Origin of the sequence: Streptomyces sp. NPDC088706, from assembly GCF_044752765.1 — a bacterium.
Lineage (GTDB): Bacteria > Actinomycetota > Actinomycetes > Streptomycetales > Streptomycetaceae > Streptomyces.
Genome location: NZ_JBIVLW010000003.1, coordinates 1 through 57,671, shown reverse-complemented (window position 1 = coordinate 57,671; position 57,671 = coordinate 1). Strand labels below are relative to the sequence as shown.

The 57,671-nt window shown below is 70.1% G+C and carries 42 protein-coding genes, 1 tRNA gene and 3 pseudogenes (1 of these 46 running past the window's edge); 30 read left to right on the top strand and 16 right to left on the bottom strand.

The features are described 5' to 3' along the window. The 3 genes from nhaA to ACIQAK_RS09715 all read right to left on the bottom strand — a co-directional run. A protein-coding gene (gene nhaA, locus ACIQAK_RS09725) for a Na+/H+ antiporter NhaA (protein ID WP_401847876.1) crosses the window boundary here: on the bottom strand, nt 1-654 show its 5' end (the start). It extends 792 nt beyond the left edge of the window; 654 of the gene's 1,446 nt are visible here — the first part of the coding sequence; the start codon lies at nt 652-654; its stop codon lies off the left edge, out of view. Between the two features lie 183 nt (nt 655-837). Next, entirely contained in the window at nt 838-2,835 is a 1,998-nt protein-coding gene (gene acs, locus ACIQAK_RS09720) for an acetate--CoA ligase (RefSeq protein WP_366388929.1), read from the bottom strand. Nucleotides 2,836-3,115: 280 nt separating this feature from the next. After that, nucleotides 3,116-5,680, bottom strand: coding sequence for a SulP family inorganic anion transporter (locus ACIQAK_RS09715; protein ID WP_366388930.1), 2,565 nt, complete (start codon nt 5,678-5,680; stop codon nt 3,116-3,118). Nucleotides 5,681-5,965: 285 nt separating this feature from the next. On the opposite strand from ACIQAK_RS09715, the gene ACIQAK_RS09710 reads away from it, so the two are divergent. Continuing rightward, nucleotides 5,966-7,300 (top strand): hypothetical protein, encoded by a 1,335-nt coding sequence (locus tag ACIQAK_RS09710; protein ID WP_366388931.1) that lies wholly within the window; start codon nt 5,966-5,968, stop codon nt 7,298-7,300. 118 nt (nt 7,301-7,418) lie between these two features. Here the strand turns inward: ACIQAK_RS09710 and ACIQAK_RS09705 are convergent, their stop codons facing one another. Further along, entirely contained in the window at nt 7,419-8,408 is a 990-nt protein-coding gene (locus ACIQAK_RS09705) for an ATP-binding protein (protein WP_366388932.1), read from the bottom strand. Between the two features lie 102 nt (nt 8,409-8,510). Here ACIQAK_RS09705 and ACIQAK_RS09700 point away from each other — a divergent pair, with 102 nt between their 5' ends. After that, nucleotides 8,511-9,335, top strand: a complete 825-nt coding sequence (locus ACIQAK_RS09700) for an oxidoreductase (protein ID WP_366388933.1) — start codon at nt 8,511-8,513, stop codon at nt 9,333-9,335. Nucleotides 9,336-9,797: 462 nt separating this feature from the next. On the opposite strand, the gene ACIQAK_RS09695 is transcribed toward ACIQAK_RS09700, so the two are convergent. Continuing rightward, nucleotides 9,798-10,643: an HAD-IB family hydrolase gene (locus tag ACIQAK_RS09695; RefSeq protein WP_366388934.1), complete on the bottom strand. Its 846-nt coding sequence runs from the start codon at nt 10,641-10,643 to the stop codon at nt 9,798-9,800. Between the two features lie 500 nt (nt 10,644-11,143). Between ACIQAK_RS09695 and ssd the strand changes: the two genes are divergently transcribed. The 7 genes from ssd (at nt 11,144) to ACIQAK_RS09660 (ending at nt 16,460) form a co-directional block, all read left to right on the top strand. Continuing rightward, nucleotides 11,144-12,283, top strand: coding sequence for a septum site-determining protein Ssd (gene ssd / locus ACIQAK_RS09690; RefSeq protein ID WP_366388935.1), 1,140 nt, complete (start codon nt 11,144-11,146; stop codon nt 12,281-12,283). Further along, entirely contained in the window at nt 12,280-13,428 is a 1,149-nt protein-coding gene (locus ACIQAK_RS09685) for a TadA family conjugal transfer-associated ATPase (RefSeq protein WP_366388936.1), read from the top strand. The genes ssd and ACIQAK_RS09685 overlap by 4 nt, the downstream gene beginning before the upstream one ends. Next, a complete protein-coding gene (locus tag ACIQAK_RS09680; protein WP_366388937.1) occupies nt 13,425-14,339 on the top strand; it encodes a type II secretion system F family protein in 915 nt (304 codons plus the stop codon). The genes ACIQAK_RS09685 and ACIQAK_RS09680 overlap by 4 nt, the downstream gene beginning before the upstream one ends. Further along, nucleotides 14,336-15,208 carry a type II secretion system F family protein gene (locus tag ACIQAK_RS09675; protein WP_366388938.1) on the top strand — a complete coding sequence of 291 codons (873 nt, stop codon included), beginning with the start codon at nt 14,336-14,338 and terminating at the stop codon, nt 15,206-15,208. The genes ACIQAK_RS09680 and ACIQAK_RS09675 overlap by 4 nt, the downstream gene beginning before the upstream one ends. Nucleotides 15,209-15,383: 175 nt before the next feature. Next, a complete protein-coding gene (locus ACIQAK_RS09670; protein WP_366388981.1) occupies nt 15,384-15,590 on the top strand; it encodes a DUF4244 domain-containing protein in 207 nt (68 codons plus the stop codon). 43 nt (nt 15,591-15,633) lie between these two features. Continuing rightward, complete coding sequence (locus ACIQAK_RS09665; RefSeq protein WP_401847874.1) at nt 15,634-15,978, top strand: TadE family type IV pilus minor pilin; 345 nt, start codon at nt 15,634-15,636, stop codon at nt 15,976-15,978. Next, complete coding sequence (locus tag ACIQAK_RS09660; protein ID WP_401847872.1) at nt 15,975-16,460, top strand: Rv3654c family TadE-like protein; 486 nt, start codon at nt 15,975-15,977, stop codon at nt 16,458-16,460. The genes ACIQAK_RS09665 and ACIQAK_RS09660 overlap by 4 nt, the downstream gene beginning before the upstream one ends. On the opposite strand, the gene ACIQAK_RS09655 is transcribed toward ACIQAK_RS09660, so the two are convergent. Next, nucleotides 16,372-18,891 (bottom strand): DEAD/DEAH box helicase, encoded by a 2,520-nt coding sequence (locus ACIQAK_RS09655; protein WP_366388940.1) that lies wholly within the window; start codon nt 18,889-18,891, stop codon nt 16,372-16,374. The two genes, ACIQAK_RS09660 and ACIQAK_RS09655, sit on opposite strands and share 89 nt — an antisense overlap. A 79-nt stretch (nt 18,892-18,970) precedes the next feature. On the opposite strand from ACIQAK_RS09655, the gene ACIQAK_RS09650 reads away from it, so the two are divergent. The 14 genes from ACIQAK_RS09650 (at nt 18,971) to ACIQAK_RS09585 (ending at nt 40,074) form a co-directional block, all read left to right on the top strand. Next, nucleotides 18,971-19,324 carry an STAS domain-containing protein gene (locus tag ACIQAK_RS09650; protein WP_003967428.1) on the top strand — a complete coding sequence of 118 codons (354 nt, stop codon included), beginning with the start codon at nt 18,971-18,973 and terminating at the stop codon, nt 19,322-19,324. Nucleotides 19,325-19,523: 199 nt separating this feature from the next. Further along, the gene (locus ACIQAK_RS09645) at nt 19,524-19,964 is read left to right on the top strand and encodes an ATP-binding protein (protein ID WP_366388941.1); all 441 of its coding nucleotides are present in this window, start codon (nt 19,524-19,526) and stop codon (nt 19,962-19,964) included. 525 nt (nt 19,965-20,489) lie between these two features. Then, nucleotides 20,490-22,946, top strand: a complete 2,457-nt coding sequence (locus ACIQAK_RS09640) for a sodium-translocating pyrophosphatase (RefSeq protein ID WP_366388942.1) — start codon at nt 20,490-20,492, stop codon at nt 22,944-22,946. A 472-nt stretch (nt 22,947-23,418) separates the two neighbouring features. Further along, entirely contained in the window at nt 23,419-24,057 is a 639-nt protein-coding gene (locus ACIQAK_RS09635) for a small secreted protein (protein WP_366388943.1), read from the top strand. 162 nt (nt 24,058-24,219) lie between these two features. Then, nucleotides 24,220-25,752: a methyltransferase gene (locus ACIQAK_RS09630; RefSeq protein WP_366388944.1), complete on the top strand. Its 1,533-nt coding sequence runs from the start codon at nt 24,220-24,222 to the stop codon at nt 25,750-25,752. A gap of 367 nt (nt 25,753-26,119) precedes the next feature. Continuing rightward, on the top strand, nt 26,120-26,317 hold the full coding sequence (locus ACIQAK_RS09625) for a hypothetical protein (RefSeq protein WP_366388983.1): 198 nt from the start codon (nt 26,120-26,122) through the stop codon (nt 26,315-26,317). A 281-nt stretch (nt 26,318-26,598) separates the two neighbouring features. Next, a complete protein-coding gene (topA, locus tag ACIQAK_RS09620; RefSeq protein WP_366388945.1) occupies nt 26,599-29,541 on the top strand; it encodes a type I DNA topoisomerase in 2,943 nt (980 codons plus the stop codon). A 157-nt stretch (nt 29,542-29,698) separates the two neighbouring features. Next, nucleotides 29,699-33,106 carry a dTMP kinase gene (tmk, locus tag ACIQAK_RS09615; protein WP_366388946.1) on the top strand — a complete coding sequence of 1,136 codons (3,408 nt, stop codon included), beginning with the start codon at nt 29,699-29,701 and terminating at the stop codon, nt 33,104-33,106. A gap of 119 nt (nt 33,107-33,225) precedes the next feature. Then, on the top strand, nt 33,226-34,431 hold the full coding sequence (locus tag ACIQAK_RS09610; RefSeq protein WP_366388947.1) for a DNA polymerase III subunit delta': 1,206 nt from the start codon (nt 33,226-33,228) through the stop codon (nt 34,429-34,431). Between the two features lie 82 nt (nt 34,432-34,513). Further along, nucleotides 34,514-36,043 carry an alpha/beta hydrolase gene (locus tag ACIQAK_RS09605; protein WP_366388948.1) on the top strand — a complete coding sequence of 510 codons (1,530 nt, stop codon included), beginning with the start codon at nt 34,514-34,516 and terminating at the stop codon, nt 36,041-36,043. A gap of 108 nt (nt 36,044-36,151) precedes the next feature. Further along, nucleotides 36,152-36,225: transfer RNA gene (locus ACIQAK_RS09600), tRNA-Thr, on the top strand. A gap of 564 nt (nt 36,226-36,789) precedes the next feature. Continuing rightward, nucleotides 36,790-38,055, top strand: a complete 1,266-nt coding sequence (locus ACIQAK_RS09595; RefSeq protein ID WP_366388949.1) for a hypothetical protein — start codon at nt 36,790-36,792, stop codon at nt 38,053-38,055. After that, nucleotides 38,052-39,383, top strand: coding sequence for a hypothetical protein (locus ACIQAK_RS09590; protein ID WP_366388950.1), 1,332 nt, complete (start codon nt 38,052-38,054; stop codon nt 39,381-39,383). The genes ACIQAK_RS09595 and ACIQAK_RS09590 overlap by 4 nt, the downstream gene beginning before the upstream one ends. Nucleotides 39,384-39,516: 133 nt before the next feature. Further along, nucleotides 39,517-40,074 carry a hypothetical protein gene (locus ACIQAK_RS09585; protein ID WP_366388951.1) on the top strand — a complete coding sequence of 186 codons (558 nt, stop codon included), beginning with the start codon at nt 39,517-39,519 and terminating at the stop codon, nt 40,072-40,074. A gap of 182 nt (nt 40,075-40,256) precedes the next feature. Here ACIQAK_RS09585 and ACIQAK_RS09580 read toward each other — a convergent pair whose 3' ends face one another. Both ACIQAK_RS09580 and ACIQAK_RS09575 read right to left on the bottom strand, forming a co-directional pair. Next, nucleotides 40,257-41,918, bottom strand: a complete 1,662-nt coding sequence (locus tag ACIQAK_RS09580) for a tyrosine-type recombinase/integrase (RefSeq protein ID WP_366388952.1) — start codon at nt 41,916-41,918, stop codon at nt 40,257-40,259. After that, a complete protein-coding gene (locus ACIQAK_RS09575; RefSeq protein WP_366388953.1) occupies nt 41,915-42,616 on the bottom strand; it encodes a helix-turn-helix transcriptional regulator in 702 nt (233 codons plus the stop codon). The genes ACIQAK_RS09580 and ACIQAK_RS09575 overlap by 4 nt, the downstream gene beginning before the upstream one ends. A gap of 94 nt (nt 42,617-42,710) precedes the next feature. Here ACIQAK_RS09575 and ACIQAK_RS09570 point away from each other — a divergent pair, with 94 nt between their 5' ends. The 5 genes and pseudogenes from ACIQAK_RS09570 to ACIQAK_RS09550 all read left to right on the top strand — a co-directional run bounded on the left by ACIQAK_RS09570 (nt 42,711) and on the right by ACIQAK_RS09550 (nt 48,338). Further along, the gene (locus ACIQAK_RS09570) at nt 42,711-42,941 is read left to right on the top strand and encodes a hypothetical protein (protein ID WP_366388954.1); all 231 of its coding nucleotides are present in this window, start codon (nt 42,711-42,713) and stop codon (nt 42,939-42,941) included. A gap of 356 nt (nt 42,942-43,297) precedes the next feature. Further along, a pseudogene (locus ACIQAK_RS09565) lies at nt 43,298-44,472 on the top strand (DUF3631 domain-containing protein). Nucleotides 44,473-44,894: 422 nt separating this feature from the next. Beyond that, nucleotides 44,895-45,749: a DUF2637 domain-containing protein gene (locus ACIQAK_RS09560; RefSeq protein WP_366388955.1), complete on the top strand. Its 855-nt coding sequence runs from the start codon at nt 44,895-44,897 to the stop codon at nt 45,747-45,749. A gap of 322 nt (nt 45,750-46,071) precedes the next feature. Then, nucleotides 46,072-46,632, top strand: a complete 561-nt coding sequence (locus tag ACIQAK_RS09555) for a MobC family plasmid mobilization relaxosome protein (RefSeq protein ID WP_366388956.1) — start codon at nt 46,072-46,074, stop codon at nt 46,630-46,632. Next, nucleotides 46,629-48,338: pseudogene (locus tag ACIQAK_RS09550) on the top strand (relaxase/mobilization nuclease domain-containing protein). Before ACIQAK_RS09555 ends, ACIQAK_RS09550 begins: the two are co-directional and overlap by 4 nt. Before the next feature lie 43 nt (nt 48,339-48,381). On the opposite strand, the gene ACIQAK_RS09545 reads toward ACIQAK_RS09550, so the two are convergent. The 7 genes from ACIQAK_RS09545 to ACIQAK_RS09515 all read right to left on the bottom strand — a co-directional run bounded on the left by ACIQAK_RS09545 (nt 48,382) and on the right by ACIQAK_RS09515 (nt 55,559). Further along, the gene (locus ACIQAK_RS09545; protein WP_366388957.1) at nt 48,382-49,356 is read right to left on the bottom strand and encodes a hypothetical protein; all 975 of its coding nucleotides are present in this window, start codon (nt 49,354-49,356) and stop codon (nt 48,382-48,384) included. 29 nt (nt 49,357-49,385) lie between these two features. After that, nucleotides 49,386-50,405 carry a glycosyltransferase gene (locus ACIQAK_RS09540; RefSeq protein WP_366388958.1) on the bottom strand — a complete coding sequence of 340 codons (1,020 nt, stop codon included), beginning with the start codon at nt 50,403-50,405 and terminating at the stop codon, nt 49,386-49,388. Next, on the bottom strand, nt 50,406-51,698 hold the full coding sequence (gene serS / locus ACIQAK_RS09535) for a serine--tRNA ligase (RefSeq protein WP_366388959.1): 1,293 nt from the start codon (nt 51,696-51,698) through the stop codon (nt 50,406-50,408). Beyond that, entirely contained in the window at nt 51,691-52,407 is a 717-nt protein-coding gene (locus ACIQAK_RS09530; protein WP_366388960.1) for a histidine phosphatase family protein, read from the bottom strand. The genes serS and ACIQAK_RS09530 overlap by 8 nt, the downstream gene beginning before the upstream one ends. Then, the gene (locus tag ACIQAK_RS09525; RefSeq protein ID WP_366388961.1) at nt 52,404-53,336 is read right to left on the bottom strand and encodes an aminoglycoside phosphotransferase family protein; all 933 of its coding nucleotides are present in this window, start codon (nt 53,334-53,336) and stop codon (nt 52,404-52,406) included. Before ACIQAK_RS09525 ends, ACIQAK_RS09530 begins: the two co-directional genes overlap by 4 nt. Further along, complete coding sequence (locus tag ACIQAK_RS09520) at nt 53,336-54,586, bottom strand: methionine adenosyltransferase (RefSeq protein ID WP_366388962.1); 1,251 nt, start codon at nt 54,584-54,586, stop codon at nt 53,336-53,338. Before ACIQAK_RS09520 ends, ACIQAK_RS09525 begins: the two co-directional genes overlap by 1 nt. Before the next feature lie 79 nt (nt 54,587-54,665). Continuing rightward, on the bottom strand, nt 54,666-55,559 hold the full coding sequence (locus ACIQAK_RS09515) for an aminoglycoside phosphotransferase family protein (protein WP_366388963.1): 894 nt from the start codon (nt 55,557-55,559) through the stop codon (nt 54,666-54,668). Between the two features lie 188 nt (nt 55,560-55,747). On the opposite strand from ACIQAK_RS09515, the gene ACIQAK_RS09510 reads away from it, so the two are divergent. Further along, a complete protein-coding gene (locus ACIQAK_RS09510) occupies nt 55,748-56,968 on the top strand; it encodes a helix-turn-helix domain-containing protein (RefSeq protein WP_366388964.1) in 1,221 nt (406 codons plus the stop codon). Between the two features lie 10 nt (nt 56,969-56,978). Next, nucleotides 56,979-57,461, top strand: a complete 483-nt coding sequence (locus tag ACIQAK_RS09505; protein WP_366388965.1) for an NUDIX hydrolase — start codon at nt 56,979-56,981, stop codon at nt 57,459-57,461. Between the two features lie 99 nt (nt 57,462-57,560). Here ACIQAK_RS09505 and ACIQAK_RS09500 read toward each other — a convergent pair. Further along, nucleotides 57,561-57,671: pseudogene (locus tag ACIQAK_RS09500) on the bottom strand (IS5/IS1182 family transposase); the annotation flags it as partial.

The window sequence follows — 57,671 nt, the reverse complement described above, 5'->3', positions numbered from 1 at the left end:
CGCGCCGAGCGCCAGGAAGGCGAGGTCCTCGGTGAAGAACACCGCGATGATCAGGATGGCGAAGAGGTCGTCGACGACGGCGAGTGTGAGCAGGAAGGCCCGCAGGGCGGAAGGCAGCGAGGTGCCGATCACCGCGAGGACGGCGAGCGCGAAGGCGATGTCGGTGGCCGTGGGCACGGCCCAGCCGGCCAGGGAACCGCCGCCCACGACATTGGTGAGCGTGTAGACGAGCGCGGGCACCGCCATGCCGCACAGGGCCGCCACGATCGGGAGGGCGGCGGCCCGGGGGTCGCGGAGCTGGCCCGCGACCAGTTCCCGCTTGAGTTCGGCGCCGACGACGAAGAAGAAGACCGCCAGGAGCCCGTCCGCCGCCCAGTGCGCCACGGAGAGGTCCAGGCCGAGGGAGGCGGGGCCGAAGTGGAAGCCGCTGACGTCCGCGTACGAGCCGCCGAAGGTGTTCGCCCAGATCAGGGCGGTGACGGCGGCGGCCAGCAGGAGCACGCCGCCGACGGTTTCGGTGCGGAGCGCGTCCGCCACGTAGGTGCGCTCGGGGAGGGAGAGCCTGCCGAGCAGGGTGCGCCCGGGCGGTGTGGGGGTGGGCGGGGCAGGGGTGGGTGGGGCCACGAGGGGGAACCTCCGGGTGGGGATCGGCATGATGCCATGGCTGATGACCGTGCCGACCAGACTTCCCGGCGCCCCTGTGAAGTTTTTTCGAGCCACTACGGCGGTGTCGTGCCGCTCCGGCGTCACCGGCGGCACGTCCTTCACTGTACGGGAGCGCCGATGGGCATCCGGCGCGTCGCCGGATGCCCATCGGAGCCGTACAGAAAGCTTTTCTCAGTCCTCGGAGGAGGAGGACGGCAGCTGGGTGGTGATCAGGTCCATCACCGAGGAGTCGGTGAGCGTGGTGACATCGCCCAGCTCGCGGTTCTCCGCGACATCGCGCAGCAGGCGTCGCATGATCTTGCCGGACCGGGTCTTGGGCAGCTCGGCCACCGGCAGCACCCGCTTGGGTTTGGCGATCGGGCCGAGCGTCGCCCCGACGTGGTTGCGCAGCTCCGCGACGAGCTCGTCGGAGGTGGTCGCGCTGGAGCGCAGGATCACGAACGCGACGATGGCCTGGCCGGTCGTCTCGTCGTTCGCCCCGACCACGGCCGCCTCGGCGACCGCCGGGTGGGAGACGAGAGCCGACTCGACCTCGGTGGTGGAGATGTTGTGACCCGACACGAGCATGACGTCGTCGACCCGGCCGAGCAGCCAGACATCGCCGTCCTGGTCCTTCTTCGCACCGTCGCCCGCGAAGTACTTGCCTGCGAAACGCGACCAGTAGGTGTCGAGGAACCGCTGGTCGTCGCCCCAGATGGTGCGGAGCATGGAGGGCCACGGCTCGGTGAGGACGAGGTAGCCGCCCCCGCCGTCGGGCACCTCGTTCGCCTCGTCGTCCACGACGGTGGCGGCGATGCCCGGCAAGGCGCGCTGGGCGCTTCCCGGCTTGGTCTCGGTCACGCCCGGCAGCGGCGAGATCATCATCGCGCCGGTCTCGGTCTGCCACCAGGTGTCCACGATCGGGCACTTGTCGGCGCCGATGTTCTTGCGGTACCACATCCACGCCTCGGGGTTGATCGGCTCACCGACCGAACCGAGGACCCGGAGGCTGCTCAAATCGAACTTGGCGGGGATGTCGTCGCCCCACTTCATGAACGTACGGATCGCGGTCGGCGCGGTGTAGAGGATCGTGACGCCGTACTTCTGGACGATCTCCCAGAAGCGGCCCTGGTGCGGGGTGTCGGGAGTGCCCTCGTACATGACCTGGGTCGCGCCGTTGGCCAGCGGGCCGTAGACGATGTACGAGTGCCCGGTCACCCAGCCGACGTCGGCCGTGCACCAGTAGACGTCGCTCGCAGGCTTGAGGTCGAAGACCGCGTGGTGGGTGTAGGCCGCTTGGGTGAGGTAGCCGCCGGAGGTGTGCAGGATGCCCTTCGGCTTCCCGGTGGTGCCCGAGGTGTAGAGGATGAAGAGCGGCTGCTCGGCCTCGAAGGCCTCGGGGGTGTGCTCGGCGGACTGCCGGGCGGTGATCTCGTGCCACCAGACGTCGCGGCCCTCGGTCCAGGCGGTGTCCTGACCGGTGCGGCGGACCACGAGGACGTGCTCGACGCTCTGGATACGGGAGACGGCGTCGTCGACCGCGGGCTTGAGCGCGGAGGGCTTGCCCCGGCGGTAGCCGCCGTCGGCCGTGATGACGACTTTGGCGTCCGCGTCCTGGATACGGGTGGCGATGGCGTCGGCGGAGAAGCCGCCGAAGACCACCGAGTGCGTGGCGCCGATGCGGGCGCAGGCCAGCATCGCTACGGCGGCCTCGGGGATCATCGGCAGATAGACGGCGACCCGGTCGCCCTTGCCGACGCCCAGTTCGGTCAGCGCGTTGGCGGCGCGGGAGACCTCGTCCTTCAGCTCCGCGTAGGTGATGGCGCGGCTGTCGCCGGGCTCGCCCTCGAAGTGGATGGCGACCCGGTCGCCGTTGCCCGCCTCGACATGGCGGTCCACGCAGTTGTACGCGACGTTCAGCTTGCCGTCCGCGAACCATTTGGCGAAGGGCGGGTTGCTCCAGTCGAGGGTCTCGGTCGGCTCGGTGGCCCACGTCAGGCGGCGGGCCTGCTCGGCCCAGAAGCCCAGCCGGTCCGCCTCGGCCTGCTCGTACGCCTCTGCGGTGACGTTGGCGTTGGCGGCCAGCTCGGCAGGCGGAGCGAACTTCCGCTCTTCCCGAAGCAGGTTGGCCAGGCTCTCGTTGCTCACGACTTCTCCCAGTCCCAGGGTGTCCGTTGTGTCCCGGGGCATAGCTCATCAGGCGCGGGGCCGGGTGATAAGTGTCTGCCGGGAATTGGTTTAGACCTGTGTCTTCGTATATGGAAGCATGATCCCGCTCCGCTGGTCAGGACGGCTCCACGGCGCGTGGCGCAAAGTCGCCCTGCCGTTCGACGCTGTCCCGTAAGGCTCTTTTTCCCGCTGTCGGACTTCCAGCCGTCAGGCTGCCCACCGTCAGGCTGCCCACCGTCAGGTTTCCTGCCGTACGGCGCGGGCGGGTCATCAGGTCTCACGGATCCGGGGGCCGACCGGTTCAGACGCCGGTGCGCTCCAGCTCTCCCGTGCCGACCCGGTCGAAGACCTCGTCGCGGTCCGCCGCCGAGCCCGCCCCTTCGGTCAGCAGATACGCCTGGGCCTCCCCGACGTGGAAGTACATGCCGTACAACTGGAGTGTCCCGTCGGTGAGCCGCCGGGCCACCGCCTCGTGTGCCCGCAAGTGCTCCAACTGCTGGACCACATTGGTGAGGCAGAGCCGCTTGACCTCGTCGGCGGGCAGCCGACCGGAGATCTGCGCCCGGGAGTGGCGGCGCGAGGCCATCCGCTCCAGGCTCGGCAGGCCGTGGCGCAGCCAGCGCCACAGGGGGGTCCGCGGCCTCTCCGGACCGGACGCCGGCTCGCCCTTGAGCAGCGCCTGCATGGCACCGCAGCCGGAGTGCCCGCAGACGGTGATGGATTCGACCCGCAGCACCTCCACCGCGTACTCGATCGCCGCGGCCACCGAGTGGTCGCCGCCCTCGGCCTCAGCGGTGCCCGGCGGGGGCACGAGGTTGCCGACGTTGCGCACGGTGAAGAGGTCGCCCGGTCCGCTGGAGGTGATCATGCTGGTGACCAGCCGGGAGTCGGCGCAGGTGATGAAGAGCTGCGAGGGGGTCTGGCCCTCGGCGGCGAGCCGGGCGAGCTCGTCGCGGACCAGGGGTGCCGTACACCGCTGGAACGAACTCAGGCCGCTCAGCAGCCGGTCGGCGCCGGTCTTGCGGCCGGTCTCCGATGCGGGGGAGGTGCCCCCACTGCCGTCGGGGTGCGGGCCGGTGGTGGCCGCGCTGTCCGTGGGGCGGGTGAGACGGTCGTGGCAGTGGTGGTTGCGCCACGGGGTCCAGGGTCGGCAGCAGGAGTGGGCCGCGGCGGGCGGCTCGGCGATGCGGCTGCCGGATCGGCCGGTGAAGGCGATCCGGCCCCCTTGGGCGAGCTGGGCGCCGCGCCAGGTCCGGATCGCCTCGTAGGCGGCGTGGTCCATGAAGAACCCGTCCAGTTCGACGGTGACGTCGGCCCCCGGCGGCAGCTGCCCGAGCGCCCGGGTGAGCCGTGGCACCGCCAGGAAGGTCAACTGGCCGTGCACGGTCACCACATGACGCCCGTCCTGCTCGGCCACGATGACCTTCGTCCGGCCCAGCCGGTGCAGCGAGACGACCACCGCGACGGCCACCCCGAGCGCGACACCGGCCAGCGCCCCGAAGGCGAGAACACCGGCGACCGTGGCCGCGTAGACGGGGAACTCCCGGTGCTGATGGACGTTACGGATGTGCGCGAAACTCACCATCTGGACCCCGACCACCATCACCAGGGCGGCGAGTGCGGCCACCGGAATCCACTCGAACACGGTGACCAGCAGGCCCGCCGCGAGGAGCACCCAGACCCCGTGCAGCACGGCGGAGGCGCGACCGGTCGCCCCGGCCCGCACATTGGCCGCGCCTCGCACCACGCCCCCGGCCACCGGCAGCCCGCCCAGTAGCCCGGAGAGCGTGTTGGCGACCCCTTGGCCGCGCAACTCGCGGTCCAGGTCGGAGCGGTGAGTCGGGCCGGTGGTGGGGGAAGCGGGGGTCGCGGCGGTCATCGGGGGAGCCGTGGCGAGGGCGGTGCTCGCCGGGAGGTTCTCCTCGTCCGTGGCGGCGAAGCCGCTCAGGGGGGAGGGCAGCGGATCCGGCCCTCCGGTGCGGTCGGCGGCCAGCTTGTCCACGGCCACCGCCGCGAGCAGTGATTCCAGGCTGGCCACCAGCAGCACGGTGAGCACCGCGGTGGCCAGGGCGAGAACGGGTCCCTGGGGCAGCTCCGGCAAGGCGTGCGACCGCCAGGACGGCAGGTCGACCCGGGCGAGGCCGGGCACCGCCACCGCCGCCACCGCGGTCGAGATCACCACCGAGGCGAGCGCGGCCGGGATTCTCCGTACCGCCTTGCCGACCCGTCCCGGCAACCGGGGCCACGCCAGCAGGACGGCGATGGTCAGCGCGCCGATGAGCGGGGCCGCCGTGCTGATCCCGGCCAGCTGCTCCGGCAGGGCAAGGGCGTTGGCCACCACGGAACTCTGGGGCGACCCGCCCAGCATGATGTGCAGCTGGGCGAGGGCGATGGCCACACCGATGCCGGCGAGCGTCCCGCGCACGATCGCCGGGCTGACGGCGAGCGCGTTACGCGCGGCTCTCAGGCTGCCGAGGAGAATCTGGAGCAGCCCGGCGCCGACGGTGATGGCGCAGGTGGTGCGCCATCCGTAGACCTGGATCAACTCGGCCGTGACGACGGTCAGTCCGGCGGAAGGGCCACTGACCTGGAGCGGTGTGCCGCCGAACAGTCCGGCGGCGATACCGCCGACGGCCGCGGCCACCAGCCCGGCCTCCAGCGGGGCACCCACGGCGAGGGCGAGGCCGAGCGACATCGGGACGGCGATGAGGAAGACGGTGATCGAGGCGGACACGTCCGCGCCCGCGATCCGCAGACGGCGGTCGCCGGGCGGCGGTGGGCTGTGGGGGCTCTTCATTCCCGAGACGCGGATCAGGGGCGAACGGCGGGATGTGCGGTCAGGGCGAGTGGGGGTGCAGGCGGACATGTTCCCGTCTCCTCCAGAGGCAGCGCGGTCGCAAGGACGCAAGGGGCGCGGCCGTGAGTCACGGCGTGCAGCGGCGGGATTTATAAACTCTCGGTAAATGAATGGTAATGGAGAGTAAAGATTGGTGTCTAGCATTCGCGGCATTTAGGGCAGTGCATCACCCATTCAAGTGAATAAGCAGCTTTTCATTCGGCCTGTCGTCCTTCTCCCCTCAGGGTCGCGTGCGAGTTTGGCCGCGCCGTGTCGGCACTCAACGCAAATAACCTGCAAGGAAGAGGTGGGCGGATGATGGCCGCCACGAAGAGGATCGCCTTGGGCGTCATGACCACCGCGCTGGCCGCCGTACTCGCGGGCTGTTCGGGTGCGGGATCCGGGGGCTCCGCGCCCGGTGGGGCCGGTGCGGACGCGGAGAAGGGGGCTCACGGCGCGAAGGAGAACGCTCCGCAGGCCGCCCCGAAGAACGCCGTGAAGCTCATCGGGGACGGTTCCACCGCCTTCACCGGCCCCCAGCCCAAGATGCCGGCCGCCCAGCGCCTGGCTCCCGGCCGGAAGCCCCCGCAGTTCGTGGTGTTCTCCTGGGACGGTGCCGGAGAGGACAGCCAGAAGCTCTTCTCGCACTTCCGTGGCGTCGCCAAGAAGTACAACGCCACCATGACGTACTTCCTCAGCGGTGTGTATCTGCTGCCTGAGGAGAAACGTTCCCTCTATGCTCCGCCGCAGCACTCGGTGGGCCGTTCCGACATCGGCTTCAACGACACCGAGGGCATCCGCGACACCCTGGCCGAAGTGCGCGCCGCCTGGAAGGACGGCAACGAGATCGGCACCCACTTCAACGGCCACTTCTGCGGCCCGGACGGCGGTGTGGGGACCTGGTCCGTCGAGGAGTGGAAGAGCGAGATCAACCAGGCGAAAGCTTTCATCAAGAACTGGAAGACCAACGCCCCGAAGCTGAAGGGCGAGGCCCCGCTGCCCTTCGATTACGACCAGGAGCTGATCGGCGCCCGCACCCCCTGCCTCGAGGGCCAGAAGAACATGGTCGCCGCGGCCCGGAACATGGGCTTCCGCTACGACTCCAGCGGTGTCGGCAACCAGGTCTGGCCCAAGAGGAAGGGCGGCGTCTGGGACATCCCGCTCCAACTCGTCCCGATGCCCGGCCGCGCCTTCGAGACCCTCTCCATGGACTACAACTTCATGGTCAACCAGTCCGGTACGACGACGCAGGGCGACCCCTCCCAGCATGAGTACTGGGGCAACCAGATGCGCGACGGCCTGCTTCAGGCCTTCGACCGCTCGTACAAGGGCAACCGGGCGCCGCTGATCATCGGCAACCACTTCGAGTCCTGGAACGGCGGCACCTACATGCGCGCCATCGAGGAGACCATGGCGAAGGTGTGCACCAAGGAGGGTGTGCGATGCGTGTCCTTCCGCCAGCTCGTGGACTGGCTGGACGCGCAGGACCCGCGGGCGCTGGCCAAGCTCGCCACGCTCGGCGTCGGTGAGGCACCCAAGGAGGGCTGGAAGACCTACCTCGGCGCCGGGGCCGCCGCAGCCCCGAAGGCGGAGAAGGGCAAGGCGGCCGGCCCGGTGGCCGCAGAGCCGGCGGGCCGGAACGCCGGCTGAGTACCCCGGGGCCCGTTCCCGTCCTCTCGGTCACCCGGGCCTCGCCCGTCACCTGTGCCATCCGCCCGGTCGCCCCGGCCCACAGGTGCCGGGGCGACCGGGCGGATGGGTCTTCGAGTCAGGCGGGTGCGGGGACGGCCGCGCGCCCCTCACCGAGCACGAAGGCGGGGTCGACCTGGGCGGCCAGGTCGGCGCCCGTCTTCTCGTTACCCCAGCTCTCCGCGTTCTTCAGGTGGAAGTGCACCATCTGCCGGGTGTAGCGCTCCCAGTCGCGCAGCTCGTACGAGTCCTCGGCGGCGTCCTGGAGGGCCTGCAGGGCCATCCGGTTGTCCGCCTCCAGCAGCTCGAACCGGGATGGCCGCCCCTTCTCCATGGACCGCACCCAGTCGGAGTGACCCACCCCCACCAGCAGGTCGTCCCCGACCTCCGCGCGCAGGAAGGCCAGGTCGTCCGGGCCCTGCACCTTGTTGCCGACGACCTTCAGCGCGACGCCGAAATCCCGTGCGTACTCCTTGTACTGGCGGTACACCGACACCCCCTTGCGGGTCGGCTCCGCGACGAGGAAGGTCATGTCGAAGCGTGTGAACATCCCCGAGGCGAACGAGTCCGACCCTGCCGTCATGTCCACCACGACGTACTCGTCCGGGCCGTCGACCAGGTGGTTGAGGCAGAGCTCGACGGCCCCGACCTTGGAGTGGTAGCAGGCCACCCCGAGATCGGACTCCGTGAACGGGCCGGTGGCCATCAGCCGGATGTCCCCGTCGTCGAGCCGGACCGCACGCGCGCAGGCCTCGAAGATCGGGTTGTCCTCGCGGACCCGCAGCAGCCGTGAGCCCTCGCCGGGCGGAGTCGTCTTGATCATCGTCTCGGCGGAGGCGATACGGGGGTTGGTGCCGCGCAGGTAGTCCTTGATGAGGGGGAGGTGTGCACCCATGGCGGGCAGCGCGGCGGCCTCCGTCTCGTCGAGGCCGAGGGCGGCCCCCAGATGCTGGTTGATGTCGGCGTCGACGGCGATGACGTGGGCTTCATTGGCGGCGAGGTGGCGGATGAAGAGCGAGGACAGCGTGGTCTTTCCGCTGCCGCCCTTCCCGACGAAAGCGATCTTCATGTTCACCTAGGGTAGCGGGTCGATGGCGCTGTGCTGTCGATGTTCGTGAAGATGGCCACGTGAGGCCAGTCCCGCTATGGGGGGCGCGTAGCCTCGCTACTTATGAGTACGACTGCCTCAGACCCGCTCGCCGCGCTCGGCGCTCTGCCCGGAGTGCCCGAAGCCGTGGACTCCGTACGCAAGGCCGTCGACCGGGTCTACGGTCACCGCGTCATGCGCCGCCGCAGCAACGAGGTCACGGCCGAAGCCGCGCTGCGGGGCTCCCGCGGATCGGCGGCGCTCGCCGGGGCCGACTGGAACCTGGAGGAGGTGCGCCGACGCACCGACTTCAGCGGTGAGGACGAAGCGCGCACGGTCGGAGCCGCGCTGCGGCTCACCGCCGAGGCCGGCCAACTGCTCTCCATCTGGCGGCAGTCGCCGCTGCGCGTGCTGGCCCGACTGCACCTGGTGGCGGCCGGCGGGGCCGCGCCCGACGACGCGGTCGGGCGCCCGCGACTGGCCGGTGAGTCCGTGGACGAACCACTGATCGAAGCGCCGCTCCCCGGCGCCGACGAGGTGGCCGGACGGCTGGAGGGGCTGTCCCGGCTGATCATCGCCGGCAGCGCGGCCCCTGCCCTGGTGACAGCCGCGGCGGTGCACGGCGAACTGCTGGCGCTGCGCCCCTTCGGCTCGCACAACGGCCTGGTGGCGCGGACCGCCGAGCGCATCGTGCTGATCGGCAGTGGACTGGACCCGAAGTCCATCTGCCCCGCCGAGGTGGGCCATGCGGAGCAGGGCCGGGCCGCGTACGTCGCGGCGTCCGAGGGCTATACGACCGGAACTCCGGAAGGCATGGCCGCCTGGATCGCCCACTGCGGACGCTCGGTCGAGCTGGGAGTGCGCGAGTCGACGGCGGTCTGCGAAGCCCTGCAGCGCGGCGCGGCGTAGGCGGCGTTCGGGCGGGGGCCTTGAGCTTCAGGCGCCGGCAAGGGAAAAGGGGTGCGGCGGTACCGAAGTGCGGTACCGCCGCTGGCACGTCCGCCCAGTTACCAAGCGTCCTCGTAAATTGCCCATCAGGTCGGGTACTTTGCCCGTCACCTGGTGCGGCTGGCCCGTAATCGACGGGTCGACGTCGCGTGGGTGCTCGGCATTCGCGCTCGGTCCGTGGGGCCGTCACAGCGTTACAGGTCATCCTCGCGGATGTCCTTGGTCTCGCGGGCCGTTGAGTCCTTTGTACTCCAGGACCGGGGTAAGGGAAAGCCCTGGCCCCACTTCTTTACTTTTAGGTTCAATCAAGGGCGAATCGGGCGTCTTTCCGGCGCCCGACTGTCTGTTCCCGGCGGCGCAGGGTTCCAAGCGGCGCAAGGTTCCAAGCGGCGGAGCGTTCCAGGCTGACGGCCGGGTGTCCGCTCAGCCGGGCAGTGCCGCGCCGGCCGTACGGCGGCGGCTGGCGTACCAGACGAGTCCCGCGGTGACGGCCGCGGCGCCGACCGCTGCGGCGGCCACGATCGCCGGACGGGGCGGCATCGCGAAGGCGGGCAGTCGCTGCTTCAGCCGGACCGGGCGGTTGAAGACGAGAATCGGCCACTCGCGAAGGGTCGCTTCGCGGCGCAGCGCACGGTCGGGGTTGACCGCGTGCGGGTGGCCGACCGCTTCCAGCATCGGTACGTCGGTGGCCGAGTCGCTGTAGGCGTAGCAGCGCGAAAGGTCGTACCCCTCGGAGGCGGCGAGCGCCCTCACCGCCTCGGCTTTGGTCGGCCCGTAGGCGTAGTACTCGATCTCTCCTGTGAAGCAGCCGTCGTCGCCGACGACCATGCGCGTGGCGACGACACGGTCGGCGCCCAACAGCTCGCCGATCGGTTCGACGACCTCCGCGCCGGATGTCGAGACGATGACCACGTCGCGGCCCGCTGTGTGGTGTTCCTCGATGAGGGTGGCCGCCTCGTCGTAGATGATCGGGTCGATCAGGTCGTGCAGGGTCTCGGCGACGATCTCCTTGACCTGCTGGACGTTCCATCCCTTGCAGAGGGCGGAGAGGTATGCACGCATCTTCTCCATCTGCTCGTGATCGGCGCCCCCGGCCAGGAACACGAACTGTGTGTACGCGGTGCGCAGTACGGCGCGGCGGTTGATCAGTCCGCCCTGGTAGAAGGACTTGCTGAAGGTCAGCGTCGAAGACTTCGCAATGACCGTCTTGTCCAGGTCAAAGAAGGCTGCTGTGCGCGGCGAGAAGCAGTTTTCCACAACGCTGAGCATAGGGGGCCGCCATTCGGCGTAAAATCCGGTGCGTGGGTTTGCCTGAGAAGGCCCTCGGGTACACCATGGAAGTCACGGATCGTTCGCGACCGTGCTAACCCCGGTCCGGCTCCTCCCCCCCCGAGTCGGCCGTGGGGACGACCCCCGCTCTCCCCCCCGGCGGGGGTCGTCGCATGTCCGGATGGATTTCTGCCTCTCGGGCCCAGCGCTCCCCTCCCTCCCGGCCCCGCCGGCCCGCTCGTGCGAGGCGTCGACGCGCGTCTCGTCTCGTCACAGTCTGTAGCAGCGAGGCTGCGCTCCGGAAGTCGCTGGTTCGGGTGACGGAGATATTCACATTGCCGAAGTTGTCCACAGTTTTCGAGCAAGATCCACAAGATTTTCCGTGGTGCTGCACGGTGATTCCTCCCACGAAGTCCGTGGGTACCGGAATCGCGCATCTCGGAACGCTCCGAGACCGCCGCGAACCGCACTGAAGGGGCAGCGAGAAGGGGGCGGAGATCGTGGCTGGATCCCTCACACGAGAAGGGACGGCGGTCGCCGAAGGGCGACGCGGCGGACCGCTGATCGTGACGGAAGACGTGGAGTTGCTCGATGATCTGCTGCGGCTCTGTGCCGCGGCAGGGGCGGAGCCGGAGGTTCACCATGAGCCGCCCGGGCGGCGGGGCGGCTGGGAGCAGGCTCCGATGGTCCTGGTGGGCGACGACGCGGCCGCACGGTGCCGCGGTGCCGCCCGCAGGCGGGGGGTGATGCTGGTCGGTCGGGACCAGGACGACCCGGAGGTCTGGCGGCGTGCGGTCGAGATCGGCGCGGAATACGTGCTGCGGCTGCCGGATTCGGAGGGCTGGCTCGTCGATCAGATCGCCAACGCGGCCGAAGGCGTCGGACGGCCGGCACTCACCGTCGGTGTGATCGGCGGACGGGGCGGCTCCGGCGCGTCGACGCTGGCCTGCGCCCTCGCCGTCAGCGCCGCGAGGTCCGGCCGGCGGACGATACTGATCGACGCGGACCCCCTGGGCGGAGGCATCGACGTCCTGCTCGGCGGGGAACGGGCCGAGGGTATGCGGTGGCCGGATTTCGCCCATTCGAAGGGTCGTCTCGGTGGCGGGGCCCTGGAGGACTCCCTGCCCGCGCTCCACGGACTGCGGGTGCTGAGCTGGGGCCGCGAAGACGAGGTGGCCATCGCGCCACAGGCCGTGCAGGCGGTCCTGGCGGCCGCACGCAGGCTCGGCGGCGTGGTGGTCGTGGACCTGCCGCGCCGGGTGGACGAGGGCGTCGCGGAAGCCCTTGCCCAGCTCGACCTCGGTCTGCTCGTGGTGCCGGGCGAGCTGCGGGCGGTCGCGGCGGCCAAGCGCGTCGCGTCGACGGCCCGCATGGTGCTGGACGACCTGCGCGTGGTGGCCCGCGGGCCGTATGCGGCAGGTCTGGACGAGCGCTGGGTCGCCCGGGCCATCGGGCTGCCGCTCGTCGGTGAACTGCCCGTGGAGCCCGGCCTCCTGGCCGCCCAGGACGACGGAACGCCGCCCGGCGGCAACGCCCGCAGCCCGCTGGCCCGCTTCTGCGCGGAGTTCTGGGAGCAGGTGGCGTCGGCAGCGGGGGAGCCCGGCCCCGCCCCGGCTCCGGCCGGGGGAGGCACGCCATGACCGATGCGCTGCTCGACGCCGTGCGTCAACGATTGGCGCGCAGCGGTGACGCGCCCACACCTGCTGGAGTGGCCGCCGCGCTTCGGGCTCAGGGGCGTTTGCTGGGCGATGCGGAGGTGCTCGGGGCCGCAGCCGAGCTGCGCGGCGAGCTGGTCGGGACCGGCGCACTGGAGCCGCTGCTCGCGGATCCCGAGGTGACCGACGTGCTGGTGTCCGCGCCCGACCGGGTGTGGGTGGACCGGGGCGGCGGTCTCCAGTTGACGGGGGTCACCTTCCCCGACGCCGTGGCGGTGCGGAGGTTGGCCCAGCGGCTCGCCGCGGTCGCGGGCAGGCGGCTGGACGATGCCCGGCCGTGGGTGGACGCACGGTTGCCGGACGGGACGCGGATGCACGCCGTGCTGCCGCCGGTCTCCGTCGGCTCGACCTGCCTCTCCCTGCGGGTGGTGCGCCCCCGGGCCTTCTCCCTGGCGGAGCTGGTGGCGGCCGGGACGGTGCCACCGGGCGGCGACCGGATTCTGCGGGCCATGGTGGAGGCCCGTCTCTCCTATCTGATCAGTGGCGGCACGGGCGCGGGCAAGACGACCCTTCTGGCCAGCCTGCTGGGCGCCGTCGGTGCGGACGAACGGATCGTGCTCGCCGAGGACTCCGCCGAACTGCGTCCCGACCACCCCCATGTGGTGCGTCTGGAGTCCCGCCCCGCCAACCAGGAGGGCGCGGGCCGTGTGACTCTGCGCGACCTGGTGCGCCAGGCACTGCGGATGCGCCCCGACCGGCTGGTGGTGGGTGAGGTCCGGGGCGTCGAAGTGACGGAACTGCTGGCCGCTTTGAACACCGGACACGAAGGAGGATGCGGCACCGTCCACGCGAACGCGGCCGAGCACGTGCCCGCCCGGCTGGAGGCCTTGGGGACCGCGGCGGGCCTGGACCGGACCGCTCTGCACAGCCAGTTGGCGGCCGCGCTGTCGGTGGTCGTCCATCTCGTGCGGGACCGGGCCGGGCGGCGGCGGATCGCCGATGTGCACGTCCTGGAGCGGGACGCTGCCGGTCTGGTGTTCACGGTGCCCGCTCTGAGCTGGGGCGCCGACGGGTTCGTCCCGGAGCGGGGCTGGGAGCGGCTGGAGTCGCTGATCGGGGGTGCGCTGTGACGGGAGGAGCCGCGGACTACGCGGTGCATGCGGTGGCCCTCTGCGCGGGTTCGGCGGTGTGGCTGGCCGCGACGAGGGACCCCGGGGCTCGACGGGCGCGGGTCCTGTTCGTGGACGGGCCGGTCGAGCCGTGGCGGACGTGGCGTGCGTGGCCGCGTCTGCTCAAGGCCCGGCAGCTGGCCGTGGAGCGGCGCGAGTGGTGGTGCGTTCCGGTGGCGGTGTTGCTTGCCGTGCTCGGTGCGTCGGTGCTGCCGCTGATCGCCGGAGCTGTGGCGGTGCCCTTGGTACGGAAGTGGGTGCGCGACCGTACCCGGCGCCGGCAGCGGGAACGGGCCGGGGATACGGTGGCGGCGCTCTGCGGGGCCGTGGTCGGGGAGCTGCGCGCCGGTCAGGAGCCGGGCCAGGCCCTGCTGGCCGGGCTGCGGGAGTGCGCGGCGGACGGGGAGCCGCGGGTCGGGGGCGGCCCGGGTGGTGGTGCGTGGCTGGGGGACGCGGAGTCCGCTGTGCTGGCGGCCGCCCGCTTTGGGGGTGACGTGCCGGCGGCGTTGCGGCAGGCGGCGGACGGGCCGGGGCTGGAAGGGCTGTCCGGGATGGCCGCGTGCTGGCGGGTGGCGGTGGACGGCGGAGCCGGTCTCGCGGCCGGTCTGGACCGCCTGGAGACGGCGTTACGGACCGACCGGCGTAGACGGGAGGAGTTGCGGGCCCAGTTGGCGGGGGCCTGGTCGACCGTCGTGGTCCTGGCGCTGTTGCCGGTGGCGGGCCTGGGGCTGGGCGCGGCGCTGGGAGCTGACCCTCTGCGAGTTCTGCTGCACACGCCGGGTGGCCTGTTCTGCCTGGCGGGCGGAGGGTTCCTGGAGGCGGCAGGGCTCTTCTGGGCCTGCCGGATCGTGCGCGGGGGTGAGACGCCATGAACGCGACGGGAGGAGTTCTCCACAGCCTGGGGATGGTGGGGGCGCTGTTGGGTGCCGCGGTGCAACTGGCCCTCGCCGCAGCCGGGGCCCGTCGGGGGCGGCTGGCGCGCGGCCGGGGCGCACAGCTGCTGGAGGTCGCCCCGGCGGTACGGGCCGGGTGGCGGCCCCGGGCCGTGGCCGTACGGTCCCGGGCGAGCAGCGGCGCTCGGACGGGCGGAGAGGTCCGGGCGGACAGCGGTGCCGGCGCCGGAGGCCGCGCAGGTGTCATGCGGTGGGGTGCTCCGGCGGGGGCCTGGCTGACCGGTTGGATCCTGATCGGTGGCTTGTTGGGGTGTGCCGCCGGTTCGGCCGCGGCGTACGGGACGTGGCGGTGGCAGCGGTCCCGTCCCCGGCCCGGCCCGGGCGAGACCCGTGAGGAGCGGGCCGCCGTCGCCGCGCAGCTCCCCTTGGCCGCCGACCTGCTGGCGGCATGTGTCGCCGTCGGGGCCGGCCCGCGCGAGGCGGCGGAGGCGGTGGGCGAGTCCATCGGCGGCCCGGTGGGCGACCGGCTCGCCCGAGCCGCCGCCGAGATCCGCCTGGGCGGGGAGCCGGCCGAGGCGTGGGGGCGTTTCGGAGAGATACCGGGCGCCGGTCCGCTGGCCCGCTGCCTGCACCGGGCCGGATCGACCGGGGCGCCGGCGGCGGAGCCGGTTTCCAGGCTGGCCGAGGGGATGCGTGCCGAGCGGGCCGATGCGGCGGTGGCACGGGCCCAGCGGGCCGGGGTCCTGATCACCGCACCGGTGGGCCTGTGCTTCCTGCCCGCCTTCTTGGCGGTCGGGGTGGCGCCGGTGATCATCGGCCTGGCCGGCGGGCTGCTGACGACGCGTTAGGCCGCTTCGGCTCTCGCTCACGGGCGTTCCCTTCGGACGCCTGCTCCATATCGACCGATGTCCATCGGGGGACGAGATGACCATGCAATTCGAGGATCTGACGGAACGAACGGATCTGACGGAACGAACGGATAGAGCGGCTGGCGTACTCCGCCGCGCACGGCGGGCGGCGTGTATGCCGGGCCGGTCGGCGACCTGGTTCGGACGGTGGGCGGCAAGGATCGGCAGGGGGTCCGATCGCGGAATGACCACCTCCGAATACGCGGTGGGCACCATCGCCGCGTGCGCCTTCGCGGCGGTGCTCTACAAGGTGGTCAACAGCGGGCCGGTGATGTCAGCGCTGCAGTCCATGATCGAGGGCGCGCTCGATGCGAAGTTCTGAGACCGGGCCCGGAAACCGCCGGGGATGTCGGGATCGGGGAGCGGTGACGGCGGAGGCAGCCGTGGTCATCCCGGTGCTGGTGGCCTTCGCCATGGCGCTCCTCTGGGCGCTGGTGGCGGCCTCGGCCCAGATCCGGTGTGTGGACGCGGCACGGGCGGGGGCCCGGGCCGCGGCCCGTTCGGAGCCGGAGGCGGCGGTGCTGGCGGCCGTGCGCGACACCGCGCCCCGCGGGGCCCGGGTAGCTGTGGGGAGGGCCGGGGAGTTGTGGCGCGTCACGGTGGAGGCGCCGACTCCGGGCCCGGCGGCGCTGGCGCTGACGCTGCGTGCCGAAGCGGCCGCCCTGGCGGAGGACTCGGTCGGGCACGCGGAGGGAGGTGCCGGGCCGTGACGGGAGTGGCAATCCGGGGCGGGCGTTCGGGGCCGGTTGTCGGCCGGCGCCTGGGAGCAATTGTCGGGCGGCCGGCGGACGGGGGTGGGGGCAGGGATCGCGATCGGGGCGTGGCGACGGTGTTGGTGGCTGTCACGGTGGTCGCCCTGTGTGGGGTGTTCGCCCTCGTTCTCGCGCTGGGGCAGGCCGTGGCCGCCCGCCACCGGGCGGGCGGTGCCGCCGACCTGGCGGCCCTCGCGGCAGCCGGTCGCGCCTTGGAAGGGGTGGATTCCGCGTGCGAGGTGGCGCGGCGCGTGGCGGTGGCACAGGGCGCCGTGATCGTCAGCTGCGGGGTCCAGGGGGAGATCGCCGATGTGACCGCCAGGTCGCGCTTCGGGCTCTACGAACCCGACGTCAGGTCCCGGGCCGGTCCTCCGCTTCCCGGTCCACCTCCTGGCTCCCTTCCCGCCCTGCCTCCCCCCGCTCCGGGGGCGCCGCCCTGAGGAGTTCGGTGAGGAGGCGTACGGCGCCGCGTTTGTGCAGGGGCTCGTTGCCGTTGCCGCACTTGGGGGACTGGATGCACGAGGGACAGCCCGCCTCGCACTCGCAGGAGGCGATGGCTTCGCGGGTCGCGGTCAGCCACGTACGGGCGGTGTGGAAGGCCCGTTCGGCGAATCCGGCGCCGCCCGGGTGGCCGTCGTACACGAAGACCGTCGGCAGCAGGGTGTCCGGGTGCAACGGTATCGAGACACCGCCGATGTCCCAGCGGTCGCAGGTGGCGAAGAGGGGGAGGAGACCGATAGAGGCGTGTTCGGCCGCGTGGAGGGCGCCGCCGAGGATCTCCGGATTGATCCGGGCGGCGTCGAGCTGGTCCTCGGTGACCGTCCACCAGACGGCCCGGGTGCGCAGGGTGCGGGGAGGCAGGTCGAGCTTGGTCTCGCCCAGGACCTCGCCGGTGATCAGTTTGCGGCGGAGGAAGGAGACGACCTGGTTGGTGACCTCGACGGAGCCGTAACAGAGCCGCCCCTGGCCCCAGGGGATCTCGGTGTCGGTCTCCAGGACGGTGATGGCGGTGGTGTCGCGGGCGACGGTCGAGTACGGGGGGTCGGCCTGTTCGACCAGGGCGACGGAGTCCTCCAGGTCGAGTTTCCGGACCAGGTGGGTGCGCCCCTGGTGGAGGTGGACCGCGCCCTCGTGGACGGCGGTGTGGGCGGCGGACGCGTCGACCGTGCCCAGCAGGCGGCCGGTGCCCTCCTCGACGATCTGGACGGGGCGGCCGCCCTCGCCCCGGATGTCGGTGAGGTCGGCGGCCCGCTCGCGGCGTGTCCAGTGCCAGCCCGAGGCCCGCCTGCGCAGCAGCTTCGCGGATTCCAGCTGGGGCAGCAGCTCAGGTACGGCCGGCCCGAAGAGCGCGATGTCGGACTCGGTGAGAGGCAGCTCGGCGGCCGCGGCGCACAGGTGGGGGGCCAGGACGTAGGGGTTGTCCGGGTCCAGCACCGTCGACTCCACGGGCTGCCGGAACAGCGCCTCGGGGTGGTGCACCAGGTAGGTGTCCAGTGGGTCGTCCCGGGCTACCAGAACGGCCAGGGCGCCCTGCCCCGACCGGCCGGCGCGGCCTGCTTGCTGCCAGAGGGAGGCCCGGGTGCCCGGGTAGCCGCAGATGACCACCGCGTCGAGGCCGGAGACGTCGATGCCGAGTTCGAGGGCGGTGGTGGCCGCCAGCCCGAGGAGTTCGCCGGAGTGCAGGGCCCGCTCAAGGGCGCGGCGTTCCTCCGGGAGGTAGCCGCCGCGGTAGGCGGCGACCCGCTGCGGCAGGGAGCGGTCCACTTCCGCCAGGCGTTCCTTGGCGATGACCGAGATCAGCTCGGCGCCGCGGCGGGAGCGTACGAAGGCGACCGAGCGGACGCCCTGGACGGTCAGGTCGGTCAGCAGGTCGGCGGTCTCGGCCGTCGCGGTACGGCGTACGGGGGCACCCTTCTCGCCGTGCAGGTCGGTCAGCGGGGGCTCCCAGAGGGCGAAGACCAGCTCGCCGCGCGGGGAGGCGTCGTCGGACACCTCCTTGACCGGCAGGCCGGTGAGGCGCCCGGCGGCGACGGAGGGGTCCGCCGCGGTGGCGGAGGCGAGGAGGAAGACCGGGTCGGCCCCGTAGCGGGCGCAGAGGCGGCGCAGTCGGCGCAGGACCTGGGCGACGTGGGAGCCGAAGACGCCCCGATAGGTGTGGCATTCGTCGATCACGACGAAGCGCAGTGCGCGCAGGAAGGAGGACCAGCGGGGGTGGGACGGCAGGATCCCGCGGTGCAGCATGTCGGGGTTGGTCAGGACGTAGTTCGCGTACTGACGCACCCATTCGCGTTCCTCGACCGGGGTGTCGCCGTCGTAGACCGCGGGCCGGACGGCGGAGCCCAGCGGAGCCGCCAGGGCCTTCACCGAGCGCCGCTGGTCGGCGGCGAGGGCCTTGGTGGGGGCGAGGTACAGGGCGGTCGCCCCGCGGCCGTTGGGGGCCTCGGAGCCGTCCAGCAGGGTGCTGAGGACCGGGGTGAGGTAGGCGAGCGACTTGCCGGAGGCCGTACCGGTGGCGATCACGACCGATTCGCCGTCCAGCGCGTGCTCGGCCGCGGCCGCCTGGTGGGCCCACGGATGGTCGATTCCGGCTCTTCCGATCGCCGAGATCACTTCTGGCCGGATGCGATCCGGCCAGATGGCATGGGTTCCCGATCTCGGGGGCAGGTGCTCCGTATGAGTGATGCGCGCGGCCCGGCCCGCCCCTGTGGCGAGCCGGTCGAGGATCATGGCGGGAGAGGGGCGCATGTCCCCACTCTCGGGTGGTCGTCCGGGACGGTGATTCTTGGCCATCGGCACCGAGTGTGTCACTGGCGTGACGGACAATGGTCCCAAGGCGTCGTGCATGGCTGCTGGTAAGTGATTGAATGCCATCGCGGCTGGCGATCCGTCCCCTGGCCTCCGTCGGGGAGACCGAGGGGCGACCGCTCGATAGCAAGGTGCTGGAGGATCCGTGGACCTGTCCCTGTCGACTCGCAATGTGTCCGGGCCTGGTGGCGACCGTACGGTCGTCGAGGTCGGTGGCGAGATTGATGTGTATACCGCGCCCAAGCTGCGCGAGCAGTTGGTCGAGTTGGTGAATGACGGCAGCTACCACCTGGTTGTCGACATGGAAGGTGTCGACTTCCTCGACTCCACCGGCCTCGGCGTGCTCGTGGGCGGCTTGAAGCGTGTCCGGGCTCACGAGGGCTCGTTGCGCCTGGTCTGCAACCAGGAGCGCATTCTCAAGATCTTCCGGATCACGGGTCTGACCAAGGTGTTCCCGATTCACACCACGGTTGACGAGGCGGTCGCCGCCACCGACTGAGGTCGGCTTCGGCCGGCCCCCGGGCCGGTCGTCAGGCAGTGATCGGGCCGACGGCGGCAGCAGCTGGGCCGCAGCGGGCAGGCGGTCGGCCTTCGGGCCGGCTGTCGGCCTTGTCGGTTTCCGGAGGAGGAGAGCAGGGGTGCCGGGCTGTGAGCCCGGGGCCTCTGAGGCGTACGCCCGAACGTTCCAGGGGGATGGCATGGCCACCGTTGAACTCCGCTTCAGTGCCCAGCCTGAACATGTCAGGACGGCCCGCCTGGTGGCGGCCGCCGTGGCACGTCGGGCCGGCGTCGACGAGGCGGTGCTCGACGAGGTCAGGCTCGCCGTCGGCGAGGCGTGCAGCCGTGCCGTGGGACTGCACCGCAGCCACGGCATCACCGCGCCGGTCAGCGTGGTGCTGACCGAGGAGGAGAAGGCGTTCTCCATCGAGGTGGGGGACGGTGTCCCCGACCCCGCCACGCCCGGAGCGCGCAGCAGCGCGCCCGGTGGCCCGGACGAGCCCGACAGCGACGGCGGCGAGGACGAGATGGGCCTCGCGGTCATCAGTGGCCTCGTCGACGACGTGGAGGTCCGTTCCGGTGCGGACGGCGGAGTCATCCGCATGAGCTGGCCGGCGGCCCTTGCCGGGGTACGCCCCTGAGGCGTGCCGCCCCGGGCGGCCCCTGGGCCCGCGCCGGCCTCCGTTCAGCTTTAGCCTGTGCCGTGAGCCTGTCCTACGGCACGTAAGCCTGTGCCGTGCCCTGCGGCACGTGAGCCTGTGCCGTACCGCACGGCCTCAGCCTGTGGCGTACCGCACGACCGCGAGCCTGTGGCGTCCCGTCCCGTCCGGCCGCGAGCCCGCGGGGTCCCGTACGACCTTGAGCGTGCGGCGTCCCGTTCGGTAGTGAGCTGTTCGGCGCACCGTGCCGCTTTTCCCGAGGCCCTGCTGAGCAGGGCCTTTCCCGTGCTGCCCGGTGGCCTCCTCCGAATGCCTTTCTCTGCGCGGAGCGCCTTGTGACGCGTCTGCGTAACGCGTCCGCGCCATTACTGCATTCGGGGAGAATCTTCCGTCGATCTTCGGGCGTTGGGGGGAGTGCGATCAATTCTCTTCCCGACCACTGTTTTGATCGGGTTCCGCTCCCTACAATCCGTCCACGTCTTGAGCGCTGAGCGTCAAGGAGGACGTATGGCGGAGTTCTTCACCACCCCAATGGCTGCACCGGCCCCCATGGCTGCACCGACGCAAGAATCCGCACTTTCCGACCGGCCCGTCTCCCTCGCGGCGGCGGTACTCACCGACGACAACCGGCTGATCGTCATCGTCGTGGCGGTCGTCGCCGTCGCCGCGCTCATCGTCGCCCGGCTGCTGGTACGCCAGGTCCTGGCGGCCGGCGAGGGCACCGAGCGCATGAAGGAGATCGCCGCGGCGGTCCAGGAGGGCGCCAACGCCTATCTGGCCCGGCAGCTGCGAACGGTCGGCGTTTTCGCCGTCATCGTGTTCTTCCTGTTGCTGTTGTTGCCGGCCGACAACTGGTCACAACGCGCCGGGCGTTCACTGTTCTTCCTGGTGGGGGCGCTTTTCTCGGCGGCGACCGGATACATCGGTATGCGACTCGCCGTACGGAGCAATGTGCGCGTGGCCGCCGCCGCGCGTGAGGCGACTCCGGGAGAGGGTGAGCCGGAAAAGGATCTCACCACCGTCTCGCACCGGGCGATGAAAATCGCCTTCCGCACCGGCGGAGTGGTCGGAATGATCACGGTGGGACTCGGGCTGCTCGGCGCTTCGTGCGTGGTTCTCGTCTACGCGGCCGACGCGCCCAAGGTGCTGGAGGGATTCGGCCTCGGTGCGGCGCTGATCGCCATGTTCATGAGGGTCGGCGGCGGGATCTTCACCAAGGCCGCCGATGTGGGCGCCGACCTCGTCGGCAAGGTGGAACAGGGCATTCCGGAGGATGACCCGCGCAACGCCGCCACCATCGCCGACAACGTGGGCGACAACGTCGGCGACTGCGCGGGCATGGCCGCCGACCTCTTCGAGTCGTACGCCGTGACGCTCGTCGCCGCGCTCATCCTCGGCATGGCCGCCTTCGGCGACTCCGGCCTGGCCTTTCCTCTGATGGTCCCGGCGATCGGTGTCGTCACCGCGATGATCGGGATCTTCGCCGTGGCCCCGCGACGAGCCGACCGCAGCGGCATGACCGCGATCAACCGCGGTTTCTTCATCTCCGCGGTGGTCTCGCTCGTCCTGGTGGCTGTCGCCTCCTTCGTCTATCTGCCGTCCTCGTACGCCGGACTGGACGGGGTCACCGACGAGGCGATCACCGGGCACGGCGGCGACCCCCGCGTCTTCGCACTGGTCGCGGTGGCCATCGGCATCGTCCTCGCCGGGCTGATCCAGCAGCTCACCGGCTACTTCACCGAGACGAAGCGACGCCCCGTCCAGGACATCGGCAAGTCCTCGCTGACCGGTCCGGCGACCGTGGTGCTCGCCGGCGTCTCCATCGGCCTGGAGTCCGCCGTCTACACCGCCCTGCTGATCGGTCTGGGCGTCTACGGGGCGTTCCTGCTGGGCGGTACGTCGATCATGCTGGCGCTCTTCGCGGTGGCGCTCGCCGGGACCGGCCTGCTCACCACGGTGGGGGTGATCGTGGCCATGGACACCTTCGGGCCGGTCTCCGACAACGCCCAGGGCATCGCCGAGATGTCCGGGGACGTCACGGGCGCCGGGGCGCAGGTGCTCACCGATCTGGACGCCGTCGGCAACACGACCAAGGCCATCACCAAGGGCATCGCCATCGCCACCGCCGTCCTGGCGGCGGCCGCGCTCTTCGGCTCCTACCGCGACGCCATCGCCACGGCCGTCGCCGACGTGGGGGCCGGGGCGGGAGAGCTCGGGCTGAGTCTGGACATCTCGCAGCCCAACAACCTCGTCGGCCTGATCCTCGGCGCGGCGGTCGTCTTCCTCTTCTCGGGACTCGCCATCAACGCGGTCTCCCGGTCCGCCGGAGCCGTGGTGTACGAGGTGCGGCGGCAGTTCCGCGAGCACCCCGGGATCATGGACTACACGGAGAAGCCGGAGTACGGCCGCGTCGTCGACATCTGCACCAAGGACGCCCTGCGTGAGCTGGCCACACCCGGCCTGCTCGCGGTCCTGGCGCCGATCGCGGTCGGGTTCAGCCTCGGCGTGGGCGCGCTCGGCTCGTATCTCGCCGGTGCCATCGCCACCGGCACCCTGATGGCGGTCTTCCTCGCCAACTCCGGCGGTGCCTGGGACAACGCCAAGAAGCTCGTCGAGGACGGGCACTACGGCGGCAAGGGCAGCGACGCGCACGCCGCGACCGTGATCGGTGACACGGTCGGCGACCCGTTCAAGGACACGGCGGGTCCGGCGATCAACCCGCTCCTGAAGGTGATGAACCTGGTCGCGCTGCTCATCGCCCCGGCGGTGGTGCAGTTCAGCTACGGGGCGGACGCGAACCCCTGGGTACGGGCGCTGGTGGCCGTCTTCGCCCTCGTGGTCATCGTCGGCGCGGTCTACGTGTCCAAGCGGCGCGGCATCGCTGTGGGGGAGGACGACAGCGGTGGTGCTCCGGGCGGCGGCGGCACGTCGGTCCCGGCGCCGGACCCCGCAGCGGCCCCATGAGGGATACGGACGGAAGGGGATCCTGCCGGTCCCGAATTCCGAATGACGACGCACAGGTGACGGGCCATCGGTGACGGGCCATCGGTGACGGGCCAGGGGTGATGGGTGGTCACCGTGCGGGCGGGCGGCGCGCGTTGGCGTACTGCCCGCCCGCCCTCCTGTGCTCCTGCCCGCCCGTGCTCCTGCCCTCCTGTGCTCCTGTGCTCCTGTGCTCCTGTGCTCCTGTGCTCCTGTGTGGGGGAACGGACGGTCGGAGCTCTGCGTTCCCTGTCGCTCTTCCTCGTTCTGGTGACTGACCGCTCGTCCTGATGAGTGACCGCAAGGGTGTCGGAATCGCCGACCGAGTGGCGTCTCCCTCATTTCCCTTGATGCAAATGGCTTCAAAAGGGTGTACATCGGATGCCCGGCACCCGGATGGAGCCCTCCCGGCGTGTAAGTTCCGGGGCCGAGAGCCTTGGAAGGGACCCATCCGGTGAACAAGAAGCTTGCAGCCGCACTGTCCGGCGGTGCGGTACTCGTACTGACGCTGTCGGGTTGCAGCGACGACAGCGACAACAAGGTGAACGACTGGGCCAAGAAGGTCTGCGACCAGGTCCAGCCCCAGCTGCAGAAAATCGCCAACGCCAACGCCTCCATCCAGCAGCAGACCGCTGACAACAGCAAGCCCGCCGATGTCCAGAAGACGGACTCGGCCGCCTTCCAGCAGATCTCCCAGGCCTACAAGTCGCTGGGCGCGGCCGTGGACTCGGCCGGCCCGCCGCCGGTCGACGGCGGCGAGACCACGCAGAAGGAGGCCGTGAAGGAGCTCAACGACTCCGCCACGGCGTACGCCGGTCTGAAGACCAAGGTCGACGCCCTCGAGACCAAGGACCAGGCGAAGTTCGCCGACGGTCTCAAGGGCATCGCCGACGAGCTGAACAAGATCAGCACCAGCGGTGACCAGGCACTGAGGAAGCTTCAGTCCGGTGAGGTCGGCTCCGCGATGTCGAAGCAGAAGGGCTGCCAGAAGCCGGCGGCCTCGACCGGACCCGCCAGCCCCTCGGGCTCAGGGGCGCCGGACGCGGGTGCGGCGGTGGCTCCCTCGGCGTCGGCCTCGGAGAAGAAGGCGTAACCCTCGGCTGTCGGGAGCCAGCCTCCGGCGGCCCGGAGACCGGTTGAGCGGCCTTGACGCGGCGGCCCGGAGACCGGCTGAGCGGCCTTGACGCGGCGGCCCGGAGACTCGGTGAGTGTCCGGGCCGCTGCCGTTGTCAGTGGGACCGGACACAATGGCCGGGTGAGTGAGACCAGCCTTCCCGCACCCGACCACACCGCCAACCTCCGCGAGGCGCTGCTCGCCGCGGCCTTCACCGCCGACGGGCTCCTCGACCGGCTCGGTGCAGCCGCCTACGCCGCGCTCGCCCGCAGCGAGACGGTCCCCGCCCTGCGCGCCACCCGGGGTGTGTCGCCGCTCGACACGCTGGTGCGGCTGTTCCTGCTCCAGCGCCCCGTCCCCAGGGAGCAGGCCCGCGCCGCCCTGCCGCTGGAGGAATGCGTCCAGGACGGTTGGGTGAGCGTCGAGGAGGGGCTGGTCCGCGCCACCGTCGACGTACGGCCGTACGGCGGCCCGGACGGCGAGGACTGGTTCATCGTCTCCGACCTCGGCTGCGCGGTCGGGGGTGCGGGCGGGATCGGCTCCCACGAGGAGGGCGTCGTCCTCGGGGTCGGTGGGGCCTCCACCACCCTGGCCGGCATCACCGTCCGTACGCCGGTCGCATCGGCCCTGGACCTGGGTACGGGCTCCGGCATCCAGGCGCTGCACGCCGCCCAGCACGCCACCCGTGTCACCGCGACGGACCTCAACCCCCGCGCCCTGGAGTTCACCCGGCTCACTCTCGCCCTGTCCGGAGCCGCCCCCGCCGACCTCCGCGCGGGTTCTCTCTTCGAGCCGGTAGCCGCCGAGACCTTCGACCTGATCGTCTCCAACCCGCCCTTCGTCATCTCGCCCGGCGCCCGCCTCACCTACCGGGACGGCGGCATGGGCGGCGACGACCTGTGCCGCACCCTGGTCCAGCAGGCGGGAGAACACCTGAACGAGGGGGGATACGCCCAGTTCCTGGCCAACTGGCAGCACGTGGAGGGCGAGGAGTGGCAGGAGCGGCTGCGCTCGTGGGTGCCCGCCGGCTGCGACGCCTGGATCGTGCAGCGCGAGGTCCAGGACGTCACGCAGTACGCCGAGTTGTGGCTGCGCGACAGCGGCGACCACCGCAGCGACCCGGAGGCGTACGCCGAGCGGTACGAGGCGTGGCTCGACGAGTTCGAGGCGCGCGGGACCACGTCCGTCGGCTTCGGCTGGATCACCCTGCGCAGGTCCGCCGCCGCGGCCGCGGGGGACCCCTCGATCATCGTCGAGGAGTGGCCGCACGCCGTCCAGCAGCCGCTGGGCCGTGCCGTCGAGGATCACTTCGCCCGCCAGGACTATCTGCGCGACCAGGACGACGCCGCGCTGCTCGCCGGGCACTTCACCCTCGCCGCCGAGGTCGTACAGGAGCAGGTGGGCCTGCCGGGGGCGGAGGACCCCGAGCACGTGGTGCTGCGGCAGCACCGCGGCATGATGCGGGCGACCAAGGTCGACGCGGTGGGCGCAGGGTTCGCCGGCGTGTGCGACGGGTCGCTGCCCGCCGGGCGGATCCTGGACGCCATCGCCCAGCTGATGTCCGAGGACCCGGTGCTCCTGCGCGACCGCACCCCGCAGGCGATCCGGCTGCTGGTCGAGGAGGGCTTCCTGGAGCCGGTGCCCGGGACCGTAGCCGGGGAGAGCACCGGGTGAGGGTGGCGTGACGCCGGCCATCCTCATCCGACTCCACTCCGGACCGGCCGACCACCGCCCTCTGTCCTCCATGGACCTGTGACCAGGACCTTCACGCGTACCGCCGCCCTGCTCCCGCCCGGTCCTCGGATTCCGCTCGGGGCTCTTACGGGACGGGCGGCGGTGCCTCCTCGCGGCCCTCGCCGGGTGTTCGACGCGCGCGGAGGCGGGGCCGACCCTCCTGACGGCAGGTGATGACCCGGGTACTCCCGGTGGGCGGGTGCTGTTCACCCGGGGTTCGTGTCGACGACGCCCCGGGGTGGCAGCCTCCTCCATGATCGAGCGGTACGACGTGCTCGAGCGGTACGACAGGGTCGAGGGGTACGACATGGACAGCGTCGCAGCAGTCTTCGCCGGCACGGCCTTCGTGCTCTTCGGTGCCGCGCTCCTCACCTGGACCGGGGCGCGCGCCGTGCACCGCGCGCCGGTGCTGCACGGTGTGAGCCCCGTCGCCTCCACCGCACTCACGACAGTCTTCGGCGTAGTTTTCCTGGTCCTCGGCGTGTGGTGCTGCACGCTGGTCTGACCCGTGCCCGCGCCGGGGCGGGGGCCGGTTCGAGGGGGTGCCGGGCGGTCGCCGGGACCACCTCCCCGAACCCCTAGGTCAGGGCTTCGCGCGGCGCGGACCCGACGGTCCGGGCGGCAGGAATGGCGGAAGTCGGGTTACCGTTCGAGTGGCCGTTGCGGGCTTTCGCCGTTTGACACGGGGGCGGGTTGTACCGTCACACTCCGCAGCGACAGCACCGCGGGAAGCGTCTCGACGCTGCCCGGATGCCCATCGAGTGTCGACCGGAGAGAAGAGCGAAGTTGTCCCCGACCAGCGAGACCGCACAGGGCGGCCGCCGACTCGTCATCGTCGAGTCGCCTGCCAAGGCGAAGACGATCAAGGGCTATCTCGGCCCCGGATACGTCGTCGAGGCGAGCGTCGGGCACATCCGCGACCTCCCGAACGGCGCGGCCGAGGTCCCGGACGAGTACACCGGCGAGGTACGCCGCCTCGGGGTGGACGTCGAACACGACTTCCAGCCCATCTATGTCGTCAACGCGGATAAGAAGGCCCAGGTCAGGAAGCTCAAGCAGCTGCTGGCCGAGTCCGACGAACTCTTCCTCGCCACCGATGAGGACCGCGAGGGCGAAGCCATCGCGTGGCACCTGCAGGAAGTGCTCAAGCCCAAGGTCCCGGTCCACCGGATGGTCTTCCACGAGATCACCAAGGACGCGATCCGGGCCGCCGTCGCCAACCCGCGCGAGCTCAACCAGCGCATGGTCGACGCCCAGGAGACCCGCCGCATCCTTGACCGCCTCTACGGCTACGAGGTCTCGCCGGTCCTGTGGAAGAAGGTCATGCCGAAGCTCTCGGCGGGCCGCGTCCAGTCCGTCGCCACCCGCCTCGTCGTCGAGCGGGAGCGCGAGCGCATCGCCTTCCGCTCCGCCGAGTACTGGGACCTGACCGGAAAGTTCGCCACCGGCCGCACCGGTGACGCCTCCGACCCCTCGACCCTGACCGCCCGCCTCAGCGCGGTCGACGGCCGCCGGATCGCCCAGGGCCGCGACTTCGGCGCCGACGGGCAGCTCAAGGCCGGCTCGGCCCAGACCCTGCACCTGGACGAGGTGAACGCCCGCGCCCTGGCCGCCGCGCTCGCCGACTCCTCCTTCGCGGTCCGGTCCGTCGAGTCGAAGCCGTACCGCCGCTCCCCGTACGCCCCCTTCCGGACGACGACCCTCCAGCAGGAGGCGAGCCGCAAGCTGGGCTTCGGGGCCAAGGCGACCATGCAGGTGGCGCAGAAGCTGTACGAGAACGGCTTCATCACCTATATGCGTACGGACTCCACGACCCTCTCGGACACCGCGGTCTCCGCGGCCCGGGCCCAGGTCACGCAGTTGTACGGGGCGAACTACCTGCCCGAGAAGCCGCGTACGTACGCCGGGAAGGTCAAGAACGCGCAGGAGGCGCACGAGGCGATCCGCCCCTCCGGCGACCGCTTCCGCACCCCCGCCGAGACCGGGCTCACCGGCGACCAGTTCCGGCTCTACGAGCTGATCTGGAAGCGGACCGTCGCCTCCCAGATGAAGGACGCGACCGGTAACTCCGTCACCGTCAAGATCGGCGGCCGGACGAGCGACGGCCGGGACGCCGAGTTCTCCGCCTCCGGCAAGACGATCACCTTCCACGGCTTCATGAAGGCGTACGTCGAAGGCGCCGACGACCCGAACGCCGAGCTGGACGACCGTGAGCGGCGGCTGCCGCAGGTCACCGAGGGCGACGCGCTGTCCGCCGACGAGATCACGGTCGACGGGCACGCCACCAAGCCTCCGGCCCGCTACACCGAGGCCTCGCTGGTCAAAGAGCTCGAAGAGCGCGAGATCGGCCGCCCGTCGACGTACGCGTCGATCATCGGGACCATCCTGGACCGCGGCTACGTCTTCAAGAAGGGCACGGCGCTCGTCCCGTCCTTCCTCTCCTTCGCCGTGGTCAACCTGCTGGAGAAGCACTTCGGCCGGCTCGTCGACTACGACTTCACCGCCCGCATGGAGGACGACCTCGACCGCATCGCCCGGGGCGAGGCCCAGTCCGTGCCGTGGCTCAAGCGCTTCTACTTCGGCGCCCAGCCCGGTGACGACCTCTCCGGAGCCGGTGCGGCCTCCGACGCGGGCAACGGCGACGGCGACCACCTCGGCGGCCTGAAGGAACTGGTCACCGACCTCGGCGCGATCGACGCCCGGGAGATCTCCTCCTTCCCGGTCGGCAACGACATCAAGCTCCGCGTCGGCCGCTACGGCCCGTACATCGAGCGGGGCGAGAAGGACGCCGAGGGCCACCAGCGCGCCGACGTGCCCGAGGACCTGGCACCCGACGAGCTGAGCGTGGAGCTCGCCGAGGAGCTGCTGGCCAAGCCCAGCGGCGACTTCGAACTGGGCGCCGACCCGGTGTCCGGCAACCAGATCATCGCCAAGGACGGCCGCTACGGCCCGTACGTCACCGAGGTGCTGCCCGAGGGGACGCCGAAGACCGGCAAGAACGCGGTGAAGCCGCGGACCGCCTCCCTCTTCAAGTCCATGTCCCTGGACACGGTCACCCTCGCCGACGCCCTCAAGCTGATGTCGCTGCCGCGCGTCGTCGGTGAGGACGCCGAGGGCGTCGAGATCACCGCGCAGAACGGCCGCTACGGCCCGTATCTGAAGAAGGGCACCGACTCCCGCTCGCTGACCTCCGAGGATCAGCTCTTCGACATCACCCTCGAAGAGGCGTTGGCGATCTACGCCCAGCCCAAGCAGCGCGGCCGGGCCGCGGCCAAGCCGCCGCTGAAGGAGCTGGGCACCGACCCGGTCAGCGGTGCGCCGGTCGTGGTGAAGGACGGCCGCTTCGGCGCGTACGTCACCGACGGCGAGACCAACGCGACGCTGCGGACCGATGACAGCGTCGAGGACATCACGTCGGAGCGCGGCTACGAGCTGCTCGCCGAGAAGCGCGCCAAGGGACCCGCCAAGAAGAAGACGGCGAAGAAGGCCCCGGCGAAGAAGGCGACGGCCAAGAAGACGGCCGCGAAGAAGACGACGGCCGCCAAGACCACGGCCGCCAAGAAGACCGCGGCGAAGAAGACGACCACCACGAAGACGACGGCCACCAAGACGGCGGCTACGAAGACGGCGGCTACGAAGCCAGCGGCCAAGAAGACGGCGACGGCGAAGAAGACCGCCTCGGTTTCCGCTTCCGCTTCGGTCTCCTCGTCGCCCTCCTCCGAGGACTGACCGGTTCTGATGTTGTGACCCCTTGCTGCCCGGCACCTGATCCAGGTGCCGGGCAGCACTGCGTCGGAGGCCTGTTCGAGAGCTGGCCGGAAGTCGTCTGCGGCCATATGTTCGGACGGGCCGACAGTCACCGCACCGCTGCCGATAGGCTGGGCGGATGACGCGAGCCGAGCAGCCAACGGTCGTGAGCCCCACCTCCGACACACTTGCCGCAGACTCACGCGAGCGCGCCGTACGAGCCCTGTTGCGTGTTCCCCCGCTGAAGCGGTTGTGGAGCGCCCAGCTCGTCGGCGGTATCGGCGATGCACTCGCCCTTCTCGTGTTGGTGCTGTTGTCGCTGCAAGCAGCGGTCCTGGAGGGCTCATTCGGGGCCGGATACCGCGGGGCGGCCTTCGCCGTCGCCGCCGTGTTCGGTGCCCGCATCCTTTCCACCGTGCTCTTCGGAGCCGTACTCCTGGGGCCTTTGACGACGCTCACCGCGCCCGGCGGGAAACTGGACCGGCGGTGGCTGATGATCGGGACGGACGGGCTCCGGCTCGCCCTGCTGGTCGTCGCCCCGCTGTGGATCGACTGGGTGCCGAACAAGGCGCCCATGATGATCCTCATCACCGTCTTCGTGACGGGTGCGGCCGAGCGCCTGTGGGCGGTGGCCAAGGAGAGCGCCGCCCCGGCGCTGCTGCCGGCCCCGCCGATCGAGGGCGCCGCCGTACGTCCGCTCCCCGACCACCTCGACGCCCTGCGCAGGCTGTCGCTCCGTACGAACTTCCTCGCCGTCCCCGCCGCCGCGGTGGTCCTCCTGGCCGCCACGCTGGTCGGCAACCTCCTCGGCACGGGCCTGGAATGGTTCTCCTTCCACCAGGCGGCCCTCGGTTCGTATGTGGCGGCCGGTCTGTTCTCGGCCTCCATCTCGACCCTGTACTTCCTCGAACTGCCCGACACCCAGACCCCCCGGCCGCGCTCGCCCCTGGAAGGGCTGCGCCGCCCCACCACCGGCAGCGTCCCCGACAAGGGCCGCACCGGCGCCCTCCCGCTGACCGTCGCGGTCTGCGCGGCCGTCGCCGGAGCCATCGCCGCGGCCGCGGCCGTATCCGTCCTGCATGCCTATGACCTGGGCGGCGGACCCGTTACGTTCGCGCTGCTGATCCTCGCGCTGACCGGCGGCACCGCCCTCGGTATCCGTACGGCGCAGAAGGTGCTCCCCGCCCTGTCGCGGCGCCGCCTGCTCGCGCTGGCCACCGCCGTCACGGGCCTCGCGCTCCTCGCGCTCGGCCTGGTGCCGGACACGGCCACCGGGCTCGGGATCGCCCTGCTGGCCGGTTACGCGGCCGGGGTCGCCGCCAACATCGGCCACACGATCATCGACCAGGAGACCGAGGCGTTCCGGCAGGCCCGGACCACCGAACACCTCCAGGCCCTCGTGCGGGTGCTCGTCGCGCTCGGCGCGGTCGCTGGCCCGTTGCTCGCCGCCGCGATCGGGCAGCACCGCCTGGGCAGCGGCGACTTCGCCTTCGCCCACGGCGGGGCGGCCTACACGCTGATGCTGATCGGCGCGCTGCTGCTGCCGCTCGCCGCGATCGTCGTCGCCAGGACGGACGACCGGGCGGGCGTACCGCTCCGCCGCGACCTGCGCGAGGCGCTGCGCGGCGGTGACCCGGCGGTCGCCCCGGCGGCCACGGGCTTCTTCCTCGCCCTGGAGGGCGGCGACGGAGCGGGCAAGTCCACCCAGGTGGAGGCGCTCACCGACTGGATCCGGTCCAAGGGCCACGAGGTCGTCGTGACCCGCGAGCCCGGCGCCACCCCGGTCGGCAAGCGGCTGCGGTCGATCCTGCTGGACGTCTCCTCGGCCGGTCTCTCCAACCGCGCCGAGGCGCTGCTGTACGCCGCCGACCGCGCCGAGCACGTCGACTCCGTGGTCCGTCCGGCGCTGGAGCGCGGCGCGATCGTCATCTCCGACCGCTACATCGACTCCTCCGTCGCCTACCAGGGCGCCGGACGCGACCTGGCCCCGACCGAGATCGCCCGGATCTCGCGGTGGGCGACGAGCGGCCTCGTACCGCATCTGACGGTGCTGCTGGACGTCGACCCGCAGACCGCGCGGGAACGGTTCACGGAGGCGCCGGACCGGCTGGAGTCGGAGCCGACGGAGTTCCATGAGCGGGTACGGTCCGGGTTCCTGACCCTGGCCGCGGCCGACCCGACGCGCTACCTGGTGGTGGACGCCGGGCAGGAGCCCGAAGCGATCACCACGGTCGTACGTCACCGGCTCGACCGGCTCCTCCCGCTCTCCGAGGCCGAGATCGAGGCCATCGAGGAGGCCCGCCGCAAGGCCGAGGAGGAGGCGCGGCGCAAGGCGGAGGAAGAGGCCGCCCGCAAGGCCGAGGAGGAGCGCCTGGAGAAGGAGCGCCAGGAGCAGCTCGCCCGGCTGCGCGCCGAGGAGGAGGAGCGCAAGCAGCGCGAGCTGGAGGAGGCCCGCCGGCGCGAGGCCGAACGCCAGGCGGAGGAGGCCCGGCAGCGCGCCGAGGAGGCCCGCCGCCGCGCCGAGGAGGACCGCCGCCGGCTGGAGGCCGAGGAGCGGGCCCGCGAGGCAGAGCAGGAACGCCTCCGCAAGCAGGCCGAGGAGGAGGCGCGGCTGCGCAAGGAGGCGGAGGCGCTCCGCCTGGAGAAGCAGCGCAAGGCGGAGGAGGCGCTGGTCCGGGCCGAGGAGGCCCGCCGCCGGGCGGAGGCCGAGGCGGCCGCCCGTACGGAGGCGGCTCGGGCGGAGGCGGCTCGGGCGGAGGCCGAGAGGGTTGCGGCGGAGAGGGCTGCGGCGGCTCGGGCGGAGGCGGCTCGGGCGGAGGCCGAGAGGGTTGCGGCTTCCCGCGCATCTCACGAGTCCCGTGATCCGCGTGATGTCCGCGAGTCCCGTGATCCGCGTGATCCGCGTGATCCCCGCGATGCGCGTGATTCCCGTACGGAGGCGTCCTTTACGGAGACGTCCTCTACGAAGGCGTCCTTTACGAAGGCGTCCTCTATGGAGGCGTCCTCGCGGTCGGAGGGGCCCACCGTTCCGGAGAACGAGCTGACGGTGCCGACGCCGATCGTGAACCCGAACGACATCACGCAGCCGGTGCCCACGGCACGTCCCGAGGAGCGCACGCCGTCCGACCGCCGTCCTTCTCCTTCGGAGGAGGACGAGACGACGATGCTGCCGCGGATCACGGACGAGCGACCGGGGCGCGACTCCCGGGACGTACGTGATACCCGGGACGCCGACGAGACGGCCGTGCTGCCGCCCGTGCGCGGCGACCAGCCTTCCGATCGGGTGCCCCCGGGCTACTTCCGGGACGAGGGCCCGGCGTCCTCGCCGGTGGAGAGCGAGAACGAGCGCACCCGGGAACTGCCGCAGGTCGAGGATCCGCAGGCCGCGGGCCCGGCCGGTGACGAGTCCCGCAGCCGCCGCAAGCGCCCCCGTTCGGACTGGGCCGAGGAGACCCCGCTGGACGATCTGCCGACACTGGCGGACGAACTGCTCGGCGGGCACGACGACGACGGCCCCAGGGGCCGGGGGCGCCGCCCGCGCGGCTGACCCGAACCTGCCCGAAGTCCGGCCCGTCCGCCCCTGAGGGGTGGGCGGGCCGGACTGTCAGTGGCGTCCCCCACAATGGAATCCGACATGGGATCCGACGATGGGAAGGGCGGTGACCCATGACCGTATGGGACGACCTGGTCGGACAGGACCGAGTGCGGGAACAGCTCGCCGCTGCCGCCAAGGACGCCGATGCGCTGGTCACGGCCGTCTCCGACGGTGAGGCGGTGGAGCAGGGCTCGAAGATGACCCATGCCTGGCTGTTCACCGGACCCCCGGGTTCCGGGCGGTCCACCGCCGCCCGGGCCTTCGCCGCCGCGCTCCAGTGCACCAGCCCGGACCGCGCACTGGGCGGGGAGCCCGGCTGCGGCTTCTGCGACGGCTGCCACACGAGCCTGATCGGTACGCACGCCGACGTCCAGGTCATCCGTACGGACCTGCTCTCCATCGGTGTGAAGGAGACCCGCGACCTGGTCCGCCGCGCCCAGCTCTCCCCGGCGGTCGGCCGGTGGCAGGTCATCGTCATGGAGGACGCCGACCGGCTCACCGAGGGCGCGGGCAACGTGCTGCTGAAGGCGGTCGAGGAGCCCGCGCCGCGCACGGTCTGGATGCTGTGCGCCCCGTCGCTCGAAGATGTCCTGCCCACGATCCGTTCCCGGTGCCGCCACCTGACCCTGGGCACCCCGCCGGTGGAGGCCGTGGCGGACGTCCTGATCCGCCGCGACGGCGTCGATCCCGCCCGGGCCCACGCGGCGGCGCGGGCCACCCAGGGGCACATCGGCCGGGCGCGCCGCCTCGCCACGGACGAGCGGGTGCGGGCGCGGCGGGCGGCGGTGCTCAAGGTTCCGTTGCGGGTCGCCGACGTCGGCGGCTGCCTCAAGGCGGCCCAGGAGCTGATCGACACGGCCACCGACGACGCCAAGCAGATGGCGGAGGAGGTGGACGTCAAGGAGACCGAGGACCTCAAGGCGGCGCTCGGCGGGGTCGCGGGCGGCCGGATGCCGCGGGGCACGGCGGGGGCGATGAAGGAGCTGGAGGACAAGCAGAAGCGCCGCAAGACGCGGACCCAGCGCGACAGCCTGGACCTGGCACTGACCGAGCTCACCGGCTTCTACCGCGATGTGCTGGCGCTCCAGCTCGGTTCGCGGATCGCCATCGCCAATGTGGACGTGCAGGACTCCCTGGACCGGATCGCGGGGTCCTCGACGCCCGCGCAGACTCTGCGCAGGATCGAGGCGGTGATCGCGTGCCGGCAGGCGATGGACCGCAATGTGGCGCCGCTGCTGGCAGTGGAGGCGATGACGGTGTCGCTGAGAGCGGGCTGACCCGGGAGGGCCGGAGTGGCGGCTGTTCACCCGATTGAGCAGGGAATCGGACGACTCGTCACCCGGCGGCTACGCTCCCAGGATGGATACCAGGCGCCTGCTCCGCACCTTCGCCATCGGGATCGGCACTGCCGGCCTGCTCGTCTCCGGCTGCAGCGGCGGCGGCTCGTCGCCGAGCGCCTCCGCGACCGGCACGGCCGCTCCCGCCGGACTGACCTCGTACTACGCGCAGAAGCTGAACTGGCGCGACTGCGGGGTGGAGGGGTTCGAGTGCGCGACGATGAAGGCGCCGAGGGACTACGACAAGCCGGATGACGGCGACATCGACCTCGCGGTCTCCCGCAAGAAGGCAACCGGACCCGGCAAGCGGATCGGCTCGCTCCTGGTGAACCCGGGCGGCCCCGGCGGCTCCGCGATCAGCTATCTCCAGGGATACGCGGCACTCGGCTACCCGGCCCAGGTCAGGGCCCGCTACGACATGGTGGCCATCGACCCGCGCGGTGTCGCCCGCAGCGAGCCCGTCGAGTGCCTGACCGGCAAGGAGATGGACGCCTACACGCAGGTCGATCAGACACCCGACGACGAGGCCGAGGTCAAGAAGCTCGGCGGGGCCTTCGAGAAGTTCGCGCGGGGCTGCGAGAAGCGGTCCGGCGAGATCCTCCCGTACGTCTCCACCGTCGAGACGGCCCGCGACATGGACATCCTGCGGGCGTTGCTCGGCGACGAGAAGCTGCAGTACGTGGGTGCCTCGTACGGGACCTTCCTGGGCGCCACGTACGCGGACCTGTTCCCGGAGCGGGCCGGGCGCCTGGTCCTGGACGGGGCGATGGACCCCTCCCTAGAGGCCATCGACATGAACCGCGACCAGACGGCGGGCTTCGAGGAGGCGTTCCAGTCCTTCGCCGCCGACTGCGTCAAGCAGCCGGACTGCCCGCTGGGCACGACGTCCACCGCCGACGCGGCGACCGCGCTGAAGCAGCTGTTCAAGGAGCTGGACGCCAAGCCGATCCCGACCGGCGACGACCGCCCGCTCGGCGAATCCCTGGCCACCACCGGGGTGATCGCGGCGATGTACGACGAGGCGGTGTGGCCCCAGCTCCGCGAGGCGCTGGCCGGCGCCCGGCACAGCGACGGCTCCGGCCTCCTCTCGCTGGCCGACAGCTACTACGAACGCGAGCCGAACGGGAAGTACCCGAACCTGATGTTCGCCAACGCCGCCGTGAACTGCCTCGACCTGCCCCCCGCCTTCGACAGCCCCGACGCGGTGGAGAAGGCGCTCCCCGACTTCGACGAGGCATCCCCGGTCTTCGGCCGCGGCTTCGCCTGGGCCTCCCTGAACTGCGCGTACTGGCCCACCGAGCCCACGGGCACCGCCCACCGCACGGAGGCGAGGGGCGCCGCCCCGATCGTCGTGGTCGGCACCACCCGCGACCCCGCCACCCCGTACAAGTGGTCCCGCTCCCTCGCCGACCAGCTCTCCTCCGGCACCCTGCTCACCTACGAAGGCGACGGCCACACCGCGTACGGCCGGGGCAGCGACTGCATCGACACGGCGATCAACACGTACCTCCTGGAGGGCAACCCGCCCGCCGACGGCAAGAAGTGCACCTGACCCCCTCTGACCAGGGCAAACACCTCCGGGGGTGCCGTGTACGGAGCACCCCCGGAAACTGTGTAGACTTGGCCCCGCTGCTGATCGCACCATAGTGCGGCAGGGCGCGCCGCCTTAGCTCAGTTGGCCAGAGCAACGCACTCGTAATGCGTAGGTCTCGGGTTCGAATCCCGAAGGCGGCTCAGAAAAACCCCAGGTCACATAGCCCGTGACCTGGGGTTTCTGCTATTTCGGGGTCGGTCGGCGCATGTGGCGACTAGGACCCTGGTGTCTGTGCGTGAGCGATGCGTGAGCGGAGCGCCTCCGGAGATCAGAAGCGGACCCGGGCACGGCCGGTGGGCAGGCGCCGCACTTTTCCTGCATTGATGGCATGTCCCCTGCATGGTTCCACCCGGCGTCGACGCGAGCGTGGCCGCGGGCTGTGGTGCCTTCCGTGCCGCGAGTGGAGCGGGCCGGCAGGCCCGGCCAGCCGACAGTGGTCCCGGCGACACATGCGCGCGAATCGGCGGGCTATATAAAGATGTAGGCGTTCTCATGCCCCATGAGAACGCCAATACAAGTAACTCCCTTGTGACACGAGCGCATTGCGGCGACATTGGTTGGCATCTGACCGCCCTCGTCTGTCTCGGAGCGCCGATGTATCCCGCCCGTCGTTTCACCCTGGGGAGCCCTGCGAGCGGCATCGTTCCGATGCGTGCCGTTCGGACCCGCGTCATCCTGCCCGCCGAACGTCACGGAGGGCAGGGATGAGTGTGGGGGGATCCGGGATCCCGCGGCTGCAGGATCTCGCGTACATAGAGGTCGCCATCGGCCAGGTAGCCAATGGGGCGACCTTCGAGCAGGTCCGACGGGCCTTGGTCCAAAGGGCTGCGGATGTGGCGCGCGAGAGTGACACAGACGGCTCCTACTCCCCGCACAAGTGGGAGCGGGCGAAGGCGGACATCAAGAAGCACGTTCACAACACCGTCGATGTACTCAAGGAACTCATGCGGCTGGGGTGGGTGGAGAGGCACATCCTGCCGTCCGGCCCCAACTCCGCTTACGCACATGCGGATTCCACGTTCCGTCTTACTCAGGCCGGCGAGGGTTGGGCGCGGCTCGTTGCCGTGGACCGCCGAGCCGCCTACAACGCCCTCACCGGCGTGCTGGTCGCAACCCACCCGCAGTTCGAAGGATTCCTGCGTCTGGTCGGCGCCCGGCCGGACAGCGTTGCCGCCCATCTCACCGTCCCGCTTCTGAAGTTCAACGCCATGGAATATCGGACCAATGGCGCCTATCTCGATGACTTCGTCCAGTTCGCTGTGGACGCCGTGCAGCAAGGTTCTCTCGGTTGGATCACGGAGCCCGAGGTCATCAGTGGAAGTGTCCGCAGTTACGTCCGGCGGTTCGAGGAGAGGGCAGAGGCTCGTCAGAAGGTGATCAGCCGCAAGCAGTTCGCCGTCACCTGCGAGGAGGCCATGACTCGTGTCGCCTTCAGCGCCGCGGGCTGCAAGATGGACTACATCAGTCACGAACTGCTGCGCCGATGGACCCGGTTTCTCGGTCTGGCCAACTTCAGTTACTACGCGCCCGGCCCACCGGCCTTGAGGCTTTGGTCCACCGCCACGGTGACGGGCAGCGGTGGCAGGGCAGTGATCAGCCGTCGCGTCGGGAAGGACGTCCGGCGGGCCGCTCTCGACGGTACCTGGGCGGTCTGGCGCGATCAGCGAGCTGACGGGGCTGGGGGCATGTACCTGCCCGTCTGGCAGCTACGAGCCGCGGTCTGCTGGAAACAGCGGATCAGCGACGACGAGTTTGATCGGGCGCTTCGGGAGGCACTGGCCGGCGAGCACCAGGGCCTCGGCCTGAGCATTCACCTGGATCAGGCGTCGCTGCGGGTCGCCCCCGCCTCGACCAAGCCGCTGGTCATCCCCAGCGCGAGTGGCCTCCGCCGGGTGTTCAACGTCATCAGCATCGCACCGGACGTCGCCACCACGACCACCGACATCACCGAGGAGATCCGAAACCGATGACCATCGCCCCCCGCACCGCGGGCCCCGTCTGGCTGAAGAAGCAGTGGGGGTTGCGTAACAATCCCTTCCCGACCACCGGAATCGCCCGGCTTGGTGGCAGCGACGAGCGCGAGAACGGTCTTCTCTACGAGCCGGATGTGAATGCGGACAAACTCCAGGAGACCATCGAGAAGTTCGTCTTGGGCGCGGCGTTCTCGGGCCTTCGGTTCGGCTACCTGTGGTCGACCGGCACCGGGCCGGGAGACTCGGACGCTCGTGGTTTTGGCAAGTCCGTGCTGATGCAGCATCTGACCGGGAGCCTCAACGAGGACTTCGGCCGTACGGCCTACCTCAGTTGCGGACTCGATGAGGAGGACGCCGATGAGGTGCCGATCTGTGGGCTGCTGACCAGCTTCGACACCGCCCAGATCCGCTCTCTCAGCGCGGCTCTGTTCACTGCCGTCGAGTACGCGACCGACTTTCGAGCACATGATAAGGACCTCACTCTCGCCCAGCGCCTTCGGCAAGCGCTCGTCGCGTGCACTGCGGCCGAAGATCCTCAGACGTTGGCGAAATTCGTCATCGATGAACACCGGGATCTGCGTGGGCGCACCCTCGGGCCGCCCGACGACAAGCTCATCCTCGCCTTGTGCGACGCCGACCCGTCCGTGGCGAGGGACTACCTCGACAGGGTCAAGCCCGCTTCGCGCACACGCAACGGATCGGTGTATCTCGCCACGTTCCTCCTCTTCGCGGCGGCTGCCGGCATGAAGCACGTGTTGCTCTGCTGCGACCAACTGGAGGACCTCGCGAGCACCACCACGGCCAAGGCCAAACGTGATCTGGAAACGGAGCGCTTTCGCGACATCATCCTTGAGACGCTGCCCATGGCCGACATGCTCAGCATCGTGGTGACCATGCACCCGCGGGCTGCCCTCACCATCGGCACGGCGTGGGAACTCGCGGACCTTCCGACCTTTGAGATCTCCGAGGCCAACAAGCACCGGATCGTGGTGCTGCCGGCTCTGCGGGATCTTCCCTCGGCCGTCAAACTCCTCACCAAATACCTAGACGCGGCTCGGAAGAAGACTGACCGGACGTCCGCCGACATCCACCCCTTCACCCCGGCCGCTGTGGCGGCGCTATTCAGCCGGTCGAACCGCAAGCCGCGCGATGTGCTGCGCAAGGCGCATGGTCTCATCGAGGCCGCTTCGGGCGACAACCTGGAGATTATCGACGAGCAGGCGGTTGCCCGCTATCTCGACGCGGTCGGACCTGACACGGAAGAAGACATCGGTCCCGTCGTGGCCGGTTCGGTGACGGCGTCTCCGGATTGGAGCGAAGGGTGAGTTCCGGCTTTGCCGAGATCGGAGGCGAGGCATGAGTCTGGGCTTCTGCCGCTTATGCGTGTCCCCCTTGGCTCCGTGGGAGAAGGGGCGCTGCGGATGCGGCGGGCCGCGAAGGATGGGGAATGCGGAAATCATGTACGCGATCGCCTGTTCCGTCCGTGCGCCTGTCCATGTCCAGGACTTCGTGCGTCTGGCAGAGCGTGACTACGGCCGCAACCTGGGAAGGTCGACGGCGAACGCCGTTCTCTCCCCCGACCGGCGATTCTGCTGGGCCGGCGGCGGGTTGTACGCCCTGTACAGGCATGGCCCGCTGCCGGGCCCGCGGAGCCTCGAAGAGGCCAGTCGCCTTCTCCTCGTCGCGGCTGATAGGCCCTTGACGATCGGGGCCATGGACTTTTGCCTCAAACAGCTCGGCTACCGCTATAACGTCGGCTCCCTACAGAACGCGATCCGCCGCTCAGCGGCGATCCACTGGCAGCGGGACGGTCAGTGGGCCCACGCTCGTGGTGACGAGGCCGAACGGGAGTTGCGTCGTCAGATACCGATGGTTCCGGACAAGCAGCAGGATGCGTGGACGGTCATGCGCGACGCCCTGGCGCGTCGAATTCGAGAACTCATCGCCCAGCGCACCGAGCGATTGCGAGACCTCGGAAACCTCAACCGATTCGGGCTCGATTGGAACGAGAACTGAGGACGTGAGCTACCTGCGTAATGCGTAGGTCTCGGGTTCGAATACCGAAGGCGGCTCAGAAGAACCCTAGGTCACATAGCCCGTGACCTGGCGTTTTCTGTTGCTCGGGGCATGACAGGGCGCGCGGCCGGGTTGCCGTGGCGTTGCTTGCGTGAGCGATGCGTGCGGAGCCGCTCGGGGACCTAGTTCGTGGGCTTGCGGCGGGTGGCTTTCTTGGCTGACTTGGCCTGAGCTTTAGCCTTGTCCTTCTTCGGCTTGCCGCCCCTGCCAGCGTCGGCCTCCTTGGCCGCAGCCGTCCTGGCCTTCTCCTTCTTCGTGGCCTTGCGCGCGGCCTTCTCGGCCTCGGCCTTGCGCTGGAGGGGGACGAGCTTCGCGTGGGCCTCGGCGGCACTCTTGCCGACGTGGGGGAGGACGCTCTGGTAGATGTCCCGCGTGATGCGGGTGTCGCTGTGCCCGAGGGTGTCCGACACGATCTTGATGTCGATGCCGGCGGCGAGCATGAGGGTGGCCGCGCCGTGGCGGAGGTCGTGCAGGCGGATCGGCGGGAGGCCGGAGGCGGCGACGAGGCGCTCGAAGAGGTCGGTCACCTTGCCGGGGTGGAGCCTGGAGCCGTCTTCCTGGGTGAAGACGTGGCCGGTATCGACCCAGGCTGTGCCCCACTCTGCGCGGGCCTTGTCCTGCCGCTCGCGATGCTGCTTCAGCACCTCGACGGTGTCGTCATCGAGGGCGACCACGCGAGAGCCGCTGTCGGTCTTGGGATCTGAGGCTTCCACTTCCCAGCCATCCTGCACGAGTTGGGAGGAGACGGTGAGGAAGTGGGTGCCGAGGTTCGTCTCCGACCACGGCTGCCCGCACGCCTCGCCACGGCGCAGGCCGCGGAGCGCGATCAGGTGCCACATCGCGTACAGCCGGTCCTCGGCGACGAAGTCGAGGAAGGCGCCGGTCTGTTCCGGCGTCCAGACCATCACGGGCGAGGGCTTCTCGCCCGTCTGCTCCCACTTGGCGACCCGCTCGTCGGTCCACACGAGCGCCTTTGGCTTGCGCACGGGGTCGATCTCGACATGGGCGGCGGGGTTGAACGTGATGATCTGCTGCCCGATCGCGTCGTTCAGGGCCGCGCGGAGCGTGGCCTTGACGTGCAGCCGCGTAGCTGGACCGGTGACGCGTCGGAAGGGCGGCATCTCGTGGATCGCGGCCTTCAACGCCTTGCGGCGGGCGCGGTTCCCGATGCCCTTCCACGGCACGGTTGCCAGTTCGTCAAGTGCGGCCCTTCGCTGGGCGTTGTCTTCCAGGATCTGGGCGTTGGCGTCGCGGATGTCGGTGAACATCTCGCTGAGGTGGCTGACGCGCAGCCGGTCCAAACGCCGGTTGCCGATGCGCGGCTTCAGGTGGACGCGGATGTCGGTCTCGTAGCGGTTGAGGCCGGACTTGCGTATCCGCTTGCCGGCCAGCCACCGATCGAGCCATTCGGCCACGGTCAGGCTGCCGATGAGATCCTGCCCGGAGTTGAGGCGCCGCCGCGTCTCCTCGACCTCGGGCAGAGGTGACCGCTCTCGACTGACCTCGGCCAGCATCTCGGCGATGAGTTCGGTGCCCTCGGGGTCGTCCGAGTCGGCGAGCCCGAGCAGGGCGCGTACGTGGTCGAGGTCGGCCTGGGCTGCCTTGAGACTCGCGTACCCGCCACGGGCGAAGGAGCGGCGGCTGCCGTCCTCGCGGGGTGAGAGCTCCTGGCGCATGGAGTAGGTGCAGTGGTTCCTGCCGTTGCGCTTGGGGCAGGAGGTGCCGAGTTCCTTGCCGGTCTTCGGGTCGCGGCAGGAGCAGCGGCGGTAGGTGGAGCCCTTCAAAGATCATTCTCCTCGGTGGTTTCGGGGTTGGCCCCGGTCGGGGCGATCACGTCGGCCACTTCTGGCCACAGGAACGGGGGTGTAACGCCCTCTTCCTCGATGAAGGCGCGAACTCTGAGCAGGCGGCTTTGGGCCTCCTCGGCCGCCTCGGCGGCACGGGCCTGGGAGCGGAGGGCTTCGGCCTTCCGGTCGGCATTGTGGGCGGTCTGCGCGTGGTAGCGGGCGTACTCCTCGTCGCGTTGCGCGCTTCGTAGCTGCTCCTGGGCAGTTTGATGGACACGGAAGTAGCGGAGCATGTCGTCGTCCGCGCCGAGTTCGGTCTCCTCTCCGGTGAACCGGCGCAGGGCGTCCAGGGTGGAAGTGGGGTCCTGGAACGGGAGCCGCTGCACGACATCGACGTAGCCCACGGGATAGAGCAGGCAGATGGGCGGGGTACGCAGCGCCTCAGCCAGCACCATGACGTCGACCAAGGGCAGGTTGGAGCGGCGTCCGGACTCCATGTTGGCGATGACGTTGCGGGGGATCGGATGGCCGATTTCCGCGCATCTGTCGGCCAAATCCTGTGCGCTCCAACCCAGTTCCTTCCGTCGTCTGCGGACCTCGGCGGCCACGGTGGCCATGACCTGGTCCACCCACTCCGGGACGTCGTCCTCGTCGTCGGCCTTGCTCGATCCATGGTGACTTCTGCGTTGTGTCATGTAGACACATTAACTCGCTTAGCGTTGATTCCAAGACCTGGAGACGGACGCGGAGGTCGCGTTCGCCGTGGGCTCAGTCATGGATGGAGTGCGCATGCGCCAGAACGAAGACGCCGGAGGGGCGAAGGGGATGAGTCGCGAGGAGCTTCTGAGGCTCCCGGCGGCCGTTGACCTGGAGACGGGTAACCGCGCGCTGGGGCTCGGCCGGAGCAAGGGCTACGAGTTGGCCAAGCGCGGCCAGTACCCGTGCAAGGTGCTCAGGCTCGGGAATGCCTACCGGGTGGTGACGGCAGACCTGCTGGCCTTGCTGGGGCTGGCCGCATGAGGCGCCGGATGCGCCGTAGGCGCCTCTGCGCTGAGCTGACACAGAAACGCTGGACTGTGGCACGGCGTGGACGTACTGTCCGTGGTCGCTCGCGGTACCGAGACCCCCGCGAGAAGAGGGAGAGCCTCCGACGGTGCAACGCCGGAGGCTCCAGGACTCCCCAGCAATCCCGTGAGATCCGACCCGGCGGCAAGGGCGTGCAAGCCCGCAGCCGCCAGATGAGGAGCCGCCGAGTGCAACCCGAGAACCCCGACCCCTATTCCGCCCCCGCCCGAGCGGCCTGGCCCGCCACGGCCATCCCCGGCCAGCCCGGCGCTCATCTGGGTCCGGCCCAGGCCGCCTATGCCATAGCGGAGATGCACGATGGTCCGGCTGACGGCAGCGAGGCGGACCCGGCAAGGAGCCTGGAGACCATCCCCGACACGGAGCCGACGCCAGGCTCCGACCTGCTGGACGAACTGCGCTCCCAGATAGCCCAGTTCGTGATTCCGCCCTCTCCCGAGGCCCTGGACGCGGTCACCCTCTGGGTGGCGGCGACGCAGCTCCAGCCCGCCTGGCAGCACGCCCCCCGGCTGGCAGTGGTGGGACCTGCGAAGCGGTGCGGGAAGTCCCGGCTCCTGGACGTGCTGACCGAAACGGTCCACGAACCGATGCTCACCATCAACACCAACCAGCGGCCATCTTCCGCTCGATCAACGAGGAGGAGCCACCGACGCTGCTGGTGGACGAGGCTGACACCATCTTCGGCCCCAAGGTCGCGGAGAAGAACGAGGAGACACGCGGCCTCCTCAACGCCGGCGACCAACGCGGCCGGTACGTCACCCGGGTCGTTGGCAACGACCACACCCCGCACAAGTTCGCCACCTTCGCCATGGCGGCCATCGCGGGCATCGGTGACCTGCCAGACACCGTCATGGATCGATCCGTCGTCATCCGCATGCGCCGCAGGGCCGAGGGCGAGAAGGTCAAACCCTTCCGCTCGCGACGCGACATCCCGGCCCTGCACGAACTGCGCGACCGTATCCGCGCCTGGACCCTCCCGCTACTGGAGGACGCTGCGAGCCTGGAGCCGGAGATGCCGGTCGAGGACCGAGCCGCCGACACCTGGGAGCCTCTGGTGATCATCGCGGACCTGGCCGGCGGCCGCTGGCCACGGCTCGCGCGGATCGCGTGCGCACGGATGGTCGCGGCCGAGGTGGCAGCTGAGGAGGACCACCCGAGTGGGGCGCGCATCCTCGCTGACATCCGACGGGTCTTCTTCGCGCAGCGGGAGGCGGACAGCCTCTCCACCAAAGACCTCCTGCACCACCTGAACGCGGACGCCGAAGCCCCGTGGGGAGAGCGTGGACGCTACGGCCTGACCTCCCGGGAACTCAGCGGGATGCTGCGCGACTACGACATCCGGCCCGGCAACGTGCGCATGGCCGACCGGACTCAGCGCAAGGGCTACACGCGCAACAAGTTCCTGGACGCCTGGCGGCGGTACTGCCCGACCGTCCACCCGGTCGACGCTCGGCGCGGCGAAAGCTGACCCCCACCTCCCTGGTTGCCGTACTTGCCGTCCCTGCCGTGATCGTGCAGGTCAGGGCACACAGCAGCAAGACGGCAGCCGAGGGCAAGACGGCAGCGCACGCGCCTGAGCACGTGCAGCCAGCAGGGGGACAGCGTCCAGATCCGTCTTGCCCCGTCCCAGGCGTCTTCGCCGTATCGCAGCAGGTCACAGTCCTGCTTGCCGGGACGGCTGCCATAACGCAACCGTCCCGGTGAGGGACAAGCCGTCCCAAGGCGGAGCCCGAACCGAAGCCGCCGCCTCCCTGTCCCGAATCGGGACAAGACGCTGGCGCTGCCCGCCAGGACGGCACGTCCGGAGCGCTGCCGTCCCGCGCTGACCTGCACCTGCAACGGCTGAGACGGCAAAGACGCCCCACACCACCACCCCCAGGAGTTTCCCGCTTGACCGCCCCGCACCTCACCACGCAAGCACCCCAGCCACGAGCCGACGTCCGCAGCGAAAGGCAGCCGACGAAGCGGGTTGACGCCGAGCAACTCGTGCTCGGCGCGGCTGGCCTCGTCATCGTCGCCCTGACAGCCGGAGCGTTCTGGCTCTCCTACGCGCACCTCGCCGACGTCGCCGGCCAACACGGGCTCGGAGCAACCCCCATCCGCCGCTGGGCCTGGCCCGCCACCCTGGACGCGTTCATCGTCGCGGGCGAACTGCTCATGCTCCGCGCAGCGCTGCGCCGCATAACCGACCCCTGGGCAATCGCCGTGACCGTTGCCGGATCAGTCGGCTCCATCGCGTTGAACGTCGCCGGGGTCAGCGGAACGGACAACGCGCGCAGCGTCCCGCTCCTCGACTACGTGGTCGCAGCCGTTCCTCCGGCCGCCGCGATGGTCGCCTTCGGCGTCCTGATGCGACAGATCCACCAGCTCGTCGCACCGCCCGACGACTCCTCGGACAGGGGTTCCGTAAAGGCGCAGGAACGATCGGTCGGCGACATCAACCACAGCCACCGGCCAGACGCCGCTTGCGATAGTTCGCCGGTCTCCGGTGACGAGCGGACGGAACCTGCGCCCCAGGTTCCGGAGAGCAAGTCGAGCGGTGGTCGTCCGCCGAAAGCGACCATCGCGGAGCTGGCGAACATCGGACGGACGACCGGTCATCAGCACGGCAAACTCACGCGCGGCCTGCTTCGAGCGGCAGTGAAGGATCGAGACCTGACGATCGGCAGTGAGCGGCAGACCGAGGTGATGGAACTACTTCGGCCGGAACTCGAAGCAGCTGGCATAGAGGTCTCCAGGCGCTGACCCCGGCCCGCTCGGGTGACCGGAACCCCTCCGGCCACCCGAGCATCGGCCAACCGGCCCGCAGCTTTCCACACCTGTGGACAACGCGACGACCGCGCCGGGCAAGCATCGCCACCCCGCACGCCCAGCCGTACATGGAGCATCTCCCTTGACGCACAACCTGCGCCTGCCTGAGGACACCCACTCTGAGCCACCTGAGTCGCCGCAGTCTCCTACGCTGCTGGCACGTCTGCGGCGGGCGTTCGGACGGACGGCCCCTGGCGGAGCCAGTAGTACCCCGAGTCCGACTCAAGGCCGGTCTTCGGGGGTCTCCGCCCCAGGGGTGGCGGAGACAGCCCAGCGCCAGGGGGCGCCGGACCGGGAGGTCGGAGCCGAGGGCGGCCCCGACCAAAACGAGATCCATACCGTCCAACAGCAGATCCTCCACCCCACACCCACCATCGAGCCGCCAACAGGCGAGCGAGAAGCGCAGAGCGTCCAGCCGGCGATCCGTCGTTTCACCGGCACCAAGCGGACCGTCCGTGTCGGCCCACTGCGGTTCACCGCCGACGAGCACAACGCGCTCCAGGAGGCCGCCGCCGAGCACGGCTACAAGGGGGAATCCGGCTTCGCTGCCGACATCGTCCTCGCGTTCGTTTCCGGCCGGTTCACGGCGAATCTGCCGCTGTCCGAGGACCGCCGCCGCACCCACATGTTCCGCGCCCAGGTGCTGCGCGAACTCAACCGGATCGGCGTCAACGTCAACCAGATCGCCCGCGCCCTCAACAGCGACCTCACCCCACCCGACGTACGTCACCGCCTCGACGAGCTGCACTGCCTGCTGGAGTTGATCGCCGAGGCCCTGCGCGAACCCGCCGACCCCAGGAAGGACCAAGCCGCGTGATAGCCGCCATCAAGCCGACCGGGGCCAACACCCGTGGCCTGCTCGCCTATCTCTACGGCCCCGGTCGGCACGATGAACATCTCGATCCGCACATCGTCGCGGGCTTCGCCATGCTCGGCATGCCCGATCCCGGCCGGAACCCCGACGCCACCCTCACCCAGCTCGCCCGCCATCTTGACGAGCCCGTACGGCTCCGCAACAGCGAGTTCGGAAAGAAGGTCACCGACCACGTCTGGCACTGCCCCGTCCGAGCAGCCCCCGAGGACCGGAACCTCTCCGACACGGAGTGGGCCGACATCACACAGCGGATCGTCGAAGCCGCAGGCATCGCCCCACCCGGAGACGACCTGGCCTGCCGGTGGATCGCAGTACGTCACGCGGACGACCACATCCACATCCTCGCCACCACCGTCCGCGAAGATGGCCGCCGTCCCAAGCTCCACGACAGCGGCATCCGCGTAGGCGACGCCTGCCGCCAGGTCGAAAAGGACTACGGCCTACGCCAACTGAAGAAGGGCGACCGCACCGCCGGACGCCGCCCCACCCAGGCCGAGATGCACAAGGCCGAACGCCTCGGCTGGGAGCAGACCAGCCGCGACTGGCTCCAGGACCGCATCCGCGCCGCTATCCCCCACGCCAGCAACACGGAAGAGCTCCTGGCCTACCTCGAAGCCGACGGCATCTCGGTCAAGCCGCGCCGCGGACCGTCCGGAGACCTCCTCGGCTACGCCGTCGGTCGCCCCAGCGACCTCAACAAAGACGGTGAATAGATCTTCCACCCTGGCGGCAAGATCGCTCCCGACCTCACCCTCCCCAGGCTCAAGGCCCGCCTGGAAACCACCGCGCCAGAGGAACACTCCACCGCCCGCCGAGAGCGCCCCAGTACCCCCTGGCACCAGGCCGCTGACGCCCTCGACATCCTCCATGCCGACATGGCCGACGACTCCCACGCTCAGGCCCACATCACCGCGCTCGGCGAACTCATCGAAGCCACCGCCCAGAATGCCCCCGCCCACTTCCACGCCGAACTGCGAGCCGCTTCACGGGCGTTCGTCCGTGCTCAGCGCTCCCAGATCCGGGCCGAGAACCAGGTCGCCCACACCCTGCGCACGGCGGCCCGCGACATCGCACACACTGCCACCGGCCCCGACGGCAGCGCCTTGGCGGCCCTGCTCGGCGCCCTCGTCTGGGCCACCGTCGTCGCCGCCCGCTGGCACGAAGCGAAGAACCACGCCCACCAGGCCGAAGCCGCCCGCCAGGCTCTCCACCACCTCCAGACCGTCACCGACCGAGCCCTCACGCCCGTCATCGACAGCCTCGCCACTCGCCATCCGAACGACCAGGCCAGTCGCTCCCTCGTCCGCGATGTCCGCGCAACCATCCCCGACTACGCCGACCGCATCCTCACTGACCCTGCCTGGCCGACCCTCGCCACCGTTCTCGCCGATGCCGAAGCCGGTGGCCACACACCCCACCAGCTCCTCAAAGAAGCAGTCGCCCAGCGCGAACTACACACCGCCCGTCAGCCCGCCCGCGTCCTGATCACTCGCATCCAGCACACCAGCCGGAACCCCGTGCCCAACCGCCGGGCGGAGGCTGCTCGCCGGCGCTCGACCATGACGTCTTCGGTGTCGGCTCACCTGAATCCACAACCTGCAGCGGCACCCACGGCACCCGCCGAACGGCAGTTCGGACGGCGCCGATGAGTCCCAGTCGGTCTGACCGACGGCGACACGAACGGCCAGCCCTTCAGGCACCCAGCTCTTCCTCCATCGCCACGGCCACGGCTGGCCAAGGTGCCTTCAGCTCGCCGAACAGCCGCCAGTAGCGGTACGACGCGCGAACCAGGGAACTGACGCCCAACCTCGCCACACCAGGATCGACCGTTGCGATCACTCGGCGAGTGATGCCGCCTGCTCCTCGCGAGGCGGGACGGATGCCGTGCCCGAGGAGGAGAGTGGCGGTGCGGACGGCATCCAGGGTCGGTGGTGGGGCCAGGGATGAGAACCTGCCGAATACGAGATCCCTCCACCCCAACCGAGTCCGTGCCCAGGCCAGTCGCTCAAGACCGGTACCGAGGTCCACGGCCAGACGGGCAGGGTTGTCGGCGTTCCACAGGAGGACGATGTCACCGACAGGCAGGTCCAAGTGCTTGAAGCGAAGTGTGATGCCCTCGACTTGGCGGCGCTTCCAAGTGGTCAGTGTGCCGTGGACGCTGATGTGGCGCGCGTGGAAACCGAGTCGTGACAGCACGCTGAACCAGCCGTCCAAGATTCCTCCGTACTCGTCCACGTGCTGGATCGGCTGGACACGGGAGACGTTGACGAACGCGGTCAGGAACCCTGGCCGAAGATCACCCGATGTGTCGCGTTGCCCGGTGAAGCGGACAACGGGCTGAGGCAGGAAGCCGCTGCGGTAGGTCACCGGACGCCCGTCCTTGAGATAGGGATCGAGGGCTTGGACTGCCGAGATCGTCAGCTCGGTCTCGCGGCCCCACTGAAGCGGCAGGCAGGTGTCCTGCGGGACGCCTAGCGCCGCGAAACCCGTCGTGAGCCCCGCCAGTAGTTCCTCCCACGACGGCGCCTGACGAGGCGGACGGTACGGGGATCCTCTGTGTGCGTGCTCGATCTTGACCTGTCCGTCGGAGACGGTGAACTCCCAGTGGGCCCCGAGGATGCGCTGAAGGACCTCAGGTATGAGGATGCCTGGAGGAGGTGATGGCACGAACGGGCGTTCCCTGGGATGACTCGACATCACGGCCGACTCGCCATCGCCCTGAAGTGGCGGGCCGGATCGAAGCGGTCCATCCCGATCTCCTGGACCTCCGCGTACTTCAGATCCTCAGCCTTCTCGATCGCCCGCGTGAGGAGTTCCGCTGTCGTCTCGTCGTCCACGACAGGGTCGGCCACCGCCACCACGCCGGTCTGATCGCACAGAGCGGCTTGGGCGCATGTGCCCTCGCGCCAGGTGAGCGCGGCCATGGGGGTGCCGGCGCGGAGAGACTCGCCGAAGACCGCGGCGCCGGCCTCCACGTATGCACGGGCGTAGGTGTAGACGAAGACGGAGGCGTCGCGGATAGCAGCTGTCTTAGCGGGGCCGCCGAGTTCACCGACCCACTTCACGTGGTCCGCGCTGAAGAGGCGTTGGTGGCGTCGTACGTACGCGTCGTCGAAGACGGGTCCGACGATCTGGATCCGGCGTCCGAGGATCTGGGCGGCTCGGACGGCGATGTGCGGGGCCTTTTCCTCGTCAATCCGGCCGAGCCATACAAGGTCGCTACCGGCGACGGGGGGCGGCTCTTCCTCGTCCAGGCCGAGGTGGACAGCGAGTTCGGGGATCGGTCGGTGGGCTGCGTACCGCTCGATCATCTCGGGCGAGTAGCAGTAGAGCCGTGACCGCTTGCCGTCGAAGGCCGTGTCCGCGTGCTGGAACACGGGCGAATGCTGGAACGTGGCCATGTCGCAGTCCAGCTTGTTCCAGGTACGCGTCCAGGCCGGCAGCGACGGGTATTCGTGCCCGCCGACCAGGAGGTCGTATCCGGCGCTGCGGAGCTCGCGCTCGGCGAGCGATCCGGGAGTGAGGCCCTCCAAGCGGACCGGCTTACGGACCCAGTCGTGCTCTAGGTCCGTGAGCCAGCTCGGCCCGAGGAGGTGTACGTCGGCGCCTGCGGTTCGGGCGCCTACGGCGACCGCCCACAGCCATCGTTCGATCCCGCCGTAACCGGCGGGTGGAAAGGCGTAGCTACCGGGGAAGTCGCAGACGCCGACGAGCACTTATGCCTCCGGTGTTCCGTCCGCCGAGATCCGGCGGAAGCCGAGGTACGGGAAGAGAGATTCGGGGAGGACGAGCGAGCCGTCCTGGTGCTGGCACTGTTCGAGGAGCGCAGCCAGGGTGCGGCCGACGGGCAGGCCGGAGCCGTTGAGGGTGGCGACGAGCTTGGGCTTGCCGTCCTCGCCGCGGGTGCGGATGTTGGCGCGGCGGGCCTGGAAGGTGCCGAAGTTGGAGATCGAGGAGATCTCCCGGTAGGTGTTCTGGCTCGGGATCCAGACCTCGATGTCGTACGTGAGCTGGGCGGAGAAGCCGGTGTCGCCGGCGGCCAGCTTGACCACGCGGTAGGCGAGGCCGAGCTCCTTCAGGCATGCCTCGGCGTGGCCGACCATCGTCTCCAGCTCGGCGTCCGCGGTCTCCGGGTCGACGATCTTGACCATCTCGACCTTGGAGAACTGGTGCTGGCGGATCAGGCCGCGGGTGTCACGCCCGTATGAGCCCGCCTCCGAGCGGAAGCACGGGGTGTGCGCCGTGAGGGCCAGGGGCAGCTCGGCGGGCGGGATGATCTCGTCGGAGTAGAGATTGGTCAGCGGGACCTCGGCCGTCGGGATGAGGAACAGGTCGCGATCGGCGGCGCCGGTCTTGAACAGGTCCTCCTCGAACTTGGGCAGCTGACCGGTGCCGGTCATCGTCTTGCGGGTCACCAGGTACGGGACACCGTGCTCGACGTAGCCGTGGCGGCGCGTGTGGATGTCGAGGAAGAGCGTGGCCAGCGCGCGCTCCAGGGCGGCGCCAGCGCCGCGGGAGACCGCGAAGCGCGAGCCGGACAGCTTCGTGGCGCGGGCGAAGTCGAGGATGCCGGTGGCCTCGCCCAGGTCGACGTGGTCCTTCGGCTCGAACGAGAACGCCGGCGGGTTGCCGACGCGCCGGATCTCGACCGCGAACTCCTCGGAGTCGCCGTCCGGGGCCTCGTCGTCGGGGAGATTCGGGATGGTCAGCAGGAGCTCGGTGAGCTCCTCCTGGACCTTCTCCTGCGCGGCCTCGATGTCGCGGATCTGGTCCTTCAGCTCGCGGGCGCGCTCCTTCAGCTTGGAGATGTCCCCACCCTGCTTGGCCGTCTGCTGGACCTCGCTCGCCACCCGCTTGGACTCCGCCCGCAGCTCGTCGGCCGAGCGGATGCTCTGGTTGCGCCGGGACTGGAGGTCTTCCAGCCGGGACAGATCCAGGGAGTAACCGCGACGAGCGAGCCGACGTACCGTTTCGGCACCCATTTCGATCAGGGCGCGGGCATCATGCATGAGGAAGATCCTTCTTATCCGGCGAGTGGGACGGGGATACCGCATCGACGGTAGCAACCGCCGACCCCTCACCGATCCGCAATATCGACGCGTCACCATCGGCGGTGATCTCGCGCAGAGTGGCCGATTCAAGATCATCCAAGAGCTCCGTGACCAAGAGGGAAAGATCGTCGTCGCCGATGGCGAGCGGCTCGATGTAGAGAGCCTCGGGGAAGAACAGCGGCATGGCCTCGCCGGCCGCGCGATCTCCATGCCAGTGGAGGACGGAAACCAGCAGGCCGTGCCCGACCAGGACGCGGGGCGCTGGGTGTTCCAGAGCGGCGAGGACGCCGGTGAGCAGCCTGCGTATGCCCTCATGCTGCGACTCCGCGGCGCCCGGTGGGCGCTGACGAGGACCGTGCTCGTCGAGCCAGGCCGCGTAGTCGAGGAAGGGCTTGCCCTCGAACTCCCCGTAGTCGAGTTCGTTCAGCCGGGCGTCTACAACCAGCTCGGGCGAGGGGACGCCCATGAGTAGCGAGGCGGTCTGCCGAGCCCGTGGGAATTCGCTGGTCAGCCAGGTGGCCATGGAATGGAGTGGGAGGACGTTCCACGCACGGCCGAGCGACTGTCGGCCCTCGTCGGTCAGAAGAATCTGCTTGGTCGGGTCGCCGTTGACGAGGTACCGCTTGCTGTAGTCGGTCTGGCCATGGCGAAGGATGTACGTCGTCACGATCCACTCCGAGGGGTTGTCGCTGTCGCCAGAAGATCGCTGAGCACGGTGGCCATGAACGCGGCGCGTGGGTCGCCGGACTCCACGTAAAAGAGGAGGCCGTGGACCGCCAGGAGTCGGCACCAGGGTGCGAGCACGGGGACGGGGATCCGAGACGTACGTGAGGCGACGGCCAGCCGTGCGGTCGTCCCGCGTCCGAGCTCGTAGTAGACGGTCCAGAACGCCCAGTCGAACGCGGGATCGCCCACCATGGGGAGCGGATCGATCAGCCGGGAGTGTCCCCGCCAGTCGAACAAGACGTTCTCCCGGTACAGGTCGGCGTGCAGCACCGTCGCTCGGCGGGAGCCCTCTTCCAGATCGGCGACGGCAACGCACCCTGCTTCGACGAGGGAACGCCAGCCACCAAGGTCGAGTTCGCGCATCCGCCGCTCGATCTGCGGACGCACTTCGTGGGCGAGGTAGTCGGTGAGGAGTGGAAGCTGCTCCGCCCGGAGTCTGTGGCGCCCCAAGGTGTGGAGCCCGTGGACGGCCGCCGCCACCATTTGGAGTTCCCGCCGCGGCCGATCCGCGCCGCCGGGTTGCCCTCCGATGAGTCCGAGCGCGGCCACGGCCAAGTCGTCCGCGGCCTCCACGACCTCGACCGTGGGTCCGCGGGCCCAGAGCCGTAACGCTTCCACCTCGTGGCGAAAACGAGATGGATCAACCCATGCTTTGAGGAGCAGCGGACGCCCGTCGGGACGGGCCGCGGTCGCGATCACCGAGGCGTGGCCGGCGTCGTGGTACGCCACGAGCGTCAGCTTCCACCTCCCTGCCGCACGTGCCAGCAGCCCCGGGACGTCGTCGAGCCACGGCTTGACCGCAGGACCGTAGTGCGCGAGCAGCCGCTGCCTGCACCCCGCGGGGATCTCTCCGAGCGTCCGCTTCGTCATCAGCTCAGCTCGATCCCGTCCGAGACGAGCTCGTCCGTCAGGGCCGGGAACTCGCCCAGTACCTCCGCGACGAGGGCCTGCACCTTGTCGACCTCGGCGTCCGGGGCGGAGAGGCGGACGAGGATGCGCCAGGGTTCGTCCAGACGCTGGCCGGTAGTGCTGACCAGATGCACTTCCGCATGCCCGTCGGTGGTCTCGTGCAGGCGGTGGGCCAGGCGCTGCGCGGCGATGTTGTAGAGCTTGCCGACGTGGTAGACGGGGTTCTTGCCGTTGGCGCCCTCCAGGTTCATCGGCCGCAGCGGCGTGATCAGCCCGTTGACCCGGTTACCGCGCCCGACGACGCCCTCGTCCCCCGACTCGATCGAGCTCCCGGTGTAGGTCAGGTACAGCTCGTCCTTCTCCGGGACGTCGCGGGCGTTGAGCCGGAAGCGCGCCTGGGCGCCTGGCAGGCGGAGGCCGGCCAGCCGGTGGCACTCGGCTAGGACGGTCTCCTTGTTGCGGATGTACTCGGCCCGGCTGGCGACGTGGCGCGACTTCTGCGGGACGCACAGGACGATGTCGGCTTCGTCGCCGTCCCAGAAGCCCATGAGCTTGACGTCGGCGCCGCACCACGCGTGGGAGAGGGTGAACTCGCTCTCGCCGGAGAAGTGGTTCACCAGGTCGCGGACGAACGACTCGAAGGCGTTCTCGGGGGCCCAGCCGGTCCCCAGCGACGTGTCGTTCGAGAGCCGCACCCGGCGCTCACGGAGGTCGTCGACGGAGCGGGGATTGAACCAGCGCGTGCGGTCGGGGGTCCCGTCGCCGGTGAGGACCGCCCCTGGGCTGGAGTTGCTGGTGATGTTGAAGACGATGTCGAGGTGGTCCGACACCTCGGGAAGCCGCTCGGCGAAGAACGCCCGCACCTCGGCCTCGACGATCTCCTCGACGGGGATCGTCTCGCCCCCGCACATGGGTGCCGCGCGTCCGTTGACCAGGACGCGGACCGGGGCGGTCATCTCGCCTGCTCCGTAACGGACTTCGCTGGCACCGCCGAGGAGAGCGAGCTTGTCGAAGTTGTGGTGCAGCACGGCGCCGAAGCGCGCGACGGTGTGGTGGCTGTAGGCGCGGGACAGCCGCTCGGCGAGGTGATCGGCGAGGGTGTCCGGGTGGCCGAGGCCCTTCCGCTCGACGATGGTCGTCGCGTCCGGTCTGGCCATGGCGGTGTCGATGACGAGGTGGCTGTTGCCAATGATCGTGCTCGTACGGGGCATCACGAACTCCCGTTCAGGGGTGGGAAGAAGGGGATGAGCGCAGGCGTCAGCACGCCTGGACGAGCGGTGCGGTCGAGATTTAGCGAGGGACTCCGGCAACGCGGAGATGCGCCACGATCGCTGCGAGCGACTGGTATGCGGAAACGGCTTGTTCTTCAGCGGTGAGTCGGACGATGTCGTGGGTCGTGACGAGGTCGATGTCCTGGGTCCGGCGGCGATCGAGCCAGAGGAGCAGACGCCAGGCGAGCACCGGCCCGCAGAATGGCAAGCGGTCCGCGAGATCGACTGGAATGCGCGCTGGCGCTACGCCCTCGTACAGCAGGTCCCGTACGAGATGGAAGACGACGTCGGTGTAGTCGAGAACGGCCGGGCCACAGGCGCTTGCCTCCCAGTCGACGACGTGCAGGTGCTCTCCGTCGACGAGGAGGTGTTCGGGCTTGAGATCGCCATGTAGGTGCACGGTTGGGTGGGCGTCGATCATTGGGAGGGCCTCCCGCAACGCAGCCCACCAGGGCATCCACCGGCAGCGGGCCGAGAACTGATCCAGCAGGAACTGGCTCGCGGAAACAGAGCTGCCAGCCCGTGTCGCCCAGCCGGGGCCAGGAGTAGCGCCAGCAGTGGGCCGGTGAAGCATGCCGCTCACCGCCACGACGTGACCGATGTAGTCCTCCGTCGCCTTGCGGGTGGCCACCGAGCACGGCGTCCCGCGCACCGCCCGGAACACTGTCCAGGACCCGGCCTCGTCGCATCCCGTCGCCAGGACGGGCGGAACCGAGATGCCGCGCAGGGCAGCACGCTGGACTGTGGTGGCCTCCCGTCGACGTCGGCCGTCGGGGTCGATGCCGACGTAGACCTTCAGCACGGCACTGCCGTCCGTGGCGAACCGCGTTCTGGAGTACGGCTTGAGGACAGCCACGCCGAACGGCCCCAGCCCTCGTCCGACCCACGGCTCCGCCATCTTCGTGCTGCGCATCCTCCACACCTCCATCCCGTTGAGAAGCAGAACTGATCACCAAAGCCCGCTGTAATGCAGTGAGTTAGGCCCACCGCCCTGCGGCTTTCTCGGCCTGGTGCGACAGTAGGTGCGGCGCCCCGCAGCACCCCGGAAAAACCTTCCGGGGTCGATTCCGGCCACGAGGTGATGCTCAGGACATGCGAGGGATGACAGAGAACCTGACCATCGGCGAACGCGTTGCCTGGTACCGGCGCCGACGCGGACTTTCCCAAGAAGTCCTGGCCGGCCTCGTCGGCCGCACCACGGACTGGCTGAGCAAAGCGGAGAACAACCGGATCGAGCTCGACCGCCTCTCGGTGATCACCTCACTCGCCGAGGCTCTCGACGTCTCGCTCGGGGATCTCCTCGCCGAGCCGACACTCCTGGAGTGGTCGAGTGACAGCGGCCGCCGTACGGTGCCCGCTCTGCGGGACGCGCTCATGGACTACAAGCAGCTCACGCCCTTGCTGGGGCACCCACCCGACGACGAACCACCGACCCTGGCGGGCTTGCGGGACGCAGTGAAGGAAGTCCTCGACGCCTACCAGGTGTCTCAGTACGGCTTCGCAACCCGACGGCTTCCCCTCGTCCTAGCCGACGCCCTCGCCGCCTCCCGCTCGTATTCAGGGCGTGAAGGGGAGGAGGCTCATGCCGAACTCGCTTTGGCATATCACGGTGCGGCCATGGTGCTGGGCAAGGTCGGGGAGTCGGAACTGGCGTGGATCGCCGCCGACCGTGGCCTGGCGGCAGCACAACAAAGCGGCCAGAGCACGGTGACGGGCTCGCTCTTCCGCGCGGTCACGCACTGCCTGATGGCCACTGGCCGCTTCACCGCGGCGATCCAGCTGGTGAACGACGCGGCGGCCGTCATGCAGCCCGGCCTGGGCACCGCGAACGACGAGTACCTCTCGGTCTACGGCACGCTCTTCCTCGCCGGCGCCATGGCGGCCGCCCGAGCGGAGGACCGTGCGACCACCCAGACCTTCCTCCGCGAAGCGGATGAGGTCGCACAACGACTGGGCGCCGACGCGAACCACCTCTGGACGGCCTTCGGCCCGACCAACGTGGCCATCCACTGCGTCGCCACCGCCGGAGAACTCGGCGACATCCAGATCGCGGCCGATCTCGGGCAGCGCATCGACACCAGCGGCTTGCCTGTAGAACGGCGCGTGAGGCACAGCCTGGAAGTCGCCCGAGCCCTCAGTGCCTGGAACCGGACCGACGAGGCCCTGGCCACGCTGCTGGACGCCGAGCGAGCCGCACCCGAGCAGGTGCGTCACCACTACCTGAGCCGCGAACTGGTCATCGGCTGGATCCGCGGCACCCGAGGCCGCCCGTCCCAGCCGGTGGCCGACCTGGCCCGCAGGCTCGGCGTGGTCGGCGGTTAGAGTCCGTCCCGTGACCGAGAACGAGCACGAAGCGAAGATGGCCCACCCGCGCATGGCCGCCGGCGCGCTCTTCTTCGACGACGCCGACCGGGTCCTCCTCGTCGAGCCGTCGTACAAGGATTACCGCGACATCCCTGGTGGCTACGTCGAGAACGGCGAGTCTCCGCTGCAAGCGTGCGTGCGCGAAGTCCATGAGGAGCTGGGTATCAGGCCCGCCATCGGGCGCCTGCTCGTCGTGGACTGGGCACCGAATCCGGGAGAGGGAGACAAGGTCCTCTACCTCTTCGACGGTGGTCGTCTTAACGCGGATGAGTCCAAGCGCGTCGTACTGCAGGCCGACGAGCTTCGCGGTTACGCGTTTCATGCTGCCGGAGAACTGCCTGAGCTCACGATTCCCCGACTGGCACGTCGCATCGCCGCTGGCATCGAGGCCCGCGGCAACGGCGTGACTGCTTACCTGGAGCATGGAGTGGCAACGGGCATAACGTCGTAACGCAGGATGCCGCCAGTTCTGCTAGCGACGCCCGCAGTGCACGCAGCACACGTACGTCGCCGAGCTCTACGACAGACAGCCATCTCCCAATGAGCTTCTTCAGCGGTGGCGCTCCAGGGTGAGGATGGCCTTCGCGACTGACGTCATGCGGTTGGGGCTGCATCGGGATCTGCGGAAGATGCGCCAGGACTTGAGTCGTGCGACGCCGCG

Bases quoted from the DNA above. Each gene is read 5' to 3' on its own strand.
- ACIQAK_RS09655 (WP_366388940.1), bottom strand. From the start codon at position 18,891: ATGGCATTCAATCACTTACCAGCAGCCATGCACGACGCCTTGGGACCA.
- tmk (WP_366388946.1), top strand. From the start codon at position 29,699: ATGACGCGAGCCGAGCAGCCAACGGTCGTGAGCCCCACCTCCGACACA.
- ACIQAK_RS09575 (WP_366388953.1), bottom strand. From the start codon at position 42,616: ATGACACAACGCAGAAGTCACCATGGATCGAGCAAGGCCGACGACGAG.
- ACIQAK_RS09515 (WP_366388963.1), bottom strand. From the start codon at position 55,559: ATGCGCAGCACGAAGATGGCGGAGCCGTGGGTCGGACGAGGGCTGGGG.
- ACIQAK_RS09700 (WP_366388933.1), top strand. From the start codon at position 8,511: ATGAGTACGACTGCCTCAGACCCGCTCGCCGCGCTCGGCGCTCTGCCC.
- ACIQAK_RS09585 (WP_366388951.1), top strand. From the start codon at position 39,517: ATGTACGCGATCGCCTGTTCCGTCCGTGCGCCTGTCCATGTCCAGGAC.
- ACIQAK_RS09590 (WP_366388950.1), top strand. From the start codon at position 38,052: ATGACCATCGCCCCCCGCACCGCGGGCCCCGTCTGGCTGAAGAAGCAG.
- ACIQAK_RS09525 (WP_366388961.1), bottom strand. From the start codon at position 53,336: ATGACGAAGCGGACGCTCGGAGAGATCCCCGCGGGGTGCAGGCAGCGG.
- ACIQAK_RS09595 (WP_366388949.1), top strand. From the start codon at position 36,790: ATGAGTGTGGGGGGATCCGGGATCCCGCGGCTGCAGGATCTCGCGTAC.
- ACIQAK_RS09570 (WP_366388954.1), top strand. From the start codon at position 42,711: ATGCGCCAGAACGAAGACGCCGGAGGGGCGAAGGGGATGAGTCGCGAG.
- ACIQAK_RS09605 (WP_366388948.1), top strand. From the start codon at position 34,514: ATGGATACCAGGCGCCTGCTCCGCACCTTCGCCATCGGGATCGGCACT.
- ACIQAK_RS09715 (WP_366388930.1), bottom strand. From the start codon at position 5,680: ATGTCCGCCTGCACCCCCACTCGCCCTGACCGCACATCCCGCCGTTCG.
- ACIQAK_RS09645 (WP_366388941.1), top strand. From the start codon at position 19,524: ATGGCCACCGTTGAACTCCGCTTCAGTGCCCAGCCTGAACATGTCAGG.
- ACIQAK_RS09670 (WP_366388981.1), top strand. From the start codon at position 15,384: ATGCCGGGCCGGTCGGCGACCTGGTTCGGACGGTGGGCGGCAAGGATC.
- ACIQAK_RS09640 (WP_366388942.1), top strand. From the start codon at position 20,490: ATGGCGGAGTTCTTCACCACCCCAATGGCTGCACCGGCCCCCATGGCT.
- ACIQAK_RS09675 (WP_366388938.1), top strand. From the start codon at position 14,336: ATGAACGCGACGGGAGGAGTTCTCCACAGCCTGGGGATGGTGGGGGCG.
- ACIQAK_RS09510 (WP_366388964.1), top strand. From the start codon at position 55,748: ATGACAGAGAACCTGACCATCGGCGAACGCGTTGCCTGGTACCGGCGC.
- ACIQAK_RS09625 (WP_366388983.1), top strand. From the start codon at position 26,120: ATGGACAGCGTCGCAGCAGTCTTCGCCGGCACGGCCTTCGTGCTCTTC.
- ACIQAK_RS09695 (WP_366388934.1), bottom strand. From the start codon at position 10,643: ATGCTCAGCGTTGTGGAAAACTGCTTCTCGCCGCGCACAGCAGCCTTC.
- ACIQAK_RS09710 (WP_366388931.1), top strand. From the start codon at position 5,966: ATGATGGCCGCCACGAAGAGGATCGCCTTGGGCGTCATGACCACCGCG.
- ACIQAK_RS09685 (WP_366388936.1), top strand. From the start codon at position 12,280: ATGACCGATGCGCTGCTCGACGCCGTGCGTCAACGATTGGCGCGCAGC.
- ACIQAK_RS09520 (WP_366388962.1), bottom strand. From the start codon at position 54,586: ATGCCCCGTACGAGCACGATCATTGGCAACAGCCACCTCGTCATCGAC.
- ACIQAK_RS09705 (WP_366388932.1), bottom strand. From the start codon at position 8,408: ATGAAGATCGCTTTCGTCGGGAAGGGCGGCAGCGGAAAGACCACGCTG.
- serS (WP_366388959.1), bottom strand. From the start codon at position 51,698: ATGCATGATGCCCGCGCCCTGATCGAAATGGGTGCCGAAACGGTACGT.
- acs (WP_366388929.1), bottom strand. From the start codon at position 2,835: ATGCCCCGGGACACAACGGACACCCTGGGACTGGGAGAAGTCGTGAGC.
- ACIQAK_RS09610 (WP_366388947.1), top strand. From the start codon at position 33,226: ATGACCGTATGGGACGACCTGGTCGGACAGGACCGAGTGCGGGAACAG.